This is a genomic window from Streptomyces sp. a15 (genome assembly GCF_059026085.1).
The window spans coordinates 114,033-170,926 of record NZ_JBWLKM010000007.1 but is presented as its reverse complement, the minus strand read 5'-3'; the positions used below and the strand labels follow the sequence as shown (position 1 = coordinate 170,926).

Sequence of the window (56,894 nt, the reverse complement as noted above, 5' to 3'; positions counted from 1 at the left end):
ATCGAACGCCACGGGGTGAGCCGTGTCCAGGCGAGGTCGGTGTCGCCGGGCGCGTAGGTACGGATGCGTGAGTCCAGCACCTGGAGCGGGTTCTCCACCGCGTACAGGTCGGTGATCCGGCGCTGGGCGAGCGCGCCCAGCGGGTCCTTCGCCGGGTTCTCCGGCGCGTCCACCGGCCACCACACGACGACCGGGGCGTCCGGCAGCAGCAGCGGCAGGACGACGGAGTCGGCGTGGTCGGACACCTCGCCGTACGTCCTGAGGATGACCGTCTCGCCGGTGCCCGCGTCGGCGCCGACCCGCACCTCGGCGTCGAGGTGGGAGTTGGTGCGGTCGCGCGGGGTGCGGGCGTGCCGCTTGATGACGACCAGGGTGCGCGAGGGGTGCTCGTGCGAGGCCTCCTCGGCCGCCTTGATCGCGTCGTAGGCGTTCTCCTCGTCCGTGACGATCACCATCGTCAGGACCATGCCCACGGCAGGGGTGCCGATGGCGCGGCGACCCTGCACCAACGCCTTGTTGATCTTGCTTGCCGTGGTGTCGGTCAGGTCGATCTTCATGGCCTGCGCCAGCTCCGTCCGTCTCGTGCGAGCATCTCGTCGGCTTCCTCGGGTCCCCAGCTGCCCGACGCGTACTGCGCCGGCCTGCCGTGGTTCGCCCAGTGCTCCTCGATCGGGTCGAGGATCTTCCAGGACTCTTCCACTTCCTGGTGACGGGGGAACAGGTTGGCGTCTCCCAGGAGGACATCCAGGATGAGCCGCTCGTACGCCTCCGGGCTGGACTCCGTGAACGACTCGCCGTACGCGAAGTCCATCGTCACGTCCCGGATCTCCATCGAGGTGCCCGGCACCTTCGACCCGAACCGGACCGTCATGCCCTCGTCGGGCTGGACGCGGATGACGATCGCGTTCTGGCCCAGCTCCTCGGTGGCCGTGGAGTCGAAGGGCGAGTGCGGGGCCCGCTGGAAGACCACCGCGATCTCGGTGACCCGGCGGCCCAGCCGCTTGCCGGTGCGCAGGTAGAAGGGGACGCCCGCCCAGCGGCGGTTGTCGACGTTCAGCTTGATCGCGGCGTAGGTGTCCGTCGTGGAGGACGGGTCGATACCGTCTTCGCCGAGGTAGCCGCGCACCCGCTCGCCGCCCTGCCAGGCCTCGGCGTACTGCCCGCGGACCGTGTGGGCGCCGATGTCCTCCGGCAGCTTCACGGCCTTGAGCGCCTTCAGCTTCTCCATGAGCAGCGACTCGGCGTCGAAGGCGGCCGGCTCCTCCATGGCGGTCAGCGCCATCAGCTGCAGGAGGTGGTTCTGGATGACGTCACGGGCGGCGCCGATGCCGTCGTAGTAGCCGGCCCGGCCGCCGATGCCGATGTCCTCGGCCATCGTGATCTGTACGTGGTCGACGTACGACCGGTTCCAGATCGGCTCGTACATCTGGTTGGCGAAGCGGAGCGCCAGGATGTTCTGGACGGTCTCCTTGCCGAGGTAGTGGTCGATGCGGAAGACCTGGTCCGGCTCGAACACGTCGTGCACGAGCGCGTTCAGCTCCCGCGCGCTCTTCAGGTCCCGCCCGAACGGCTTCTCGATGACCGCGCGCCGCCAGGAGCCCTCGGGGGCGTTCGCGAGGCCGTGCTTCTTCAGCTGGCGCACGACCTTCGGGAAGAACTTCGGCGGTACGGAGAGATAGAAGGCGTAGTTGCCGCTGGTCCCGCGCGAGGCGTCCAACTCGTCGACGGCGGAGCGCAGTTGCTTGAACGCCGTGTCGTCGTCGAAGTCGCCGGGAATGAACCGCATGCCCTCGGCGAGCTGCTGCCAGACCTCCTCGCGGAACGGGGTCCGGGCGTGCTCGCGCACCGAGTCGTGCACGACCTGCGCGAAGTCCTGGTCCTCCCAGTCGCGCCGGGCGAAGCCGACCAGCGAGAAGCCCGGCGGGAGCATGCCGCGGTTGGCCAGGTCGTAGACGGCCGGCATCAGCTTCTTGCGGGACAGGTCGCCGGTGACACCGAAGATGACGAGACCGGACGGGCCCGCGATCCGGGGCAGGCGGCGGTCCTGCGGGTGGCGCAGGGGGTTGGACCAGTCGGCCGCGGGGAGGACCGGGACGGTCACCTCCGGCTCGGCCGCCGGCGCCCGGGTCTCCTCCGCCGTCGTTTCGGGAAGCTCCTCGCTCATTCCCCGTCAACCCCCTTGCTGTTCAGAGACTTCGTCACGGCGTCCAGCAGGTCCTGCCAGGCCACCGCGAACTTGGCGACGCCCTCGTCCTCCAGCTGCTGCACGACCTCGTCGTAGGAGATCCCGAGCTTCTCCACGGCGGCCAGGTCGGCGCGGGCCTGCGCGTAGCCGCCGGTGACGGTGTCGCCGGTGATCCGGCCGTGGTCGGCGGTGGCGTTCAGCGTGGCCTCGGGCATCGTGTTGACCGTGCCCGGCGCGACCAGATCGTCGACGTACAGCGTGTCCTTGTATGCGGGATCCTTCACACCGGTCGACGCCCACAGCGGACGCTGCTTGTTGGCCTTGGCGCCGGCGAGAGCGGTCCAGCGCTCACCGGCGAAGACGCTCTCGTACGCCTCGTAGGCGAGCCGGGCGTTGGCCAGCGCCGCCTTCCCCTTCAGGGCGAGGGCCTCGTCCGTGCCGAGGACCGTCAGCCGCTTGTCGATCTCGGAGTCGACCCGGGAGACGAAGAAGGAGGCGACGGAGTGGATCCGGGACAGGTCCAGGCCCTTCGCCTGCGCCTTCTCCAGGCCGGCGAGGTAGGCGTCCATGACCTCGCGGTAGCGCTCCAGGGAGAAGATCAGCGTGACGTTGACGCTGATGCCGGCGCCGATCACCTCGGTGATGGCCGGCAGACCCGCCTTCGTCGCCGGGATCTTGATCATGACGTTCGGGCGGTTCACCAGCCAGGAGAGCTGCCTGGCCTCGGCGATGGTCGCCGTCGTGTCGTGGGCGAGCCGCGGGTCGACCTCGATGGAGACCCGGCCGTCGCGACCGCCGGTAGATGTGTATACAGAATCCAGAATATCGGCGGCTGCACGCACGTCGGCGGTCGTCATCATACGGACGGCCTCGTCCACCGTGACGCCCCGCACGGCGAGGTCGCCCAGCTGCTCCTCGTAGCCCTCTCCGGAGCCGATGGCGGCCTGGAAGATGGAGGGGTTGGTGGTGACGCCCACCACGTGCTTCGTCTCGACGAGTTCGGCGAGGTTGCCGGATTCGATCCGCCTGCGCGACAGGTCGTCCAGCCAGATGGAGACGCCCTCGTCGGACAGGCGCTTGAGTGGTTCCGCGGTCGCGGTTTCTTCGGTCACTGTGATCATCTTCTCTCGGGCGATCGGATCAACCGCGGGCGGCGGCCAGGGATTCCCTGGCTGCGGCGGCGACGTTCTCGGGGGTGAAGCCGAACTCGGCGAACAGGATCTTGGCGTCGGCGGAAGCGCCGAAGTGTTCGAGGGAGACGATGCGTCCTGCGTCGCCCACGAACCGGTACCACGTCAGACCGATCCCGGCCTCGACCGCAACGCGGGCCTTCACCGACGGCGGAAGCACGCTCTCGCGGTACTCCCGCGGCTGCTCCTCGAACCACTCCACGGACGGCATCGACACCACCCGGGTGCCGACCCCCTCGGCCTCCAGCCGCTCCCGCGCGGCGACGGCGAGCTGCACCTCGGAGCCGGTGGCGATCAGAACGACGTCCGGGGTCCCGGTGGAGGACTCCTTCAGTACGTAACCGCCACGAGCCGCATCCGGGTTCGGCGCGTACGTCGGCACGCCCTGGCGGGTGAGGGCGAGGCCGTGCGGAGCCGGGTTGACGGCGTGCCGCTTGAGGATCTCGGCCCAGGCGATCGCGGTCTCGTTGGCGTCGGCGGGCCGGACGATGTTCAGGCCCGGGATGGCGCGCAGGGACGCGAGGTGCTCCACCGGCTGGTGGGTGGGGCCGTCCTCGCCGAGGCCGATGGAGTCGTGCGTCCAGACGTACGTCACGGGCAGCTGCATCAGCGCGGAGAGGCGGACGGCGTTGCGCATGTAGTCGGAGAAGACCAGGAAGGTGCCGCCGTAGACACGGGTGTTGCCGTGCAGGGCGATGCCGTTCATCTCCGCGGCCATCGAGTGCTCGCGGATGCCGAAGTGGATCGTCCGGCCGTACGGATCGGCCTCCGGCAGCGGATTGCCCTTCGGCAGGAAGGAGCTCGTCTTGTCGATGGTGGTGTTGTTCGAGCCGGCCAGGTCGGCGGAGCCGCCCCACAGCTCGGGGAGCACGCCGCCGAGCGACTGCAGCACCTTGCCGGAGGCGGCGCGGGTCGCGAGGGACTTGCCCTCCTCGAAGACCGGCAGGGCGTCCTCCCAGCCCTCGGGCAGCTGACCCGCCACGACCCGGTCGAAGAGCCTGGCGCGCTCGGGGTCGGCGCCGCGCCACTTGTCGATCCGCTTGTCCCAGGCGGCGTGCGCCTCGGCGCCCCGGTCCAGGGCACGGCGGGCGTGGGCGAGCACCTCGTCCGCCACCTCGAAGGACCGCGACGGGTCGAAGCCCAGGACCCGCTTGGTGGCGGCGACCTCGTCCTCGCCGAGCGCGGAGCCGTGCGCGGCCTCGGTGTTCTGCGCGTTCGGCGCGGGCCAGGCGATGATCGTGCGCATCGCGATGATCGAGGGCCGCCCGGTCTCGGCCTTGGCGGACGTGAGGGCCGCGTACAGGGCGTGCACGTCGATGTCGCCGTCGGCGCCGGGCTCGATCCGCTGCACGTGCCAGCCGTACGCCTCGTACCGCCCCAGCACGTCCTCGGAGAACGCGGTCGCCGTGTCGCCCTCGATGGAGATGTGGTTGTCGTCGTAGACGAAGACCAGGTTGCCGAGCTTCTGGTGGCCGGCCAGGGAGGAGGCCTCGGCGGAGATGCCCTCCTCCAGGTCGCCGTCGGAGACGATCGCCCAGATGGTGTGGTCGAAGGGCGACTCGCCCTCGGGAGCTTCCGGGTCGAACAGGCCGCGCTCGTAGCGGGCGGCCATCGCCATGCCCACCGCGTTGGCCACACCCTGCCCGAGCGGACCAGTGGTGGTCTCGACGCCGGCCGTGTGGCCGTACTCGGGGTGGCCGGGCGTCTTCGAACCGTGCGTCCTGAACGCCTTCAGGTCGTCCAGCTCCAGCTCGTACCCGGAGAGGAAGAGCTGCGTGTAGAGGGTGAGCGAGGTGTGCCCGGGGGACAGGACGAAGCGGTCACGGCCCGTCCACTCAGGGTCGGCCGGATCGTGACGCATCACCTTCTGAAAGATCGTGTACGCCGCCGGGGCCAGGCTCATCGCCGTGCCCGGGTGCCCGTTCCCGACCCGCTGCACGGCATCGGCCGCCAGAACGCGGGCGGTGTCGACGGCACGCCGGTCGAGTTCGGTCCATTCCAAGCTGTCCGGTGTCTGCGTGCTCATCTTCAAGAAGTCCTCGATCGGAGGGAAGTAGCTGGTCTGACGCGTTCAAACTTAAAAGTCTGACTTTTACGGGGGAAGGTCGCGGTGTGTCAGTCTGTGGTGAAAGTGGGACACAACCAGCGGCACAGAGCGGCACAGTCTGCGACCGAGGCGGCACGAGAAGGACATGGCGGACAGAACCATCCAAGGCGGAGACAGTGACGGCGGAGTGGACGGGATCAGAACGTTCCCCTTCCCGGTCGAACTGAGCGTCGGCGGTGTCGGCATGCAGGTCGGCCCGATGGGCACCGGCCGCACCTGGCACGCGGACGCGCCGCTGGAACGCGTGCACCGCATCGATTTCCACGTGGTGATGCTCTTCAGCGGCGGCCCCGTACGCCACATGGTCGACTTCGCCGAGTACGAGGCGACGGCCGGCGACCTGCTGTGGATCCGCCCCGGGCAGGTCCACCGCTTCTCGTCGACCTGCGAGTACCGCGGAACCGTCCTGACCATGCAGCCCGGCTTCCTGCCCCGCGCGGTCGTCGAGGCCACCGGCCTGTACCGCTACGACCTGCCGCCCCTGCTGCGCCCCGACGAACCCCGGCTCGCCGCGCTCCGGGCCGCCCTCGCCCAGCTCCAGCGCGAGTACGAGGACTCCAGCACCCTCCCGCTGAGCCTGCACACCTCGGTACTGCGCCACTCGCTCACGGCGTTCCTGCTCCGCCTCGCCCACCTGGCGGCGAGCTCGGCGGAGGCGGCCAGGCGCCAGTCGGACACCACCTTCACCCTCTTCCGGGACGCCGTCGAGAAGGGCTTCGCCACCAACCACAGCGTCAGCGCCTACGCCGACACCCTCGGCTACTCCCGCCGCACCCTCGTCCGAGCGGTCCGCGCCGCCACCGGCCAGACCCCCAAGGGCTTCATCGACAGACGCGTGATCCTGGAGGCGAAGCGGCTGCTGGCCCACACGGACCTGCCGATCGGCCGGGTCGGCGCGGCGGTCGGCTTCCCGGACGCGGCGAACTTCTCGAAGTTCTTCCACCAGCACACGGAGATGACGCCGGCGGCGTTCCGGGCGGAGCTGCGCTGACCCGGCCGGCACTCCCGCCACTTCCGCCACTTCCGGCACGACAACGGGGCTCCACGCGCGCGTGGAGCCCCGTTCGGGGAAGCGGGCCGCGAGTCAGCGGCCGAAGGTGAACCAGTTCACGTTCACGAAGTCCGCCGGCTGGCCGCTCGTGAAGGTGAGATAGACGTCGTGGGTGCCGGTGACCGAACTCATGTTGGCCGGGACCGTCCGCCAGGACTGCCAGCCACCCGTGTTGGCCAGCGAGAAGCTGCCGACGGGGGTGCTCGTACGGCTGTCCAGGCGGACCTCGACCAGACCGCTGACGCCGCTCCCCGCACCGCTGGCCACCCGGGCGACGAACTGGGTGGCCGCCGTGGAGCCGAAGGTGACGCCCCGGTAGAGCGCCCAGTCGCCGTTGGCGAGGGAGGCCAGGTTCTGGCCGCCGCCGGTGTCGGAGGTGGTCTCCGTGCCGGCGCCGGACTGGCTGTCGAAGGACTCGGACTGGATGGTGCCGTAGGCGTCACGGTTGCCGGTCGGCGGGGGAGTGGTGGAACCGCCGCCGGCGGCCGACAGCACCTGGACGTAGTCCACGACCATGGGGACGCCGGACCGCGTGTCGCCGTCCAGGCCGCCGCCGAACGCGTCGGGGAAGGCCCCGCCCATCGCCACGTTCAGGATGATGAAGAAGCCGTGGTTGGTGGCGTTGGACCAGGTCGTCGCGTCGACCTGGTTGGCGTTGACCGTATGGAAGTTGACGCCGTCGACGTAGAAGCGGATGGCTTCCGGGCTCGCCGAGCGGTCCCACTCCATGCTGTAGGTGTGGAAGCCGGACTGGCAGGTGGTGCCCGGACACGCGGTCGAACCGCCGAGGCCGGTGGTCTCGTTGCACGGGCCGCCCGGGTTGGTGCCGCAGTGCATCGTGGCCCACACCGTGTTGCGGCCCTGGACGTTCTCCATGATGTCCAGCTCGCCGACGCTCGGCCAGTTCTGGTAGTTGCCCCGGTAGGGCGCGCCCAGCATCCAGAACGCGGGCCAGTAGCCCTCCGCGGCGGTGCCGGTGACGTTCGGCATCTGGATGCGGGCCTCGACGCGCAGCTTGCCGCCCGACGGGGGCTGGAAGTCGGTGCGGTTGGTCTCGATGCGGCCCGAGGTCCAGTTGCCGGCCGCGTTGCGCAGCGGGGTGATGCGCAGGTTGCCGTTGCCGTCGAGCGAGACGTTGCTGGTGCTGTTCGTCATCGTCTCGACCTCGCCGGTGCCCCAGTTGGCGGGGCCGCCGGGATACGAAGTCCCGGTGGCGTACTGCCAGTTGGAGGTGTTGACGCCGGTGCCCGCGGCACCGGTGAAGTCGTCGAGGAAGACCTGCGACCAGCCTGCGGGGGGCGTGGGCGCGTCGGCGTTCGCGGACAGGGAGGCGACCGTGGCCGCGGCCGCCGCGAGGCCCAGCGTGCTGACGACGGCGACGATCGCCCGCCGGAACGGGCGCCGTCTGCGGGGTATGCCGGAGGAATCACTCATGGGGGTGCCTCTCGGGTACGGAGTGGGGTGCGCGGGTGCCTTCGGGAGCGCTGCGCTGACGCTTTGAGAGCGCTCTCAAAGTGCGCCCAATGTGCTCCCGGCCACTCCGGTCGTCAAGAGGTGTAACCGTGAAAGTCCTTCTGGCCCAGGTGGGTTAACCCGATGAAGCCGCCGGCTGCCACCCCAGTGCCCGCGAGATCCCCCGCGCGGCCAGCCGCACCGCCGGGATGAGCGCCGGCACCTGAGCCCCCTCCTGGGGAACGACGACCGACACGGCCGCGACCAGTGTCCCGTCCGGCCCGCGTACCGGCGCGGCCACCGAGAGGGCGTCCTCGGTGACCTGGCGGTCGCTCACCGCGACGCCCGAGCGGCGTACTTCGGCCAGGACGCGGCGCAGCCGGTTCGGGTCGGTGATCGTGTACGGGGTGTAGGAGGCGAGCGGGCGGGCGCAGTACTCCTCCTGGAGGTCCGGATCACCGTACGCCAGCAGGGCGAGGCCGACGCCGGTGACGTGCAGGGGCCAGCGGGCTCCGACGCGGATGTGGACGCCGACCGCGGAGCGCCCCGAGATCCACTCGATGTAGACGACCTCGGACCCGTCGCGCACCGCCAACTGCACGTTCTGGTGCGTGGCTTCGTACAGGTCCTCCAGATACGGCAGCGCGACCTGCCGCAGTGCGAGGGCGCGCGGTGCGAGCGCCGCGACCTCCCACAGGCGCAGGCCGACGTGGTATGTGCCGGACTCGTCGCGCTCCAGGGCGCCCCACGCGGTCAGCGCGCCGACGAGCCGGTGCGCGGTGGTCAGGGTCAGCCCGGCCCGCCGGCTGATGTCCGTCAGGCTCAGCGCCGGGTGTTCGTGGTCGAACGCGGCGAGGACGGACAGCAGCCGGTCGGGCGCGGTGGGGGTCCCCCCGCGCGAGCGACGTCGAGAGGGGGGGGAGGGTGGTCATGGCCGGGCGTCTCCGGGATGGGCGAGGTCGTAGGGGCGGGGGTAGGCGGTCGGCCGGTACGCGAGGTAACGGCCCGGGGTGGTCGGATCCTCCTGCTGGGCGCGGGAGTTGAGGGTGGCGGGCGAGGTGTCCCAGCGGCCGGTGTCCAGTCGGTGCTCCAGGGTGTGCAGGGCGCAGACCATCTCGCCGGTGGTGAAGGTGCAGTGCCCGGGGCCGTCGACGTAGGCCTGGCTGAGCAGCCGGCCCGCGGCGGCGGCGGCGGTGGCGGCCCGCCGGTAGGCGCTCTCGGACTGTACGGGGATCAGCGCGTCGCCGGTGGTGTGGATGTTCAGCTGGGGATCGGTGAGCCGGCCGGTGAAGGTGCTGGTCTGTCGCATCCAGCGTACGGCGGCGGGGTCGGCGGAGACACGCGGCGAGCGGGCGAGGGCCGTGAGGTCGTTCCGCAGCGACACGCCCGCCTCCTTGTAGAGCTCCGTCACCTCCTTGTACAGCGGGGAGCGCCCGAGCATGGCGGTGTAGTCGACACCGGTGTTCCAGGACGGGTTGCCGCCGGCGCGGCTCTCCGCCTCCTGCCGCCAGGAGAAGGCGGGCAGGCTCAGCAGACCGGTGACGGCCGCGTACTGGTTGGCCTGCTGCCCGTCCCAGTCGCCCGGGCCGGGCTCGGTCTGTGCGGGGTCGTTGTGGCCGGGGATGTTGTGCAGGGCGGCGGCCAGGGCGATCCGGGCGCGGCCCGCCGGCGTCTGCTGGGCCGAGGCCACCTTCGCGGTGAGGGCCTTCGACGCGTCGACCGCGGACGCCTGGTCGGCGAACCCGGCGAGCGGGATGCCGGCGTCCGGCGCGAGCAGGGTCTTCAGCGCGAACACCGGATCCAGGGTGCTGTTCCAGTTGGCGACGCCGCCCTGTACGAGCCCGCACATCGAGAGCGATCCGTCGAAGCGGTCGGCGTGCCGCTCGGCCAGGGCCGTCGTCACCAGGCCGCCGTACGACGTGCCCCAGGCGAGTGTCCGCAGGGCCGGGCCGAACTTCTGCGTGAACAGGTCCAGCGTGGCGAGTTGGTCGGGCACCGCGTCGGTGACGGCCCAGCCGTTCGTCGCGTACGAGGAGCCGATGAGCGCGTAGCCCTCGGCCAGGAGGTGGGCGGTCGTGTCCCCGCCGGAGTCCGAATCGGGCGAGTTCTGGGCCGGGTTGGGCCAGCCGGCGGCGCGGTAGCCGTGGCTGTAGAGGAGGTCCGTGCCGTTCCAGTCGGCGGGTTGTCGCGCCGCCCCACTCGCCGCCGATCGCGAGACCCTGCACGACGCGCAGGGTGACGAGGAGGACGGGGGCCCAGACGCCGATCATGTCGTAGGTCGGCAGCACGCCGATCAGGAAACTGCCGCAGCCCATCAGGGCCATGGTCAGCAGCATCATCGACTTGCGGCCCAGGCGATCGCCGAAGTGGCCGAAAATGATGCCGCCGAGCGGGCGGGCCACATAGCCCGCGGCGAAGGTGCCGAAGGCCGCGATCGTGCCGACCGCGGGGTCGGCGCCGGGAAAGAAGAGGTCGCCGAAGACCAGTGCGGCGACCGTGCCGTAGACGAGGAAGTCGTAGAACTCCAACGCCGTGCCGAGCGGGCCGGACAGCGCGACGCGGCGCAACTGCCGCTGATCCGGGGACGGTTGACGGGCAGACGTGCGGGGTGGCTGCACGATGAGCTCCCTGGTGCCGATGCCGTGGGGGTGTCACCGGTGGGGGACTTCATCGGCGCCCCGGCGAAGTTAGGCACTATCCGTTCGGCCGTCAATCACTTGCATAGCATCAGTTGAGTCCGTCCTCCGCGATCCGCAGCAGCAGCGTGTGCAGCGCGTCCCGTTCGGCCGGGTCGAGCGGGCCGAGGAGTTCGTTGGTCACGCGCAGGCCGGCCTCGTCGGTGTCGCGCAGGAAGCCGCGGCCCCCCTCGGTGAGCACGACGATGCGGCTGCGGCGGTCGTCCGGGGAGGGGCGCCGCTCGGCGAAGCCCAGCTTCTCCAGGTCGTCGACCAGGCCGACGATCGCGCTCGGGTCGTAGCCGAGGGTCGTGCTCAGCTCGCGCTGGAGCGCGCCCCCGGACGTGGCGAGGAAGCGGAGCAGCGCGTAGTGGCGCAGGCGCAGGCCGGACTCCTGGAGGAAGCCGTTGAACAGTTGCCCGGAGCGCAGGCCCAGCCGGTACAGCAGATAGCCGGTGTCCGCGTGCAGCCCGCGCATCCACGGCTCGTCGGCGTCGATCGGGGCGGGGCCTGCGGCGTGGTCGGTGGCGTGTGGCTGGCGGGCGATGGCGGGCTCCCTGGGAGAGGCCCCGGGCGGGGCGGTTCGACGTGCTGAGCGGTGGATGCGTGGTGTCCGGATCGGTGCTGGGCCCAGTCTGACGCACCGGACGGGCGGCAACAACTATTGACGTCACCAATTATTGCTCTTAGCTTCGATCTCGACGCCGCACAGCCGCGGCCGCATCACCCGTGTCATGTTGTGAAGGGACCCGCCCGTGCCCAGCATCGATCTCACCGGCAAGGCCGCCGTCATCACCGGCAGCGGCCGGGGCCTCGGCCTCGCCTACGCCCACGCCCTGGCCGCCCACGGCGCGTCCGTGGTGATCAACGACGTCGACGAGGCCGTGGCCGAGCAGGCCGTGAAGTCCATCACCGCGGCGGGCGGCACCGCCGTCGCCGAGGTGGTCCCGGTCGGCACGACCGAGGCCGCCGAGCGCCTGGTCAACCGTGCCGTCGAGGAGTTCGGGCGCCTCGACATCCTGGTCACCAACGCGGGCATCCTGCGCGACAAGGTCCTGTGGAAGATGACCGACGAGGACTTCGACGCGGTCGTCACCACCCACCTCAAGGGCACCTTCACCTGCGCCCGGGCCGCCGCCGTGCGCATGCGCGAGCAGGGCGAGGGCGGCACCCTGATCCTGGTCGGCTCCCCGGCCGGACAGCGCGGCAACTTCGGGCAGACGAACTACGCCGCCGCCAAGGCCGGCATCGCCGCGATGGCCCGCACCTGGTCCATGGAGCTGGGCCGGGCCGGCATCACCGTGAACGCGATCGTGCCGGTCGCCGCCACCGCGATGACCGAGACCATCCCCGCCTTCGCGCCCTACATCGAGGCGATGAAGAACGGCGAGCCGCTGCCGGACTTCCTCCGCAAGGGCGAGGGCTTCGGCACCCCCGAGGACTGCGCGGCCCTCGTCCCCTTCCTCGCCTCCGAGGCGGCCCGCTCGATCACCGGCCAGGCCATCGGCATCGGCGGCGACAAGGTGGCACTCTGGTCCCATCCGCAGGAGATCAGCGCGGCCTACGCCGACGGCGGCTGGACCCCCGAGACCCTGGCCGACGCCTTCCCCACGTCGGTCGGCGCCGAGCTCCAGACGGTCGGCATCCCGGCCCCCAAGTTCCCGGAGGCCTGACCATGACGACCCTCAATGTCGAGGATCTCGTCGCGATCGACGTCCACACCCACGCGGAGGTGTCCTCCAAGGGGCACTCCTCCCTGGACGACGACCTGCACGACGCCTCCTCCGCCTACTTCAAGGTCGAGGGCAAGCGGAAGCCGACCCTGGAGGAGACCGCCGCCTACTACCGGGAGCGGAAGATGGCCGCCGTGATCTTCACGGTGGACGCCGAGTCCGCGACCGGCACGGCCCCCGTGCCCAACGAGGAGGTCGCCGAGGCCGCCGCGGCCAACGCGGACGTCCTCATCCCCTTCGCGTCCATCGACCCGTTCCGGGGTAAGGCGGGCGTGAAGCAGGCCCGGCGCCTGGTCGAGGAGTACGGGGTGAAGGGCTTCAAGTTCCACCCGAGCATCCAGGGCTTCTTCCCCAACGACCGCTCGGTGGCGTACGACCTCTACGAGGTGATCGAGGAGACCGGCACCATCGCCCTCTTCCACACCGGCCAGACCGGCATCGGCGCCGGCGTGCCCGGCGGGGGCGGGATCCGGCTCAAGTACTCGAACCCGCTGCACGTGGACGACGTGGCCGCCGACTTCCCGCACCTGAAGATCATCCTGGCGCACCCGTCCTTCCCCTGGCAGGACGAGGCCCTCGCCGTCGCCACCCACAAGCCGGGCGTGCACATCGACCTGTCCGGCTGGTCGCCGAAGTACTTCCCGCCGCAGCTGGTGCAGTACGCCAACACACTTCTGAAGGACAAGGTGCTCTTCGGCTCCGACTTCCCCGTCCTCACCCCCGACCGCTGGATGGCGGACTTCGCGAAGCTGTTGATCAAGGACGAGGTCAGGCCGAAGATCCTCAAGGAGAACGCCGCCCGCCTGCTCGGGCTGACCAAACCATAAGGGGCGTCACCATGCGCAACGAGGGACTGGGGTCGTGGCCCGCACGCCGGGCCCGCAAGACCCCCCACCGCACGGCCCTGGTCCACGGTGAGCAGTCGACGGACTACCGCACATTGCATACACGCACCACTCGCCTGGCCCACGCCCTGCGCACCCGCGGCATCCGCCGCGGCGACCGCATCGCCTACCTCGGCACCAACCACCCCTCCTATCTGGAGACCCTGTTCGCGGCGGGCGTCCTCGGCGCGGTGTTCGTGCCGCTGAACACCCGCCTCGTCGGCCCGGAGATCGCCTACCAGCTGGCCGACTCCGGTGCCAAGGCACTCGTCTACGGCCCGTCGTTCCAGGGACTGGTCGCCGGTCTGCCGGGCAGCACCGACGTGCGGACGTACGTCGAGGTCGGCGCCGAATACGAGGAGGCGCTGAGCTCGGCCAAGGACGAGCCCATCGACGAGCCGGTCGGCGCCGACGACACCTGCATCATCATGTACACCTCGGGCACCACCGGCCGCCCCAAGGGCGCGATGCTCACCCACGGCAACCTCACCTGGAACGCGATCAACGTCCTCATCGACCACGATCTGCTCGCCGACGAACGCGCCCTGGTCTCCGCCCCGTTGTTCCACACGGCGGGCCTGAACATGCTCACCCTGCCGGTCCTCCTCAAGGGCGGCACCTGCGTCCTGGTCGAGGCCTTCGACCCGGACGCCACCTTCGACCTGGTCGAACGGCACCGGATCACCTTCATGTTCGGCGTGCCGACGATGTTCGACCAGATCGCCCGGCACCCCCGCTGGAAGGACGCCGACCTGTCCTCCCTGCGGATCCTCACCTGCGGCGGCTCCCCGGTGCCGTCGCCGCTGATCGCCGCGTACCAGGAGCGGGGCCTGACCTTCCTCCAGGGCTACGGCATGACGGAGGCGTCCCCCGGGACGCTGTTCCTGGACGCCGAACACGCGGTGAGCAAGGCGGGTTCGGCCGGGGTGCCGCACTTCTTCACCGACGTCCGGGTGGTACGGCCGGACCTGGCTCCCGTCGACGTCGACGAGACCGGCGAGGTCGTGGTCCGCGGGCCTCATGTCATGCCCGGCTACTGGGGGCTGCCCGAGGAGACGGACGCCTCCTTCGCGGACGGCTGGTTCCGCAGCGGGGACGCGGCGCGGGTCGACGAGGACGGTTACGTGTACATCGTCGACCGTATAAAGGACATGATCATCTCCGGTGGGGAGAACATCTACCCCGCCGAGATCGAGGACCTGCTCCTCGCCCACCCGGACATCGTCGAGTGCGCGGTCATCGGCGTGCCCGACGACAAGTGGGGCGAGGTGCCGCGCGCGGTCGTCGTCCCCCGCGAGGGCGCCTCGCCGGACCCCGACGAGGTACTGGCCTCGCTCGCCGGCCGGCTCGCCAAGTACAAGATCCCGAAATCGGTCGTCGTCGCGGACGAACTCCCGCGCACCGCCTCCGGGAAGCTCCTCAAGTCCCGGGTGCGCAAGCGCTTCGGCACCCACTCCTGACGTTCACCTCTCAGCGTTCGACTCCCAGCTAAGGAAAGCCACATGGGCATCACCGTCAACGGCCTCGACGAACTGAAGAAGCTCGCCGGCAGCGACCTCGGCACCAGCGAGTGGATCGAGGTCACGCAGGAGCGCATCAACACCTTCGCCGACGCGACCGGCGACCACCAGTGGATCCACGTGGACCCGGAGAAGGCCGCGGCGGGCCCCTTCGGCGCCCCCATCGCGCACGGCTATCTCACCCTCTCCCTCTTCATCCCGCTGTTCACCGAGCTGCTGGACGTCCAGGGCGTCACCACGAAGGTCAACTACGGCCTGAACAAGGTGCGTTTCCCCTCCCCGGTGAAGGTCGGCTCGCGCATCCGGCTGGTGGCGAAGCTGGTGGAGGTCGAGGACGTGCCGGGCGGTGTGCAGGTCGCCGTCGACGGGGCGATCGAGATCGAGGGCGGGACGAAGCCGGCGGCGGTGCTGCAGAGCCTGTCGCGGTTCTACGCCTGAGGTTCGCCGTATCTCCGGTGATCAGTCGGTGACCTGCTGGTACGAGTGGACGGCGGTCGTCACCGCGCACACGCCCGGCGGGATCATCTCCACCCGCAGGGTGCCGGGGCCGGCGTCGTAGTCGACGCCCTCCGTCTCGAACGTGCCCGTGCACACGCTGCGCTGCGGCAGGGCGAACAGGCTCGTCACCGAGCCGGTGACCGGCCGCCCGTCCAGTTTTCGAGCCAGGTCGACCTGGAGGAGCGGCCGGATCTCGGGGAACAGCGTGCCGGTGGCGTCGTTCGAGGCGCACACCAGCCGGGTGTCGTTCAAGAAGTCGCAGCCCTGGATGTCACGCACCGGCTTGTCGAGCGTGATCTGCCCGGCCTCCTTCAGGTCGCCTCCCGTCGGGGGAGTGGCCGGGTTGAGCAGCGGGGCGGGGAAGACCTGGAGTCTGGTCTGCTCGCCCCACTCGCCCGACACCATCCACTGCCCGTCGGGCGAGACGGTGGCGAAGGAGTTGTTCAGCTTCTCGCCCGGGTTGGGTTGAGCCGGTGGACGTACTCTTGACTTGCACCTCGGGCTGAAGCCCGAGGATTCTGGCCTTCTCGACTTGTTGCTGTGCCGCTACGCGGCACGGACTTGGGTCGGGAATCCGTGGCTTCCTGTTTCTTCACGCTGTGCCGGGATTGCTCCCGGTCTTACCGGCGCTCCGCAGGCCGATACCGCCAGTCCGGCGGCCGTCTTCACGTTGATCGCGGCATTGTGGTCCCGGTCGTGGACCGTGCCGCAGGCGGTACAGGTCCATTCCCGCACGTTCAGGGGTTTGGGCCCGTCCTTGACGCCGCAGGTGGAGCAGGTCTGGGAGGTCGGCTCGAACCGGCCGATCTTCACTAGAGTCCGCCCGTATCTTGCCGCTTTGTATTCCAGCATGTTCACGAACGAGGACCATCCGGCGTCGTGCACGGACTTGGCCAGCCTGGTGCGGGCCAGTCCCGCCACCGACAGGTCCTCCACGGCGATCCCTTGGTTCTCGGAGATCAGCTTCGTGGAGAGCTGGTGGTGGAACTCGCGGCGGGCGTCGGTGACCTGGGCGTGGGCGCGGGCGACCGTCAGGCGGGCCTTTTCGCGGTTCTTGGATCCCTTCTGTTTGCGGGACAGCTCCCGCTGGGCCTTCTTCAGCTTCTTCTCCGCGCGGCGCAGGAACCGCGGGGAGTCGATTTTCGTGCCGTCGGACAGGACGGCGAAGTGAGTGAGGCCGAGGTCGATGCCGATGGTGCGGTCGGTTTCGGGCATCCGTGCCGCGTCGGTGGTGGGGTCGGTGTCGATGACGAAGGACGCGAAGTACCTGTCGGCCGCGTCCTTGATGACGGTGACCGAGGTGGGGGTGGTGGGCAGGGTGCGCGACCACTTCACCTTCACCGCGCCGATCTTCGGCAGGTTCAGGCGGTCGCTGTCGGTGAGGTGCCAGCGGGCGTTGGCGGTGAACCGGATCGACTGCCGGGCATCCTTGCGGGACTTGAAGCGCGGCGGACCGATCTTGGGCCCCTTGCGGGCGCCCTTCAAGGAGGCGAAGAAGTTGCGATAGGCGCTCTCGACATCGCGCAGGGACTGCTGCAGGACGACCGCAGAGACCTCGCCCAGCCAGGACCGTTCCGCTGTCCGCTTGGCCTGGGTGATCAGGCGGGTGGACAACTCCGCGGCCTTGGGGAACGGTTGCTCGGCCTTGCGGGCGTCTTCACGGGCACGCACCGCGTCGTTGAACACGACGCGGGCGCACCCGAACGCCCTGGCCAACGCGGTCTGCTGGCCGGGGTCCGGGTACAACCTGAAGGCGTACCTGAGCTGCATGACGATCACATTAGACATGTCGCACACCCACCGTCACGACGGAACATTCGTGCGAACGCTCGCCGCTCCTGCAGCCGAGTCCGGCTCCGCCGGAAGGGCACCGCGACGCTCCGCGTCGCAACCATCAGATTCGCTTCACTCCCGGCGTGAACGCCGGGGCACTGCGAATGAATCCCGGTAGCGCTTCCCGGCCGGGGTGGTCACCGCGAACATCTTCGACGTGGCCGTGTCGGGCCTCTGGTAGGCGTCGAAGACGTACCCGCGTGCGATGTCCGGGTCACCGATGTGATTCCAGCCCTTGACGCGCAGGTCCAGCGGGATGGAGGCCAGTCCCCGGTACAGCAGCGAGCCGTTCGCCCGGGTGGCGAGCCCCTGCCCGCCACCGAGCGTGTCGGTGTACGCCGTGCCGGTCTGCGCCCAGTGCGGGTCGCCGGCGGCCGACGCCGTGCCCGCACCGAGCGTGAGGGCACCTAATGAAAGGAAGAGGGCGAACAGTTGACGCTTCGTCAGGCACCAGCCACGTCGACGAAGATGGGGTTGGAATAGAACCACGTATCGGCCCACGGGTCACCGTCACCGGGCACATGGGGAATCGGACCGTGCGGGTCCACGGAGGTGCCCAGATAGCCCGTGCCGTTGCGGTTGCCGTCGCTGCCGCGCAGCCGGACGTAGAAGGACTCGTCGCCGGCGGTCACCGGGATACGCAGCGTGTACGTCCCCTTGCGGCCCAGGACGTCCGCCGTGTGGACGACCTTGGTGTCGGGCGCCTGCCAGGTGTCCCGGTCGGTCGCCGGGCCGCGCACCGCGCCCCGGATCACGTCCACGTGCGCCAACTCGGGCAGGATTCCCTGGGCGTTGGGCCGCGAGGCCGTCGTCACGGTGACCTCGAGGCTGAGCCTGTCGCCCTTGCGGACGCGCAGCCGGCCGCCGAGCGTGACGCCCCGGCCGGCGTCGTGGGTCCGCTTCAGCCGTACGTCGAGACCGTCCAGCAGATGCCCGTGGTCGAGCCAGACCCGGCCCGCGCGCAGGCCGGACATCACCGCGCGGTAGCCGTAGCGGGTCACGCCCACATGGGTGCGGCTGAACTGGCCGGGCCAGAAGTCGCCGCCCGGCTGCTCGGTGTCGGTGTTCACCGGGTCGGGGATGTGCCCGGTGTTGTCGAAGTTCTGCCCCGGTGCCCAGTCGCCGTTCTTCCAGGTGTCGAAGACGACCCGGTGCACGTCGGAGTTGGTGGTGATCGTGAAGAGCTTGCCCTCGGCGAGCATCGCGTCCCACATGCCGCCGACCGTCGCAGTCATCCAGTCGAAGCCGCCGTACAGGACGTAGGCGTTCTCCGGGTAGCCGGGCCAGGAGTTCGCGGACGGCTTGTTCGTGTACTCGCCGCGCTGCTGGCCGGATCCGACCCAGCCCGGGATGCCGCCGCCCTGCGCACCGGGCGCGCCCTCCATGCCGATCATGATCTCGGGGGCCGCGTCGCGCCAGTTTCGCAGCTCGTGCGGGGAGTCGATGCCCAGGCGGGACGGGTGGTTGGCGAAAACCAGCACGTCGTCGACGTATCCGGTGCGGCGCTGTTCGGCGAGCCACTGGATGGCCTTGACGGCGTGCGCCTCGTTGCGGGGTGTGTCGGGGTCGGTGGGACCGCCCGCCGTGTAGCCGAGCAGCTTGCCGTCGTAGGCGAGCTCGAACCGGGTCAGCAGGTCGACCTCGTGCGGACCCGGCGCCGCGAAGATCGTGCAGTGCTCGGCGCCCGGGATGTACCACTCCAGGCCCTGGAAGATCAGCTGACACGGGTTCTGGGCGCGCGCCTTGAGGATCTCCTCGTGTTCCAGCTTCGCCCCGTACTGGGCGTGCCCGAAGTTGGAATGCTCGTTGAACACCATCCAGTCGAGGCCGTACTTGGCGGCCCCCTGGGTGATCTGGTGGAACGTGTACTTCGCGTCGTGGCTGTAGACGGAGTGGACGTGGTGGTCGCCGACGAGGTAGGCGAGGCGCGGGTCCTCGCCGCCGAACGGGAGGGGCCGGGCGGCCGCGGGAGTCGCGAGAGAACCGGCCGCGAAGGCGGCGCCGAACAGGCCCGCGCGGCGCATGAGCTGACGTCTGGACAGGCCCTGCGGATCGAGGGCGGCGGAGGAGACGGACGGATCCGCCCAACTGGGCAGCTGTTGCTCGGACATGGGCTGATCTCTCTCAAGGGGGCGGACGCGGACACGCGTCGAGCACGGGGATGGAGTGGAGGAGAGGTCGAGGGGCTCGAGGTGGGTCAGTGGTTCATGAACGCCGTGACCGGCAGCGCCCGCTCGACGATCCGGACGTCGCCGAGCCGACCGTAGAGGATCTGGTCGATCTGGCCGCCGTACTCGTAGCCGCCGAGCAGCCACGGCAGTCCGACCGAGGTGATCCCGACGGCGGACGCCTTCGGGTTGCGGACGACCGGGCAGCCCTGGACGTACAGCGTGGTGTGCATGCCGTCGTTGACGACAGCGAGGTGCCACCAGGTCTCCAGTGGCGTCTCCTGACCCCAGTTGGTGGCGATGCCCTCCTGGTTGAGCGGGCGCATGGCCCACTGGGGCTCGCGGTCGTTCGACAGGGAGAGCGTGGCGATCGGCTCGTCCGGGTCGTCGCCGGTCTTCCCGGCGGCGCCGCCCGTGCCGGTACGACTGACCAGGCCGGACCAGGCGTGGTGGGACGGGTCCCAGTCGGCGGGGAGACGGTAGAAGGCCTCGATGGTGTAACCGCCCCTGAAAGTCGCGGAGTTGAGTGGAGCGCCGTCGACCGTGCGCAGGTACGCGCCCTTCAACGGCGGCTTGTAGCCCTGGAACTCCAGGCTGCCGTGGCCGGGTTGATCCGGGTGGTGGTCCGAGGACCAGCCCAGTGAGCCGCCGCCCACCGTCACCAGGGTGAGGTCGTTGCCGCGGCCGGACAGGTCGCGGACGGTGCCGTTCACGGGCGACTCGAAGCGCCAGTACGCGACCGTGCCCGGGACGACGATCTTCGCGGCGGGCCGCTCGGGGCGGCCGGGCACTGGGTCGAAGCCGGAGAATCGCGCGGCGAAGTCGATGTCCACCGAGAACCGGTCGGCGTCACCGCTCAGTTCGATCTCCTGCCGCTCGAGCTCATTGAGCCCCTTCGCGGCCCGGCCCAGGATCCACGGGGATACCGTCTCCACGTCGATGGTGTTCCGGTCGAGGTCGAAGCGGTAGAGGCGGATCATGGCCGCGCCGCCGAAGTATCGGTTCTGATAGTTCGTCAAGTGAAGGTGGACGTCATGTCCCGCCGCGTTCTTGCGGGTTGCGCGGGCCGCGGGCCAGTAGTGGCCGTTGAGGGTGAGGAAGATCTGGTCGTGGTCCTCGACCAGCTGGTCCCACAGCTGCTGCCCGTACGTCGACAGGCTGTCGTCCTCGACGATCAGCTCGTGCGTGGTGAGGACGACGGGCGTCTTCGGGTGCGCGGCCAGGACCTCCTTCGCCCACGCGTACCCCTTCGCCGACAGTCGCCAGTCCAGTGCGAGCACCATCCACTCCCGGCCGGCGGCCCGGAAGAGGTGGAAGGTGTTGTAGCCGTCCGGCGAGGCCCCGCCGAACGTCGGCTTGCCCTTGAAGCGGTCCGGTCCGAAGGTGTCCAGGTACGGCGTCGAGCCGCGCTGGTCGTCGGTCGACGACTTCACGTCGTGGTTGCCTGCCAGGACGCTGTAGCCGACGCCCTTCCGGTCGAGAAGCTTGAACGCCTCGCCGATCGCGCTGACTTCGACCTGGCTGCCGTTCTGGGTGAGGTCGCCGAGATGCGACAGGAAGACGATGTTCTCGTCCCTGCCGTGCTCCAGCAGATAGCGCAAGGACGCCTCGAACGGCGCCTCGTCGATGCTCGGCCCGTCGAAGAGGTACTGCGTGTCGGGCATGACGGCGAGGGTGAAACGCCGGCTGTCCGGGTCCGGCCGCCAACTCGCCGCGGAAGCCGGGGCCGCCTCGGCGGCCGCCGGCAGCGCGAGACCGGCCGTCGCGGCGGCGCCCAGCAGCGCCGTCGCCCGCAGGAAACCGCGTCTTCCGGCACCGGCCTGCGCGGCCTCACCCTGGTCGTGCTCATGCGAAACGCACACGTGTGCTCCGTAACACTGCGTAAAAGGTGACAGAGAAGGCGTGGGGGGAGATCAGAGGGCGCGCAGGGTCCAGCTCCAGCGGTGGACACCCGGTGCGATGAGGTACGACGGTGAGGTGTCGGGTCCGCACGAGGCGGTGCCCAGCCCGCGGTGGGCCGCGTCGAGATGGACCACGCACCCCGCCCTCGGGACGAGTTCGTCATGATGGGTCACGGCGGTCAGGTCCTCGGCGCGGTAACGGGTCACGGACACCTGCCGCGGCTCGTCCAGCGCGACCGTGAGACCGGTGGCGTCCGGCGCGGACAGCGTGAACCGCCGTACGCCGTGCCGCCCGCCGCTCTCCTGCGGACGCAGATAAGGGGTGAACAACTCGTCCACCGGTACGCAGTGATGGCCGACCGGCGCGCCGAAACCGCGGTCCGGATACGACTCCCAGGGGCCCTGTCCGTACCACTCCATCAGGTCCAGACCCGCCACCGTCTCGAACACGGACCCGACCCGCGCCACATCGGCGAGCCCGTCCGGCAGTTCGGCCCGCTCCTCGACACGGATGCCGCCCTCGACCGGCGTGAACACCTGCACATGGCGGACGACACCCGGCTCCGTCGCGTACTCGGCGTGCACGGTGACCTGCCCCGCCACCCGGCGTACGTCGACGACCTTGCGCACCGGCGTGTCCAGCCCCCAGGTCCGCCAGCGCAGCGCCATCCCGCCCAGCTCGTCGTTGTCGGTGGGCGCCCGCCACAGCGAGAGAACGGGGGCGGAGGCGAGCAGGGGATGTACCAGCAGCCCCTCCCCGTCGACCTCGACGGAACGGTTCTGCACCACCGGGGCGAGGCTCTCGAAGGGCGCCGCCGCGCGCAGCCGCACCTGCGGCAGACACACCACCGTCCCGCGCGGCGCCCACGGCTCGTCGTCGGCGGTCGTCACCCGCAGCGTCAGCCACGCCTCACCGCCGTCCTCGGGCAGCTCGAACGGCAGCGGCACCGCCGCCGTCTCACCGGGGCGCAGATCGGGCAGAGCGGCGGGCGCGGTCAGCGTGCCGCCGTCGGCCAGGGCCAGCTCCCACCGGGCGGACAGCCAGTCCGTGCCGCGGAAGTGCTGGTGGTTGCCGACGACGACGCCCTCGTGCCGGAAGCACTCCAGCCGCACCGGCGCCGCGATCTCCCGGTGCTCGTACATCACGGGCTTGGGCGTGCGGTCCGGGAAGACCACGCCGTCGGCGATGAACGCACCGTCGTGGATCCGCTCCCCGAAGTCGCCGCCGTACGCCCAGCGGTGGCCGGGCGCGGCGACACCGTTGTCATAGAGTCCGGCGCCCCCGCGGCCCACCGGTCTTCCGTTGTTCACACGCTGCAGGATGCCGTGGTCCCAGAACTCCCAGATGAAGCCGCCCTGAAGCCCCGGGGTGGACTCGATGGCCGCCCAGTGGTCCGCCAGCGTGCCGTTGCTGTTGCCCATCGCGTGGGAGTACTCGCACTGGATCAGCGGCTTGGTCTGCTCGCCGGACAGCGCGTGCGCGACGCAGTCCTCCAGCGACGCGTACATCGGGCAGGCGATGTCGGAGGCGAGCTCCGGGTCCGCCCAGCCGAGCTTGGCGGCGCCCTCGTACTGGATCGGCCGGGTCGGATCGTGCCGGCGCACCCAGCCCGCCGCCGCGTCGTGATTGGCGCCGTAGTCGGACTCGTTGCCCAGCGACCAGATGATCACCGAGGGGTGGTTCTTGTCCCGCAGCACCATCCGGGAGACCCGGTCCACGAAGGCGTTCAGATAGCGCGGGTCGTCGGCGATCTCGTGCGCGTGGTCATGGGACTCGATGTCCGCCTCGTCGACGACATAGAAACCGAGCTCGTCGGCGAGGTCGTACAGCGCCGGATCGCCCGGGTAGTGGGAGGTGCGGATCGCGTTGAAGCCGAAACGCTTCAGCACGACCAGATCGGCGCGCATGTCGTCGTACGACACCGTCGGCCCGGTCAGCGGATGGAAGTCGTGCCGGTTGACGCCCCGGACGAACACCCGCTCGCCGTTGACCAGCAGGTCCCGCCCGACGATCTCGACGTCCCGGAAGCCGACGCGGTGCTGCGAGGCGTCGGCGACCGTGCCGTCGGCGCGGTGCAGCCGCACGGTCAGGTCATACAGCTCGGGCGTCTCGGCGTTCCAGGTACGCACGTCGGCGACGGTGGTCTGCAGCCGTGCCTCGCCGAGGAAGTCGGAGACGCGGTCGTCGTCGGTGTTGGCCCGGTCGAACTCGGTGTCCTGCGTGAGCAGGTGACCGTCGAGTTCGCCGCTGACGTACCAGCCCTCGGGCAGCGCACCGCCTCCCGACTCCCGCACCCGGCAGTCGACCCGCAGTTCCCCGTACCGGCCCGCCCGCACGCTCACGTCGGCGAGGTGCAGCGGATCCGTCGCGTACAGCAGCACCGACCGGGTGACGCCCCCGTGCCACCACTGGTCCTGGTCCTCGATGTGCGAGGCGTCCGACCACTTCACGACCGTCAGCCGTACGACCGCCCGCTCACCGGCCCGCACCAGCCCCGTCAGGTCGAAGTCGGCGGCCAGATGGGAGTCCTTGGAGATGCCGACCGGCCGCCCGTTCACGTGCACGAGGAGGACGCTCTCGGCGGCCCCGACCTGGAGCACGATCCGCCGCCCCGCCCACTCGGCGGGCACGTCCACCGCACGCTCGTACACACCCGTCGGATTGTCGGCGGGCGACAGTGGAGGGAATTCTGTATACGGCATACGGACGTTCGTGTACTGCGGAGGGTCGTCGGTGTCCTGCATGGTCCAGACACCGGGAACGTATGCCGACGACCACATCTCCGCGACCGGCGCGTCCGGGGCCGGCAGCAGCTGGAAGCGCCAGTCGCCGTCCAGCTTCAGCGCCCCGGGGCGGCGGCCTGTGGCGTTCATCGGCAGCCGCCCCCAGGACGTCACCTCGGGTGTCTCCCAGGGGCGCAGCGCCAGCAAGGGGTCCATCAGCGGATGGCCCCCTTGCCGAGGTCGCCGATGATCTGCTTGGCGCCGATCGCGAAGACGATCAGCAGCGGGACGAGGGCGAGCAGCGCGCCGGTCATCACCATGCCGTAGTCGGTGGTGCCATGGACGCCGTTGAGCTGGGACAGCGCGACCTGGAGGGTGACGTTGTCCGGGTTGGTGAGGGCGATCAGGGGCCAGGCGTAGTCGTTCCACTGGGCCATGAAGGTGAAGATGCCGAGGAAGGCGAGACCCGGGCGGACGACCGGGAGGGCCACGTGCCAGTACTGGCGCAGGAAGTTCGCCCCGTCGATCTTCGAGGCGTCCAGCAGTTCGTCGTGGATCGCGCTCCGCATGTACTGGCGCATCCAGAAGATGCCGAACGCGTTGGCCGCGGCCGGCACGATGAGCGCCGTCATCGAGCCGATCCAGCCGATCTTCGCCATGATCACGAACTGCGGGATGATCGCCATCTGCGTCGGCACCATGAAGATCGCCATCAGCACGACGAACAGCAGCCTGCGGCCCGGGAAGTCGAACTTGGCGAAGACGAACGCGGCCAGCGAGTCGAAGAACAGGACCAGGAAGGTCACCGCACACGCCACGAGCAGCGAGTTGAACATCGAGCCGAAGAAGTCGATGTTGTCGAAGAGACTGCGCGCGTTCTGCAGGAAGTGTGAGCCGGGCAGCAGCTTCGGCGGGTAGGAGAAGATCTCGGTCGACGTGTGCGTCGACATGATGATGGCCCAGTAGAACGGGAAGGCCGACAGCAGCAGCCCGATGACGAGGACCGCGTGCAGTGCGATGCCCCGGCGCCGGACACCCTGTATGCCCTTGGGGCGCCTCGTGCCTTGGATGGATGCCATGGTGTTCGGGCCTCCCTAGTCTTCGTCGCGGCGCTGCACCAGCCGCCAGTTGATGATCGAGAAGATGACGACGACGAGGAAGATGCCCCACGCCACGGCGGCGCCGTAGCCGAAGTCGTTGTTGTCGAAGGTCTGCTGGAAGAAGTAGAGGACCATCGTCCGGCCCGCGTGGTCCGGACCGCCGGAGAACGTCGAGTCGTTCGAGGTGTTCTGCAGCAGGACCTGCGCTTCGGTGAAGCTCTGCAGGCCGGTGACCGTGGAGACCACGAGCACGAACAGCAGGGTCGGCCGCAGCAGGGGCAGCGTGATCCGGAAGAACGTCTGCAGGGGCCCGGCGCCGTCCATGCGCGCCGCCTCGTACAGCTCGCCCGGGATGGTCTGCAGTCCCGCGAGGAAGATGATCGCGTTGTAGCCGACCCACTGCCAGGTCATCAGCGTCGCGATGGCGACCTTGATGCCCCACGGCGTGTTCAGCCAGGCCACCTGGTCAAGGCCCAAGGCCTGCAACAGGGCGTTCACCAGGCCGAAGTTGGTGGAGAACACCGAGCCGAAGACGATCGCGATCGCCACCACCGAGGTGACGTTCGGCAGGAAGTAGGCGAACCGGTAGACGTTCTTGAAGCGGACCGCCGCGTTGAGCATCACGGCCGTGACCATCGCCAGGAAGATCATGGGGAAGGTGGCCAGCGCCCAGATGATGATCGTGTTGCCGATCGAGCTCCAGAAGTCGCTGTCGCTCACCAGGTACTGGTACTGCGACAGGCCCGCCCACTCCATCGAGCCGAGGCCGTCCCAGCGGTGGAAGGAGAGGTAGAGCGAGAAGCCGACGGGGATCAGACCGAAGGCGACGAACAGCAGATAGAACGGGGAGATCGCGGCATACAGGTGCCAGTACTTGCGCAACCCGTTCCTCGGCCGCACGGCGGGCGGGTCCGCCAGGACCACGGGGGGCTTCTCCAGGGCGGGGACGGTGGCCATCAGTAGCTCACCCCCAGGTGCTTCGCGATCCGCCGGCACTTGCTCATGGCGTCACTCCAGGCCTTCTCCGGGTCCTTGCCGAGGACGCCGACGTTCTTGATCTCGTCCTTGATGGGCTGCCCGAGCGCCACGTCGAAGGGGCTGTTGTAGGCGACCACGATCTTCTGCGCGGCGGGCCCGAAGACGTCCGTCGTCACCTGGCCGCCGAAGAACGGGTCGGGTTCGCGCAGTTGCTTCAGGCCGTACGAGGCCGGGGTGGAGGGGAAGAGACCCGCGTCGACGTACCCCGAGGCCTGGTTGGCCGCGTTGAGCATCCACGCGATGATCTCGAAGGCCCGCTCGGGCTCCCGGCACTCCTTGGTGATCGACAGGAAGGAGCCGCCGTTGTTGGAGGGCCGCACCGGCATGTCGGCGATCCGCCATCTGCCTTTGGTCTTCGGGTTGCCGTTCTTGATGTCGTACGTTGCCCAGGAGGCGCCGAGCTGGCTGGGCAGCTTGCCGGAGTCCACCGCCGAGATCTGGTCCGGGGTGCCGGTGACCAGGTTGGAGACGATCCCGCGCCGCTTGGCCTGAACGGCGAGCGCCCAGGCGCCCCGCACGTGCTCCTGGTCGCCGATGAAGTGCCGGTCCTTGTCGACGTACCGCTTGCTGCCCTGCTGGACCACGTTCTCGAAGACGCTGTTGACGTCAGTGAGCAGGCAGGTCCCCGGAATCCGCTTCCGGAGCTGCTCGCCCGCCGCGAAGTACTTCTCCCAGGTGTTGAGCTCCCGGGACACGTCGGCGGGCTCGTACGGCAGTCCCGCCTTGCGGAAGACCTCGTACTGGTAGAAGTGCGCGACCGGCCCGCAGTCGATGGGGAAGCCCACCATCGAGCCGTCGTCGGCGATGCCCTGGTCCCACTTCCAGGACAGGTACTGGCTCTTGTACTTCTCCGCGCCCAGGGTCCGCAGGTCCACGAACTGGTCCGCGTTGGGCAGGTAGGACGCCATGTCCTCGCCCTTGAGGCCGGCGATGTCGGGGATGTGGGCGCGGCCGGCCATCGTGGTGATCAGCTTGGACCGGTAGTAGCCGCCGATCTTGATGGCCTGGAGGTCGACCGTGCTGTCGTAACGGGCCTTGGCCTTGTCGATGACCGTGTCGCCCAGGCCGCCGTCCCAGTACCACAGGACCATCTTCCGGCCGGTCGAGCCGGTCGGAACGGCACAGCCGGACGCCAGGCCGCCCAGCGCGGTGGCGGCCGTGCCGGCCAGGCCCGCGCGCAGGAGGCCTCTTCGTGAGAGCCGCACAGCTCCCACCGCCTTTCGGATCTGTTCGTGACTTCGCATACGAGGGGGGATGTCGGGGGTCTTACGAGCCCGGGGGGTCAGTGCTGCCGTGCGGGAGGCGTCACCGGGGCGTACTGGACGGGCGGACCGGGATCGCCGGGCAGTCGCTCGGCCAGGAAGCCGTACGTCCGCTTCAGCTCGGGATCGGTCAGGGAGCGCCACCAGCGGTCGATGCCGTACCAGCCGGGCGCCGCCAGCGCGCCGCCGTGGTGCTGTACGGACAGGCCGGCGGCCAGTACGGCGAACCGCAGCCGTTCCTCCAGCGGCCAGCCGCCGAGCGAGGCCGCCACGAAGCTCGCGCCGAAGACGTCCCCGGCGCCCGTCGCGTCCAGGACGTCGAGGTCGAGGGCGGGCACGTCGGCGTACTCGCCGGTGCTCTGGTCCACGGCGACGGCGCCGTCGCCGCCGCGTGTCACCACGGCCACCGGAACCAGTTCGGCGAGCGTGCCGAGGGCCGCGACCGCGCTGTCGGTGCGGGTGTAGGCCATCGCCTCGGTCTCGTTGGGCAGGAAGGCGTGGCACAGGGAGAGCTGGTCCAGGAGGGCGGTGGACCACTCCTGGGTGGGGTCCCAGCCGACGTCGGCGTAGATCTGGGTGCCGTTCGCGGCGGCCTTGGCGAGCCAGGCGCGCGGTTCGGCCTCGAGGTGCACGAGGGCGGTGCGCGCCTCGGGCGGGTCGCCCATCAGTGCGTCCTGCGAGTACGGCGGTTCCTGGCCGTGCGTGACGAGGGCCCGGTCCTGGCCGTGTGCGAGCGCGACGGTGACCGGGGTGTGCCAGCCCTGGGCGACGCGGGACAGCGAGAGGTCGACGCCTTCCTGGCCGGCGAGGATCTCCTGGCAGTACGCGCCGTAGAAGTCGTCGCCGAAGACCGTCGCCAGGGAGGTCCTCAGACCGAAGCGGGCGGCGGCGGCGGCCAGGTTGGCGATGCCGCCGGGGCCGCAGCCCATGCCGGCCGTCCAGATCTCCTCGCCCGGCGTGGGCGGCCTGTCCAGACCGGTGAGGACGAGGTCGTAGAAGAGCAGCCCGGTCAGCAGCACGTCGGGCCGGTCGTCGTCCACGCGCACATCCTCTCGTCGGGAGAGCTCGTCAAAACTCTTCATTTCGTGACCGGAATCGTGCGCTGCTCGGCGACATTGGTCAAGACCTCAGCAGAAGTGAGCATAGAAATGATTGAAGATGACGAGTAGTGTTCACGTCGTGCTGGCAGAACGACGACATCAACTCATCCTGCGGGTCCTTCGCTCCGGCGGACCCGCGGCCGTGACCGATCTCTCCGAGCAGCTGGGTGTGAGCCCCGCCACGGTCAGACGCGACCTCGTCAAACTCGAGGAGGACGGCCTGCTGACGCGGGTGCACGGCGGCGCCGTGGCCGACGAGGGCGACCAGCCCTTCGCCGAGGTCGCCGAGGTGCGCGTGGCCGAGAAGGACGCCATAGCCGCGCATGCCGCCGCCATGGTCGCCGACGGTCAGTCGGTGCTGCTCGACATCGGCACCACCGCCTACCGCCTGGCCCGCCAACTGCACGGCCGCCGCCTCACCGTGATCACCAGCAACCTCGTGGTCTACGAGGAGCTCGCCGACGACGAGGGCATCGAGCTGGTGCTGCTCGGCGGCATGGTCCGCCGCGAGTACCGCTCCCTGGTCGGCTTCCTCACCGAGGACAACCTGCGCCAGCTGCATGCCGACTGGCTCTTCCTCGGCACCAGTGGAGTGCGCCCGGGCGGGCAGGTGATGGACACGACGGTCGTCGAGGTCCCGGTGAAACGGGCCATGATCAAGGCCAGTGACAAGGTCGTCCTGCTCGCCGACTCGGCGAAGTTTCCGGGTACCGGCATGGCGAAGGTCTGCGGTCCCGAGGACCTGGACGCGGTGGTGACGAACGCGCCGGTGAACGCGGCGACGCGGTCCTCCCTGGAGGAGGCCGGCGTCGACGTGGTCATGGCAGGAGAACCACGGAAATCTGGAAAGGCGGGCGCAGCGTGAAGCTGACGATTCTGGGCGGCGGCGGATTCCGCGTACCGCTCGTGTACGGGGCGCTGCTGACGGACCACGCCGAGGGCCGGGTCACGGAAGTCGTTCTGCACGATCTGGACGACAGTCGACTGTATGCAGTCGCCCGTGTACTGGATGAGCAGGCCGCCGACGTACCCGACGCACCCAAGGTGACCGCCACCACCGACCTCGACGAGGCCCTGCGCGGCGCCGACTTCATCTTCTCCGCGATCCGCGTCGGCGGACTGGAGGGCCGGGCCCACGACGAGCGGGTGGCGCTGGCCGAGGGTGTCCTCGGCCAGGAGACCGTCGGCGCGGGCGGCATCGCGTACGGCCTGCGGACGGTCCCCGTGGCCGTCGACATCGCGCGCCGCGTGGCCCGCCTCGCCCCCGACGCCTGGCTCATCAACTTCACCAACCCGGCCGGACTGGTCACCGAGGCCATGTCCCGCCACCTGGGCGACCGCGTCATCGGCATCTGCGACTCGCCGGTCGGCCTCGGCCGCCGTATCGCCCGCGTGCTCGGCGCCAACCCGCGCGAGGCCTGGATCGACTACGTCGGCCTCAACCACCTCGGCTGGGTCCGCGGCCTGCGCGTCGCCGGCCGCGACGAGCTCCCGCGCCTGCTCGCCGACCCCGACCTGCTCGGCTCCTTCGAGGAGGGCAAGCTCTTCGGCGTCGACTGGCTGCAGTCCCTGGGAGCCATTCCCAACGAATACCTGCACTACTACTACTTCAACCGGGAAGCCGTCCGCGCCTACCAGCAGGCCGAGAAGACCCGCGGCGCCTTCCTCGCCGACCAGCAGGCCCGCTTCTACGAAGAGATGAAGCGCCCCGACGCGGCCGCCCTGACCGCCTGGGACCGCACCCGCGCCGAGCGCGAGGCCACCTACATGTCCGAGAACCGGGAGACGGCCGGCGCCGGCGAGCGCGACGCCGACGACCTGTCCGGCGGCTACGAGAAGGTGGCCCTCGCCCTGATGCGGGCCATCGCCCGCGACGAGCGCACGACCCTGATCCTCAACGTCCGCAACCAGGGCACCCTCTCGGTGCTCGACGCGGACGCCGTCATCGAGGTGCCCTGCCTGGTCGACGCCAACGGGGCGCACCCGGTCGCCGTCGCCCCGCTGCCCGACCACGCCACCGGCCTGGTCTGCTCGGTGAAGGCCGTCGAGCGGGAGGTGCTGGCCGCCGCCGAGTCCCACTCCCGTGCGACGGCCGTGAAGGCCTTCGCGCTGCACCCGCTGGTCGACTCGGTCAACGTGGCCCGGCGCCTGGTCGAGGGGTACACCGACGTCCACCCCGGTCTCGCGTACCTTGACTGAGCGCGCTCGGTAAGCGCTTTCCACCCCTTCTGGCTTCCCTGGTTCCTGGAGATCTTCATGCACGACGAACGCCGCCGGATCGAGGAGCGCGTCGAGCGCGTCCACACCCAGCGCATCAAGCCCGCGATCTACGCGGCCACCGTCCCCTTCGAGGTCGAGGCCTGGCAGGCGCCGGGGGAGCCGGTGCCCTTCGCGGAGGCCGCCGCCGCGCCCTACGAGCCCTTCGCGATGGACACCCCGTGGGGCCCGCCCTGGGGCACCACCTGGTTCCGGATGCGCGGGCAGGTCCCCGCCGAGTGGGCCGGACAGCGCGTCGAGGCGGTCATCGACCTCGGCTTCGTGGGCGACTGGCCCGGCAACCAGGCCGAGGCGCTGGTCCACCTCACGGACGGGACGCCCCTGAAGGCGGTCAACCCGCTCAACCAGTACGTGCCGATCGCCAACCCCGCGACGGGCGGCGAGGTGATCGACTACCTGGTCGAGGCGGCCTCCAACCCCGACATCCTCGCGAACAACTTCTCGGCCCCGACCCTGATGGGCGACATCCTGACGGCGGGCGACAAGCCGCTGTACACCTTCCAGCGCGCCGACCTCGCCGTCCTCGACGAGGACGTGTGGCACCTAGACCTGGACCTCCAGGTGCTGACCGAGCTCATGGTCCACCTCGCCGAGCACGAGCCGCGCCGGCACGAGATCATGCACGCCCTGGACCGGGCCATGGACACCCTGGACCTGGACGACGTCTCCGGCAGCGCCGCCGCAGTCCGCGAGGTACTCGCCCCCGTCCTGGCCCGGCCCGCCCACGCCAGCGCTCACACCGTCTCCGGCGTCGGCCACGCGCACATCGACTCCGCCTGGCTGTGGCCGATCCGCGAGACCAAGCGCAAGACGTCCCGCACCTTCTCCAACGTGACGTCCCTGGCCGACGAGTACGAGGACTTCATCTTCGCCTGCTCGCAGGCCCAGCAGTACGAGTGGGTGCGCGACAACTATCCGAAGGTCTGGTCCCGCATCCAGGACTCGGTGAAGAAGGGCCAGTGGGCCCCGGTCGGCGGCATGTGGGTCGAGGCCGACGGCAACCTGCCCGGCGGCGAGGCGATGGCCCGTCAGCTCATCCACGGCAAGCGGTTCTTCATCGAGCACTTCGGCGTCGAGACCAAGGGCGTCTGGCTGCCGGACTCCTTCGGCTACACCGCGGCCTACCCGCAGCTCGCCAAGCTCGCCGGCAACGAGTGGTTCCTGACCCAGAAGATCTCCTGGAACCAGACCAACAAGTTCCCCCACCACACCTTCTGGTGGGAGGGTATCGACGGCACCCGCATCTTCACCCACTTCCCGCCGGTCGACACCTACAACGCCCGCTTCAGCGGCGAGGAGATGGACCGCGCGGTCCGCAACTACCGTGAGAAGGGCGGCGGTACGCGCTCCCTCGCACCCTTCGGCTGGGGCGACGGCGGTGGCGGCCCCACCCGCGAGATCATGGAACGGGCGCGCCGGCTGGCCGACCTGGAGGGCTCGCCCAAGGTCGTCATCGAGCACCCCGACGCGTTCTTCGCCAAGGCCCGCGAGGAGTACCAGGAGGCGCCGGTCTGGAACGGCGAGCTCTACCTGGAGCTGCACCGCGCCACCTACACCTCCCAGGCCCGCACCAAGCAGGGCAACCGCCGCAGCGAACACAAGCTCCGCGAGGCCGAGCTGTGGGCGACGACGGCCGCGCTGCACGCGCCGGGCTACGCGTACCCGTACGAGAAGCTCGACCGGCTGTGGAAGACGGTCCTGCTGCACCAGTTCCACGACATCCTGCCGGGCTCCTCGATCGCCTGGGTGCACCGGGAGGCGGAGGCCGAATACGCCCGTGTCGCCGAGGAGCTGGAGGCGCTGACGGCCGAGGCGGTCGCGGCGCTGGGCGCCGGCGGCACCCGGGTGTTCAACACCAGCCCCTGCGACCGGGCGGAGGTCGTCCGTACGGCCGACGGCACACCGGCGTACGTGGAGGTGCCCGCCGGCGGCAGCGCGCCCCTGACCGACGCCGAGCCCGCGCAGCCGGTGAAGGCGGACGGCCTGGTTCTCGACAACGGTCTGGTCCGTGTACAGGTTGCGGAAGACGGCACACTGTCTTCTGTCTACGATCTGCGGTCGAACCGCGAAGTGCTCGCCGACAAGGGCAACCTGCTCCGCCTGCACACCGACCTCCCGAACTACTGGGACGCCTGGGACATCGACAAGCACTACAAGAACCGCTATACGGACCTCCTGTCCCCCGACTCCGTCGAGCTCGTCTCGGCCGACCCCCTGCTCGGCGCGATCCGCGTCACGCGGTCCTTCGGCAAGGGCTCGACGCTCACCCAGACCATCACCCTCCGCGCCGACAGCCCCCGCATCGACTTCGAGACCGAGATCGACTGGCACGAGGCCGAGAAGATCCTCAAGGCCGGCTTCCCGGTGGACGTCCGGGCGGCGCACTCCTCCGCGGAGATCCAGTTCGGCCACGTCCAGCGCCCCACCCACACCAACACCAGCTGGGAGGCGGCCCGCTTCGAGGTCTCCGGCCACCGCTGGGCGCACATCGGCGAACCCGGCTACGGCGTCGCGGTCATCAACGACTCCACGTACGGCCACGACGTCTCCCGCACGGTCCGCGAGGACGGCGGTACGACCACCTCGGTCCACCTCAGCCTGGTACGCGCCCCGCGCATCCCGGACCCCGAGGCCGACCAGGGCAAGCACAAGTTCACGTACTCCCTGCTCCCCGGCGCCACGATCGGCGACGCGGTCGCCGAGGGCTACGCCCTCAATCTGCCGCTGCGGGTGGTGGACGCGGCGGGCGCACCCGCGCCGGTGGTGTCCGTGGACGGCGACGGTCTGACCGTCGAGGCGGTCAAGCTCGCCGACGACGAGTCCGGTGACGTGGTCGTGCGGTTGTACGAGTCGCGCGGCGGCCGCGCCCGGGGCGTGCTGCGCACCGGATTCCCGCTCGCCGGCGCGCAGGTCACCGACCTGCTGGAGCGGCCACTGCCCGAGGAGGCCGCGGAGATCGACGGCGACGGCGCGATCGCGGTCTCGCTGCGGCCCTTCCAGGTCCTGACGCTCCGTCTGCGGCGCGGCGTCACCGGCCGATAGCGACCGGCCCCCAGGGGCGGGCACGCTAGCCGCGCCCGCCCCTTTCTCGAAGCGACCTTGCCCTGACGAGGAGTTCAGCCGTGCCCATGCAGCCGTGGTTCACCGACGCCAAGTTGGGGATCTTCGTCCACTGGGGAATCTATGCCGTCGACGGCGTCCAGGAGTCCTGGTCGTTCTACGACGACATCGTGCCGCACGACCAGTACATGTCCCAGCTCGCCCGCTTCACCGGCGGGAACTACGACCCGCGCGCCTGGGCCGACCTCTTCGCCCGGGCAGGCGCCAGGTACGCCGTCCTCACCAGCCGGCACCACGACGGCGTCGCCCTGTGAGACAGCGCGTACGGCGACCTCAACCTCGGCCGCGACTACATCGGCCCCTACGCCGACGCCCTGCGCGAGAAGGGCCTCAAGGTCGGTCTGTACTACTCGCACTCGGACTGGAACCACCCCGACTACGCCAGCACCCGCAAGCCGGGCCGCCCGCCGGAGCAGGAGGACAACCGCTACTCCGAGGTCGCGGCCGAGTTCGAGGACCTCGAGGCCTGGGAGCGGTTCCTCGCCTACCGCGACGGCCAGATCCGCGAACTGGCCTCCCGCTACCGGCCCGACCTGCTGTGGTTCGACGGCGAGTGGGACCGCAGCGAGGAGCAGTGGCGCATCAGGGAACTCGCCGCGCTCATCCGCTCGTACACGCCCGACGTCGTCTTCAACGCCCGCATGCTCAGCGAGGGCGACTACGCCACCCCCGAACAGGGCGCCCCCATCGAACCCCCGGACGGCCCCTGGGAGTTGTGCCTGACGATCAACGACTCGTGGGGTTACCAGCACCACGACCACAACCACAAGTCGCTCACCCAGCTGATCCGCTACTTCACCGAGACCATCGGCGGGGGCGGCAACCTCCTCCTCGACGTCGGCCCGATGGAGGACGGCACCATCCCCGAGCCGCAGGTGGAGCGCCTCGAAGGCCTGGGGGAGTGGATCCGCAAGCACTCCGAGGCCGTGTACGGGACGGTGCGCGGACTGCCGGCCGGGCACCACTACGGGCCCAGCACCCTCTCCGCCGACCGCCGCACCCTCTACCTCACTCTGTACGACATCCCGCGCGCCGAGATCGGTGTGCGCGGCCTGGTCACGCCGGTCCGCAGGGTGACCGTCCTCGGCACCGGCACCGAACTCGCCCACCGGGTCGTCGGCGGACTCCACGAGGCCGTCGGCGTGCTGTGGATCGACCCGCCCGCCGCGGCCGACCTCGACCCGCACGCCACGGTCCTCGCGGTCGAACTGGACGGGGAGGTGGAGCTGTACCGCGGGTCGGGACGCTTCTGAGATCCCCCTCCCAGGGCAGTTCCCATGAAGAATTAAGAAAACGGTAAATCGCCTGGTCACGGGCGGAATTGGCGGTTCCGTGACCACGGTGCTTTGCCTGCGCGACACCTGAAGTTCGCCTGCTCCCTCTGGGATGCGGTCGCACGGCGCAAGAGAAAGGTGTCACGGTGCGAGACCCGCGTATGTCCGCGATCGGCAAGGGGCTGAGGCGTCGGGGGAGGCTGATGAGGGAAGCGGTGAGCCCGCCGCGCCGGAACCTGAACGCCGTACCCGCGCCCCGCTCCCGGCCCGCCGACGAGCAGTACACCGCTCCGCGCGCCCCGCGCCTGGTGGAGTCGCCGGTGTTCGTGCTGTCCTCGGAGCGCTCCGGCTCGACCCTGCTCAGGGTGCTGCTGAACAGCCACAGCCGCATCCGCGCCCCGCACGAGATGCATCTGCGCACGCTGCACGTCGAGTTGACCCGCGACTTCACCGCGGAGGCCATGAAGGCGCTCGAACTGAACCGGGAAGAGCTGGAGCACGTCCTGTGGGACCGGGTGCTGCATCTCGAACTCGCCCGCAGCGGCAAGGACGTCATCGTCGACAAGACGCCCGCCAACACCCTCATCTGGCCCCGGCTGCACCGATGTTGGCCCGACGCCCGCTACCTCGTCCTGCTGCGCCACCCGGGCGCGGTCATCACGTCCCTGACCAACCGCCGCGCGGATCCCGACCACGACGCCATCCGCGCCGAAGTCCTCGACTACGGCGAGCGGCTGGAGGAGGGCAGGCAGAGCCTGGACGCCCACGTGGTCAGGTACGAGGACCTCACCGCCGACCCGGAGCGGGCCACTCGCGGCCTGTGCGACTACCTCGGCGTTCCGTGGGAGAGCGCGATGCTCGACTACGGCAGCAAGGACCACGGTGCCTTCCGCCCGCAGCTCGGCGACTGGTCCAGCACCATCAAGTCGGGCCGCATCCGGCCCGCGCGCGCGTCCGGCCCGGGGGTCGAACTTCCGCCCCAGCTGAGCGAGTTGGCCAGGCAATGGGGCTACCCGGTCGAGTGAACCGGGCCCATGCCCGCAGCCTCGGCCACCCGGACGAGGGGCTTCGCACCGGTCCTCACCCGTGCCGCCGACGGCGCGGTCGGCGCGGGTGAGGTGAGTGCGGAACCGTGGAGGCTAGGCCGGTGCGATGGCCGAAGCGGAAGCCGAGGCCGAGGCTGTCGCGGAAGCCGTGGTGTCGGTCTCCGCGGAGACCGGCTCCGCCTGCTGCGGGGCCGGTGCGGGGACCGCCGGGAGCGGGTCCTGCACCTCCGCGCGCTGCTGGGGGATGGACACCGGCCGCAGCTGGCGCGGGCCCGAGACCACCGTGTAGTCCTGGCCCAGGAACGGCGGCACGATCTCGCCCGGGTCCTCGCCCAGCGCCAACTGCACAGCCGCCCAAGGGGCGTTGACCCCGCACAGCGCCAGCTGGTGCAACCCGCCCGCCGGGCGCGTGTTGACGTCCATCAGGACCGGCGTCCCGCCGAACATCCGGAACTGGATGTTGGACAGGTAGTGCAGCCCGAAGCCCTCCGCGATCCGCCGCGCCGGCTCCAGCCACTGCTCGGCGAGCGTGAACCCGCGTCGGCGGCCGTTCTTGGTGCGGCCGATGGCCAGCCGGATCCGGTTGTCGGGGCCGGTGAGGCAGTCCACCGACACCTCCGGCTGCTCCAGCCGCGGCATGACCAGCCAGTCGACCGGCTCCTCCCCCTCCGCGTCGGCCTGCTTGAGGACCTCCAGGACAAGATCCAGCGGGACGTACGGGCTCGGGAAGCCGTTGAGGTGCATGAGCGAGAAGGGGGCGCGCGTGATCACGCGGAAGCCCACCCCGCCCGCACCGGACGCCGGCTTGAAGCACGCCTTGTGGCCGCCCGCCTCCAACTCCTCGACAGCGGCGACGAGTTGGTCCGCGTCGCGTACCCGCCACCACGGCGGAACCGGCGCGCCGATCGCCTGGACCGCCTCGTAGGCGATCACCTTGTCGTGGAAGACGGCCACCGCCTCCGGGGGCGGTGCCAGCAGGGCCGTACCGGCCGCCTCGAAGTCGGCGCGGTGCGCCACGATCGCCGACTGGTGCAGCCGGGGCACGAAGACGTCGATGCCGCGCCGCGTGCACTGGTCGAGCGCGTACTCGACGTACGCGGCCGGGGACAGGCCCTCCGGCTCCAGGTCGGCGGTGTCGGCCGCGGCCAGTACGGGGGAGTCCGCGTCGCCGTGCGTTGCATGGATCTCGACGGCGCGGTCGCTGGGATTTCGCCGCAGCTGATCCATGAAGAACACGTTCTCCGCGTACGTGCGGTTGAGCCAGACGCGTACGCGAGAGACCATGCAGGCCGCCTTTCACGGTTCGCGGGCAGGGCGGAGCTCGCCCGTGCCCGGGCAGGGTGGTTGGAGGAACACCGAACCGCCCCGTGCGAGGGGCGTTCATGGGCGGGTGGTGTTGGGGCGATCATACGGCTTTGAAGGGGTGCCGCGTGCAACGTGCGTGTTACGGATTTTCCGATCATGCTGACACCGTGGTGAGGGGCATGATCGGGGCGTGTCGCGGGGTGCGCCGAAGATCGGCCGGCTCGATCCGGGCTTGTACTCACCAGGGCCACTGTGTTGTCGTGGTCCTCTTCGGGTGCTCGCAGGGGGAGAAGTGACGTCGACGGTCGGCGGTGCCGGGCAGCTGCTGGCCATCAGCGATCTGCACATCGGGTACGAGGAGAACCGCGCCCTCGTCGAGAGGATGCGCCCCGAGACGGACGAGGACTGGCTCCTGGTGGCCGGCGACGTCTCGGAGACCGTGTCCGACATCCGCTGGGCCCTGGAAACCCTCGCCGGCCGCTTCCGCAAGGTCCTGTGGGCCCCCGGCAACCACGAACTGTGGACCCATCCGAAGGACCCGGTCACCCTGCGCGGAGTCGCCCGCTACGACCACCTGGTCGCCCTGTGCCGGGAACTCGGCGTGACGACACCCGAGGACCCCTACCCCGTGTGGGACGGCCCCGGCGGCCCGGTCGTCGTCGCACCCCTGTTCCTCCTGTACGACTACTCCTTCCTGCCGGCCGGCTGCGCGACCAAGGAACAGGGACTGGAGTACGCGCACGGCACGGGCATCGTGTGCAACGACGAGTACCTGCTGCACCCCGACCCGTACCCGTCCCGCGAGGCCTGGTGCCGGGCCCGCCTCGCCGAGACCGAACGCCGGCTCGCCGCCCTGCCCGACGACCTGCCGACGATCCTCGTCAACCACTACCCCCTGGACCGGCATCCCACGGACGTCCTGTGGCACCCCGAGTTCGCCATGTGGTGCGGCACCACCCGCACCGCCGACTGGCACCGCAGGTTCCGTGTCGAGACCATGGTCTACGGCCATCTCCACATCCCGCGGACCACCTGGCACGAGGGCGTCCGCTTCGAAGAGGTGTCCGTGGGATACCCCCGCGAGTGGCGCACACGCCAGGAGCCGCCGGGGCGGCTGCGCCGGATCGTGCCCAGGGAGGTCGGGGCCCGGTGATCGAGGAACTGGTGCCGGCCACGGTGGTGGCCGTGGAGGCGTACGGCCACGAAGAGGCCGGGAACACGCGGCTGTACCCCGAGGAAGAGGCCGTCCTGACCCAGGCGGTGCCCAAACGGCGCCGCGAGTTCACCGCCGTACGCGGGTGCGCCCGCCGGGCCATGGAGAAGCTCGGCGTGCCGCCGCAGCCCGTCCTGCCCGGGGAACGCGGCGCCCCGCGCTGGCCCGCCGGCCTCACCGGCAGCATGACCCACTGCGACGGATACTGCGCCGCCGCCCTGGTCCGCGCCACCGACCTCGCCTCACTCGGCATCGACGCCGAACCCGACGGCCCGCTCCCGGACGGTGTCCTGCCGTCGGTGTCGCTGCCCGCGGAACGCGACCGGCTGCTCCGGCTCGCCCGGGACCACCCCGGCACGCACTGGGACCGGCTGCTGTTCAGCGCCAAGGAATCCGTCTACAAGGCGTGGTTCCCCCTCACCGGGCAGTGGCTGGACTTCAGCGAGGCCGACATCGAGATCCTCGTCGCCCCCGGAGCACGGCTGGGCGGCACCTTCCGCGCCGAACTCCTCGTACCCGGGCCATGGGTGGGCGGCCGGCGGCTCGGACACTTCGACGGCCGCTGGACCGCCCGGCGAGGGCTGGTGGCGACGGCGGTCGCCGTGCCGCAGGCCTGACGGCCTTCGTGCGGCACGGCTGACCCCTCACTACGCGTCCGGCGGGCACCAGGTGTGCAGCAGCCGGAAGAACGCCTCCTCGTTGCCCGCCAGTCCCGCGCGGGCCAGGGCGTGCTCCGCCTCGGCGAGCACGGCGGGCGGAACCACGGGTGGTCGGCCGGCCTCCGGCGAGCCGGACGACACGTCGAAAGCCGCGCGCACGGTGTGCAGCAGCCGCAGATAGGCCTGTACGGCGGTGCGCTCGCGGTCGGTCAGTACGGCGGTGGGCATCGGTCGGCTCCCCCAGGTCGGCGTCGTCGGTCGTGCGCCCCCAGGCGGCGGCGCAGTTCCAGCTTGCCGCCCGCCACTGACAATCGGGCCGCGGTACGCGTCGGTTCGCCCGCTTAGCGGAGGCGAAACCTCACCGAAATCCCCTGGGGGAATGCGCCCCTACGCTGGAGGGAAGGGCTTTCGGCCGCCAGGCCGCGGCCATGGGAACGGGAGGCGAGCGCGTGGTCGACGCCCCGCGACATCGCCCCGCGCGCACCGTACGGCTGCGCTCGGTGAGCGACACAGAACTCGAGTTGCAGTACCGCGTCGTGCACGGCTACCGCCGTGCCTTCCGCATGGCCGGCCAAGGGCCGGTACTGGTGCTCATCCACGGCATAGGGGACTCCTCCGCGACCTGGGCCGAACTGATCCCGGACCTCGCCCGCACCCACACCGTGATCGCCCCCGACCTCCTCGGCCACGGCGACTCCGACAAGCCGCGCGCCGACTACTCGGTGGCCGCGTACGCCAACGGAGTGCGCGACCTGCTCACCACCCTCGGCATCGAGTCCGCGACCCTCCTGGGACACTCGCTGGGCGGGGGCGTGGCGATGCAGTTCGCCTACCAGTTCCCCGAGCGCACCGAACGGCTCGTCCTGGTCAGCGCGGGCGGCGTCGGCCGCGAGGTCAACCCCGTCCTGCGGCTGGTGTCCCTGCCCGGCGCCCACCTCATGCTCGCCGGCCTGCGCCTGCCCGGCATGCGCCTCCAAGTGGGACTCGCGGCACGCCTGATGAAGCTCCTGGACACCGACCTCGGCCAGGACGCCCCCGAGTTGCTCACCCTCGTCGACGCGCTGCCCGACGAGACCTCCCGCAACGCCTTCATCCGCACCCTGCGCGCGGTCGTCGACTGGCGCGGACAGGTCGTGACCATGCTCGACCGCTGCTACCTCACCGAGGGCATGCCGACCATGCTGCTGTGGGGCGACCGGGACAGCGTGGTGCCCGTACGGCACGCCTATGGGGCGCACGAGGCGATGCCGGGCAGCCGCCTGGAGATCTTCGAGCAGGCCGGCCACTTCCCGTTCCACACCGACCCGGCCCGCTTCGTCGCGCTCGTCGAGGAGTTCACCGCCGGCACGGAACCGGCCCACTGGAGCCGCGAACACTGGCGCGACCTGCTCTGCTCGGGCCGCCCCGGTACCTCTGCGGGCCGCCCGGACTCGGCCCGCAACCGCGCGGTGGAGCGCGATCTGCGCGAGGCGAGCGAACGCAGCGCTACGTGAGCGGTCTCGGGGCGTCAGCCCTGCGGTCCCAGGTACCCCAGCGACGCCTCGATGCGGCCGGCGAGATGATCGCGCTGCACCGGGCCCCGCAGTGACGAACCGGCGAGCCAGGTGCGGCACTTGCTGGCGAGGAGGAGGCCGAAGCGTTCGGCTTCCTTCTCGTCGGTCCGGTCGAAGCGGCTGCGGGCGGCGACCTTCAGTACCGTCGCCTGCAGGTCCGCGTCGTCGCACAGTAAGCGGGCCGCGACCGCCGCGCCCTCGACGTGGTGGCTGCAGTGCCCGGCCTTCATGTGCCACAGCTCGTGGCCGAGGATCACCAACTGGTGGTCGGGCGCGGTGCGTTCCTCGATCACCACGAGGTCCTGGTCGGCCATGTCGAGCCACAGCCCGCTGGCGGTGCCGGGCGGGAAGGCGGACGTACGGAAGTGGACCGGGCGGCCGCGCCGTCTGCTCATCGCGCCGCACAGGGCGCCGTACAGGTCCGCGGGCCGCGCGGGTGCCGCAAGGGTCAGTTCCGCGACCAGCTCGCCGCTCAGGCGGCGCATTTCCTTACCGATGCCCACAGTTCTCCCCCGGATCACGACTCGGGCCGCTTGACGCTTTCCAAGAGCATGTCCAGCCATTCCGCCACCTTGTCGCGGTGCTGGTCGGTGGGCAGCTGTGCGGCCCGCCAGGCGATCCCGCGGACGCCGTGGTCCTGCAACAGCCGCTCCAGCGGATCGTCGGCGACCGCGGCCGCCTCGCGTTCACGGTCGGCGAGTTTCTGCAGCAGCTCCTGCTCGGTCCGCTGCAGGGTGCCCGCCAGCGCCTCGGGGTCCTCGGCCGTGAGAAAGCCGGCGTGCACCCGGAAGAAGCGCTGGATGGCGTCGCAGTGCTCCATGGTGGGACGCCGGTCGCCGTTGATGAGCGCCCCCGCCTGCTGCCGGGACATGCCGGCGCCGTCGGCGATCTCCTGCTGGGTGTACTTGCGGCCGTTCGGCTTGAGCCGGGTGCGGCGCAGCAGGTCCAGGCGTTGCAGGAAACGGGCCTGGACATCGGGCTCGCCCGCGGGCCGGCCGCTCAGCAGGGCCTTGACCACGGGTTCGGTCACGCCGGAGGCGACCGACAGCCGGCCGGTGTCGAAGACCTCCGCGTGCGGCACTCCGAGCCGGTCCGCGAGCGCGGTGACACGGGCGACGACGGCCGGCAGCACCGTCGACGCCACGTCGCCCGGACCCTCGAAGCCTTCCGACACCGACAGATCTCCTACGTTTCTCACTGGCTTCTCACAAGCGGTTGCCGTGAACTTCCCGGAGAGTAGCGGGTTGTTCGAACTTACATCCAGGTCTCGCCACAACTGTGGCCAATTTCAGCCGTCAACAAGCATGGAATGCCACGATAGTTGACACGACTTGCGTCGGGGCACCAGGATCAACAAGGCCGCGAGAAGGCCGCATAGGCAAGAGGGGTGACCTCCCGATGGCATATCAGGCAGGTGGGCAGCGGTCGGTACCGCGGCCCGTCCCCGAGAGTCTTGAGGCCCAGGCGTATCTCCAGGACTACGCCACCCTCCTGGAGTCCGTTCCCTTTCCGTCCGTCGTTCTCGACCACCGCTGGGACGTCGTCCTGGCCAACACGGCTTTCGCGTCACTTTTCCGCGACGTGAGCCCGCACCCGACGGCGATGCCGGGTGAGAACTTCCTGAGGTTCGTGCTCTTCCACCCGGACGCGAGCACCGTCCTCGGCGAGCACGAGTCGCGCTGGTGCCTGCCGATGCTGGCGCACTTCGCCGCCGCCGTGGAGCGGCACGGCCACGACCACGGCCTCCAGTCGATCCGCCGGGACATCGCCCAGGACCCCATCATGGAGGCCGCCTACCGGCAGGGTCTCCCGCACTGGATCCGCGCGGTCGGCGAGCAGGCCGTCGAACACGACGGCGCGGTCCGCCCGCTGACGCACCCCGACCCGCGCTGGGGCGCCACCGAGTGCCGGGTCGTCGACGAGACGCCCAGGACCCTGGCCGACATGGGCTACGCCCGGCTGACGCTGGTCCTGCGCCCCGCCCGCCGCCCGGCGGCGCCGGCGCGCCGGACGGTGCGTCCGCGCCGTACGGCGGGCCACCTCAGCGTGGTGCCCGCCCCCGAGGTCTGACAGGCACCGTCGGCGTTCAGGTCGCCGACGGCGCCTCGTCAACAGCGGTCTTCCGCCCCGTCCTGCTGCGATCTCCTCCGTCGGGTCTTGTGTGGTGCGGTGCCGTTCCCAGACGCAGAAGCATGTGACATAGTACTGACGTGAGCGAGCGACTGACCTGCGATGTCGTGGTCGTCGGAGCCGGAATGGTCGGCGCCGCCTGTGCCCTGTACGCGGCCCGGGCCGGGCTGGACGTGACCGTCGTCGACCGCGGCCCGGTGGCCGGCGGTACGACCGGCGGGGGTGAGGGCAACCTGCTGGTCTCCGACAAGGAACCGGGGCCGGAGCTGGACCTCGCACTGCTGTCCGGGCGTCTGTGGGGCGAACTGGCCGAGGAATTCGGGACGTTCGTCGAGTACGAGGCCAAGGGCGGTGTCGTCGTGGCCTCTTCGCCCGGCTCACTCGCGGCACTGGAGCGCTTCGCCGCGGAACAGCGCGGCGCCGGAGTGGTCGCCGAACCGGTCGGGGGCGACGCGCTGTACGACCTCGAGCCCCACCTCGCCCCGGGGCTGCCGGGCGCCGTCCACTATCCCCAGGACTGCCAGGTGATGCCCGCTCTGGCCGCCGCCCACCTGCTCCGCGCGTCGGGCGCCCGCCTGCTCACCGGCCGGACCGTGACCGGCGTACCGCGCACCGCTGCCGGAGCCGTGCGCGGTGTCCGTACCGACCAGGGGGACATCCACGCGCCCGCCGTCATCAACGCGGCGGGCACCTGGGGCTCGGACCTGGCCGCCCTCGCCGGAGCGTTTCTCCCCGTCCTGCCGCGCCGCGGCTTCGTCCTCGTCACCGAACCGCTCCCGCGCATGGTCCGCCACAAGGTGTACGCCGCCGACTACGTGGCCGCCGTGGCCAGCGACTCGGCCGCGCTGCAGACCTCGCCGGTCGTCGAGGGCACGGCGGCCGGGCCGGTCCTGATCGGCGCGAGCCGGGAAAGGGTCGGCTTCGACCGGACGTTCTCGCTGCCCGTCGTACGCGCCCTGGCGGCGGGCGCGACCCGGCTGTTCCCCTTCCTCTCGGACGTCCGCGCCCTGCGCGCCTACCTCGGCTTCCGCCCCTACCTGCCCGACCACCTGCCCGCCATCGGCCCCGACCCCCGTGTCCCCGGCCTGTTCCACGCCTGCGGCCACGAGGGCGCGGGCATCGGCCTCGCCACCGGCACCGGGCACCTGATCGCGCAGGCGCTCACCGCGAAGACCCCCGACCTGGACCTGACGCCGTTCCGGCCCGACCGCTTCACCGAGGAGGCCGCGTGAGCTCCCCCCTGGACCTGGCCGGCGCCCGGCCCGGCCCCGCCTTCACGGTCACCCTGGACGGCCGCGAGATCGAGGCACTCCCCGGTCAGACGGTCGCCGCCGCGCTCTGGGCGGCCGGCGTCACCTCCTGGCGCACCACCCGCGGCGCGGGCCGCCCGCGGGGGATCTTCTGCGGGATCGGCGTCTGCTTCGACTGCCTGGTCACCGTCAACGACCGCCCGAACCAGCGGGCCTGCCTGGTGCCCCTGCGGCCGGGCGACGCCATCCGTACGCAGGAGGGGACGGGACACGATGACTGACCGGGAACGGGAAGCGGCCGTACCGCATCTCGCGGTGATCGGCGCGGGGCCGGCCGGTCTCGCCGCCACCGTCGCCGCGGCGGCGCACGGCGTACGCGTCACGCTCCTCGACTCGGCCGCCGAGGCGGGCGGCCAGTTCTACCGGCAGCCGGCGAGCGAACTGCGCGCCCGCCGCCCGCAGGCCCTGCACCACCGGTGGCGGGCCTGGGAGCGGCTGCGGGACGGCCTGCGCACCCACGTGGAGGCAGGTGCCGTAAGGCACTTGGCGGATCATCACGTCTGGTTCGTCGAGCGGCACGACGACGGATGGACGGTGCACGCCCTGCTCGGCCCCGAACAGGAGGAGCCCGTCGAGGTCCGCGCCGACGCCGTCCTCCTCGCCACCGGCGGCTACGAGAAGGTGCTGCCCTTCCCCGGCTGGACCCTCCCCGGTGTCGTCACCGCGGGCGGCGCCCAGGCCATGCTCAAGGGCACCCTCGCGGTGTCCGGTCGCACCGCCGTCGTCGCCGGAACCGGACCGCTGCTGCTGCCCGTCGCGACCGGCCTCGCCGCGGCCGGGGTGGAGGTGGCCGCGCTCGTAGAGTCCGCCGGCCCCAGAGCGTTCGTACGGCAGACCTCCGCGCTGGCCGCCCAGCCGGGCAAGGTCGCCGAAGGTGCCCGGTATGCGGCCCGGTTGCTGCGTCACCGCGTGCGGCTCCTCGCGGGGCACGCCGTCGTCGAGGCGCACGGCAGCGAGCGGCTGGAGGCGGTCACCGTTGCCGCGCTCGACGCCCTCGGGCGGGTGCGGCCCGGCACCGCGCGGCGCATCCCTTGCGACACCCTCGCCGTCGGCCACGGCATGCTGCCGCACACCGACCTCGCCGACACACTGGGCTGCCGCATCGACGGGACGGACGTCCACGTCGACGACGAACAGCGCACGAGCGTCCCCGGCGTCTGGGCGGCGGGTGAGACCACCGGCATCGGCGGCGCCGCCCTCTCCCTCGCCGAGGGGCACATCGCCGGACGCTCCGCCGCGGCCCGTCTGCGCGGCACCGAACCCGACCCGCGCGCGTGGGCGGCGGCCGCAAGGGCCCGTACCCGACTGCGGGCCTTCTTCGCCGCGCTGGACAGCGTGTACGCGCCGCCCGCGCACTGGACCGAGCAGGTCACCGACGACACCGTCGTCTGCCGCTGCGAGGAGGTCACCGGCGGCGCGATCCGCGCGGCCGTGACGGAACTCGGCGCCGGCGACCTGCGCACCGTGAAGCTGCTGACACGGGCCGGGATGGGCTGGTGCCAGGGACGGGTGTGCGGGCCCGCGGTCGCGGGACTCGCCGGCTGCGAGCCGACGCCGTCCCGGCGGCCGTTCGCGCGCCCCATGCCGCTGGGGGTGCTGGCCCGCGCCGGGGAGTCCGAGGACCAGTAAAATGTCACACCCTATGAGGATGGGATCCCGCATGACCACCACCGAGCCCCGCCCCTGGCGCGGCGTCCTCGTCGCCACCGCCCTTCCGCTGAACGACGACCTCTCCGTCGACTACGCCAGGTTCGCCGAACACTGCACCTGGCTGGTCGACAACGGCTGCGACGGCGTCGTACCGAACGGCTCGCTCGGCGAGTACCAGGTGCTCACCCCCGAGGAGCGCGCCAAGGTCGTCGAGACGGCCGTCGCCGCGATCGGCGGCGAGCGCGTGATGCCGGGCGTCGCCGCCTACGGCTCGGCCGAGGCCCGCCGCTGGGCCGAGCAGGCCCGGGACGCGGGCTGCGCCTCCGTGATGCTGCTGCCGCCCAACGCCCACCGCGCCGACGAACGCTCCGTCCTCGCCCACTACGCCGAGGTCGCCGAGGCGGGCGTCCCGATCGTGGCGTACAACAACCCCATCGACACCAAGGTCGACCTGGTGCCCGAACTGCTCGCCAGGCTGCACGGCGAGGGGTACATCCACGCCGTCAAGGAGTTCTCCGGCGACGTCCGCCGCGCCTACCAGCTCGCCGAACTGGCCCCGGGACTGGACCTGTTGATCGGTGCCGACGACGTGCTGCTGGAACTCGCGATCGCGGGCGCCAAGGGCTGGGTGGCGGGTTACCCGAACGCGCTGCCCGCGGCGAGCGTCGCGCTGTACCGCGCGGCCGTCGGCGGCGACCTGGGCACGGCCCGGAAGCTGTACGAGCAGCTGCACCCGCTGCTGCGCTGGGACTCCAAGGTCGAGTTCGTGCAGGCCATCAAGCTGTCCATGGACATCGTCGGCCGCCACGGCGGCCCGGTGCGGCCGCCGCGCGTCCCGCTGCTGCCCGGGCAGGAGGCGGCCGTCCGCGCCGCCACCGAGAAGGCGGTCGCGGCCGGACTCGCGTAGGCAGGCCCCGTCGGCATCCCACGTCCACCAGGAGCGTCATGCGCAGCAAACTCGTCCTGCACGCCGTCGACTCGCACACCGAGGGCATGCCCACCCGTGTGATCACCGGCGGCATCGGCACGATCCCCGGCGCGACCATGAACGAGCGGCGCCTGTACTTCCGTGAGCACCGCGACGACATCAAGCAGCTTCTGATGAACGAGCCGCGCGGACACTCGGCGATGAGCGGCGCCATCCTCCAGCCGCCCAGCCGCCCCGACTGCGACTGGGGCGTCGTCTACATCGAGGTCTCCGGCTATCTGCCCATGTGCGGGCACGGCACGATCGGGGTGGCGACCGTGCTCGTCGAGACCGGGATGGTCGAGGTCGTCGAGCCGGTCACCACGATCCGGCTCGACACCCCGGCCGGGGTGGTCGTCGCCGAGGTGGCGGTTCAGGACGGCGCCGCGACGGCGGTCACCCTGAACAACGTCCCTTCCTTCTCCGTCGCCCTCGACCGCAAGATCGCCCTCGCCGACGGACGCACCGTGACATACGACATGGCATACGGCGGCAACTTCTACGCGATCCTGCCGCTGGAGCAGTTCGGGCTGCCCTTCGACCGCGCCCGCAAGGACGACATCCTCCAGGCCGGCCTGTCCCTCATGGAGGCGATCAGCGCCGAGGAGGAACCCGTACACCCCGAGGACCCGTCCATCCGGGGCTGTCACCACGTCCACCTGGTCGCGCCCGGCGCCACCGCCCGCCACTCACGGCACGCGATGGCGATCCACCCCGGCTGGTTCGACCGCTCGCCCTGCGGGACCGGCACCAGCGCCCGCATGGCCCAGCTCCACGCACGGGGCGACCTGCCCCTGAACACCGAGTTCGTCAACGAGTCCTTCATCGGCACGCACTTCACCGGCCGGCTCCTCGGCACCACCGAGGTCGCCGGAATCCCGGCCGTCCTGCCCAGTTTCACCGGCCGCGCCTGGATCACGGGCACCGCCCAGTACCTGCTCGACCCGACCGACCCGTTCCCGGCCGGATTCGTCCTCTAGACGCTCCGGCAGACGCTCCGGCAGACGCTCCGGACGTCGAGGACAATGACGGCTGTCGCGTGACATTGCACAGCTAGGAGACACCCCATGGCCGCCCAGCGCACCAGCGCCCCGTCCGCCGCCGCGCCCGCCCTGCCCACGCTGGGGGGCAAGAAGAGCAGCTACCGCGAGCGAGTGGCGGACGCGCTGCGGGCCGCGCTGATCGCCGGTGAGCTGCGCCCCGGCGACGTGTACTCGGCGCCCACGCTCGCCGCCCGCTTCGGCGTCTCCGCGACGCCGGTCCGCGAGGCGATGCTGGACCTGGCCAAGGAGGGCCTCGTCGACACCGTCCCCAACAAGGGCTTCCGGGTCACCGCCGTCTCCGAGAAACAGCTCGACGAGTACACCCACATCCGCGCCCTCGTCGAGATCCCCACGGTGGTGGAGCTGGCCCAGGCCGCCGACCCGGTCTCGCTGGAGGCGCTGCGGCCGGCCGCCCGGGAGATCGTCCAGGCCGCGGTGGCCGGTGACCTGATCGCGTACGTCGAGGCCGACACCCGCTTCCACCTCGGCCTGCTCGCCCTCGCGGGCAACGCGCACCTCGTCGAGGTGGTCGGCGACCTGCGCAAGCGTTCCCGCCTCTACGGCCTGACCGCGCTGCTGGAAGGGGGCCGTCTGCTGGCCTCCGCCGAGGAGCACCTCGAACTCCTCGACGCGCTGCTGGCCCGTGACGAGGACGCGGTACGCGAGGTCATGACCCGGCACATCGGCCACGTCCGCGGCCTGTGGGCGGCCCGCGGCTGAGATGAACGCGGCACGACCGTGCCCGGCCCGCCGCCCAGGTCAGCGAGGCGGAGGCGTATCCGTCTTGACGGCACCCGCTCCGCGCTTGGCCGCCTGGATCTGCTCGTACACATGGGTCCGCAGCTCGGCGAAGCGCGGGGCCACGCGCGTGTGCAACTGGTCCCGTTCCTCCGGCAGATCGACCTTGAGCTGTTCCCGCACCACGGTGGGGGAGGAGGACAGGACGATCACCCGCTGGCCCAGGTAGACGGCCTCGTCGATGTCGTGGGTGACGAACAGGATCGTGATCCCGCGCTCCCGCCACAGCCCCCGTACGAGGTCCTCCAGGTCGGCGCGGGTCTGCGCGTCGACCGCTGCGAACGGCTCGTCCATCAGCAGGACCTGGGGCTCGTACGCCAGCGCGCGGGCGATGGCGACGCGCTGCTGCATACCGCCGGACAGCTGCCAGGGGTAGGCGTCGGCGGCGTCCGTGAGTCCGACCGACTCCAGCGCGTCCGCGACCAGCTCCCGGCGCCGCGACTTGCTCAAGTCCTTCTGCTTCAGGGGGAGTTCGACGTTCTGGGCGACCCGCATCCAGGGGAACAGGCTGCGTCCGTACTCCTGGAAGACGAACGCCATCCCGGGCGGCGGGCCGTTCACCTTCCGGCCCTCAAGGAGCACTTCGCCGTCGGTGGGCGTCAGCAGTCCGCCCATGCACTTCAGCAGGGTCGTCTTGCCGCAGCCCGACGGGCCGACGAGGCAGACGAGTTCGCCCGCATCGACGGTGAAGGTGAGGTCGCGCACGGCCTCGACGCGTCGGCCGGACCCCTCGTAGACCTTCTGCAGGCCGGATACGGCGAGTGCGTGCATGGACCGCCCTTTCACGGGACTCACGGGGACCGCCGGGCCGAGGCGCGCAGGCCGTGGTACCAGGCCAGCGCCCGCCGCTCGACCAGCTGGAAGACGACGGAGAGCAGGAACCCGAGCAGACCGAGGACGAGGATCCCGGTCCACATGTCGGGGATCGCGAAACTGCGCTGGAACTGGACGACGGTGAAACCGAGGCCGTTGCTGGCCGCGAACATCTCGCTGATGACCATCAGGATGATGCCGATGGACAGGGCCTGGCGCAGGCCCGCGAAGATCTGCGGGCTCGCGGAGGGCAGCACCAGGTGGGTGAGACGCGCGGGCCCCTTGATGCCGTACGAGCGTGCCGTTTCGGCCATCACCGGGTCGACCGCCCGGACGCCCTCGACGGTGTTGAGCAGGATCGGCCAGACGCAGCCGCTCGCGATGACGGTGACCTTCATCGTGTCGTCGATGCCCGCGAACAGAATGATGACCGGCACGAGCACCGGTGGCGGCACGGCCCGCAGGAACTCCAGGACCGGTTCGCACACCGCGCGCACGCGCCGGTAGGAGCCGATGACCGTGCCGGCCGCCACGCCCACCACGGCCGCGAGGGCGTAACCGCCCGTCAGCCGCAGCACGCTGGGCAGGACGTCGTTCTCGAGACGCTCGCCGGTCCACACGTCCGGGAAGGTCTGCATGATCGTGCGCAGGGGCGGCCAGAACACGTCCGTACTGTCGTCGGACGCGAGCCACCAGGCCGCGACGAGCAGTGCGGGCAGGGCGAGCACGAAGAACAGCCGCAGCAGGACGCGCCTCATACCGCCACCTCCCCGCGCACCGACTGGTGCCAGGCCAGGGCCCGTCGCTCCACGGTACGCGCGCCTACGTTGATGAGCAGCCCCAGCAGACCGGTGACCACGATCAGCGCGTACATCTCGGGCACCGCCTGCGAGTTCTGCGCGACCCCGATGCGGGCGCCCAACCCCGGTGCGCCGATGACGAGTTCGGCGGTGATGGTGAGGATCAGGGCGACGGCCGCGGCCAGCCGCAGACCCGTCATGACGTACGGCAGCGCGGTCGGCCACAGCACGTGCCGGACGCGCGCCCAGGTGCCGAGGCCGTACGAGCGGGCCGTCTCCTCGGCGACCGGGTCGACGTCCTGGACGCCGTACAGGGTCTGGATGAGGATCTGCCAGAAGGAGGCGTACACGACCAGCAGGAGCACCGAGCGCAGTTCGGAGCCGTACAGCAGCACCGCCAGGGGGATCAGCGCGACCGAGGGGATGGGGCGCAGGAACTCGATCGTCGAGGCCGTCGCCTCGCGCAGATACGGGACCACGGAGATCACCACCCCGGCGACGACGCCCGCGCAGGCCGCGATCGCCAGGCCCAGCGCCCAGCCGGTGAGGGTGTCGCCGAGCGCCGACCAGAAGGCGCTGTCGGCGAGTTCGTCCGCGAGGGCGTCGGCGATGCGGCTGGTCGGCGGGAAGTACTCCTCCTTGACGAGGCCGAGCCGCGGCACCGCCTCGCCGAGGGTGAGGAAGGCCGCGAGCCCGGCGGCACCAAGGGCCGCGTTCTCCCCCTTCACGGCAGGAGCGCGTCCACGTCGGGGGTCTCCTTGAACAGACCGTCCTGCTCGCCCAGCTTCGCCAGCGCCTCGATGGAGGCCCGGTTCGGCTCGGCCGGCCACTTCGGCAGGGTCACCTGGGCCAGGACCGACGCCGGGATCTTCGTGTACGTCGTGATGATCTCGCGGGCCTCGTCCGGGTGGGCCTCGGCGTACGCGAGGGACTCGGCGGTGGCGTCCTTGAACTTCTTCACCACGTCGGGGTTCTGCTGCAGGTACTGCGCCGACGTGAAGTACAGCGCGACGGTGGTGTCCTTCGCCACGTCCACGATCGGCGTGGCGATCACGGTGCCGCCCTGGCTCTTGACGGTGGCCTGCGCGGGCTCCACCACACTCGCGGCGTCGATCCGGCCGCCGTCGAGGGCCGCGGGCATCTGGTCGAAGGCCAGCTCGACGAAGTTCACCTTGTCGGGGTCGCCGCCCGCCCTGCGCACCGACTCGCGCACCGCGGTCTCGTTGATGTTCTTCAGAGAGTTGATGGCGACCTTCTTGCCCTCGAGCTCCTTGGGCGACTTGATCGGGCTGCCCTTCTTCACCATGAGGGCGCTGAAGTCCTTGCCCTCCACGCCGGTCGACGCGATGCCGTTGGCAACAGCCTTGACGGGCACGCCCGTCGACTGGGCGACCAGCAGCGAGGTCACGTTGGAGAACCCGAACTGGAACTGCCCGCTGGTGACTCCGGGCACGATCGCCGCACCGCCCTGCGCGATGGAGATCGACAGTTTCAGGCCGTGCTTGCTGTAGAAGCCCTTTTTCTGGCCCAGATAGATCGGTGCGACGTCGACGATGGGGATGAGCCCCAGCTTGACGGTGGTGGTACCGCCGGACGACGCGCCCGCGTCCGACGAACCGCCGTCGGACGAGCCGCAGGCCGTCCCGGCGAGCAGGAAGGTGCCGGCGGTGAGACCGGCGAACAGACGACGCATGGCTCCTCCTGTGCAGACATCGGTGCGGCGGTGTTCCGACAGGTTGTGCGCAGACCGCACACTAGTGCGCAAGCATGCTCAGCGGGAAGGTAGAACTCGCAACGGTTCAGGGTCAATTGGGGGTTGGCCGACGACATGGTTGACAGTGCTGGAGGCCCCCATGCCCGAGCCGGTCCGCGCAGCGCACTTCGTGAGGTCCTTCGAACGCGGGCTCGCCGTCATCCGCGCCTTCGACGCCGAGCATCCGGTGTGCACGCTCAGCGAGGTCGCCCGCACCTGTGACCTGACCCGCGCGGCGGCCCGCCGGCTGCTGCTGACCCTCGTCGACCTCGGCTACGTCCACCAGGACGGCCGTACCTTCCGGCTCACCCCGCGCGTGCTGGAGCTCGGCTACTCCTACCTGTCGAGCGCCTCGCTGCCCGAGATCGCCGAACCGCATCTGGAGCAACTGGTCGAGTGCACCAGGGAGTCGTCGTCCCTGTGCGTGCTGGACGGTGACGACGTCGTGTACGTGGCCCGGGTGCCCGCGCGCCGCATCATGGCCGCGGCGATCACCGTCGGCACCCGCTTCCCCGCCCATGTCACCTCGGTGGGCCGGGTGATCCTCGCCCATCTGCCGGACGAGGACCTCACGGCGCGGCTTGCCCGCACCGACCTGCGTCCGCTGACCGCCCGCACCATCGTGTCGGTCCAGGCGCTGCGGACGGAGCTCGCCCGGGTACGCCGGCAGGGATACGCCCTCGTCGACCAGGAGTTGGAGGAGGGGCTGCGCTCGATCGCCGCCCCGGTGCGGGACCGGGGCGGCGCGGTGGTGGCGGCGGTGAACATCCCGGTGCACGCCAGCCGCAACTCCCTGGCGTCGGTACGCCGGGACCTGCTGCCGCACCTGCTGGCGGCGGTCGCCGGGATCGAGACCGACCTCGCCCTGGCTACAGGTCGAGGACGAGCCGCTTCCCGCGGCACCGGGACACACAGATGAGCATGGTCTCCCCGGCCTCCCGCTCCTCGTCCGTGAGGACCGAGTCCCGGTGGTCCGGGGTGCCTTCGAGGACGTCGGTCTCGCAGGTCCCGCAGGTGCCCTCGGTGCAGGAGAACAGCACCTCGACGCCCGCGGAGCGCACCGCGTCGAGCACGGAGACGTCGCTGGGGACGGTGAGCGTGCGGCCGCTCTGCGCCAGCTCGACCTCGAACTCGGTGTTCTCGCCGCTCCCTTGCTCCTTCGGCTGGAACCGCTCGACGTGCAGCACCCCGGCCGGGCACCGCGCCTCCACCGCGTCGAGGAGCGGCCCGGGACCGCAGCAGTAGACGAGCGTGCCCTCGGGGACGTCGTCGAGCACCGCGCCCAGGTCCAGCAGGCCGGCCTCGTCCTGGGGGGCGATCGTGACCCGGTCGCCGTACCGGTCCAGCTCCCCGGTGAACGCCATGGAGGCGCGGCTGCGGCCGCCGTACAGCAGCGTCCACTCGGCGCCCGCCGCCTCGGCCGCCGCCAGCATCGGCAGGATCGGCGTGATGCCGATGCCGCCCGCGACGAAGCGGTAGCGGGGTGCGGGCTTCAGCGCGAAGTGGTTGCGCGGACCGCGCACCCGCACCTTGTCGCCCTGCCCCAACTGCCCGTGCACATGGGCTGATCCACCACGCCCGTCCGGCTCGCGCAGGACGGCGATCCGCCAGGTGTCCCGGTCGCCCGGGTCGCCGCACAGCGAGTACTGCCGCTCCAGCTCCGGTCCGAGCACGACGTCGATGTGGGCGCCGGGCTCCCAGTCCGGAAGCCGTTCGCCCAGCGGGTGCCGCAGGGTCAGGGCGAGTACGCCGTCGGCCGCGAACTCCCGCCGGTCGACGACGAGTTCGGCTTCGTACAGGCTCATGAGCTGGTTCCTCGCGGCTCGTGTCCTTGCGGCTCGTGTCCTTGCGGGTGGGCGAGCATCCACTCCCACATCTCGATCGGGTCCTGCGAGGTGTGCTCGCGGCCGCAGTGACAGGTGCCGTGCAGGAGGTCCGTGCCCGGCAGCCAGTCGATGCGGTAGACCTCGCCCGTCGGGCTGGTCACTGGACCTTCTCCATGGGCTTGGCGCCCTCCTCGACCAGGCGGGCGAGGATACGGCGGGCGGCCAGGCCGCCGGTGTCGATGTTGATGCTCAGCTCCTGGTAGCCGGTGCGCTCGCTGCCGAGCGTCTCCTGGAGCAGGTTGAGCGCGTCGACGTCCTGCATGACGACGGTGTGGTTGTTGCCTCGCAGGAACTCCGTGACCTCGGGGTCCTCGGTCGCCCAGTCGCGCGAGACCATCCAGAAGTCGTACACCTTGCCGTCGGCGGACGGCGTGATGGCGTACGTGATCTCGGTGTGGAAGCCGTTCGGGTCGCTGCCGTCCGCCTCGGGCACCACACCGACCGGCGCGATCCGGCTGTGCAGCAGGTAGAGGCAGGGCGCGTGGTACTCGATGTCCTGCCAGCGCGTGATCCGGCCCTGGATGCCGGTGGACTTGGCGTAGAACGGCGGGCATTCGGCGTCGTCCATGTGCCGGCTCACCCGTACGATCCCGGCGCCCTCGTCGACCTCGGTGGTGATCGGCGTCTCGGCGACCTCGGGGGTGCCGATGTAGCCGCCGTGCAGATACGTCTCGTGGGACAGGTCGAGGAGGTTGTCGACCAGCAGGCCGTAGTCGGCGTCGATCGGTTCCATGCCGCGCACGGTGACCCAGCCGGGGGAGTCCAGGTGGCGGGCGCGCGGGATGGTCTGCGGGTCGGCGAGCGCCGGGTCGCCGATCCACACCCAGATCAGCGAGTCCTGCTCGACGACCGGGTAGGAGGCGACGCGGGCGGTGCGCGGGATGCGCTTCTGGCCCGGCACGTACACGCAGGCGCCGGTCTGGTCGTAGGTGAAGCCGTGGTAGCCGCAGACGATGCGGTCGCCGTCGAGCCCGCTCTTCGAGAGCGGGTAGCGCCGGTGCACGCAGCGGTCGTGCAGCGCGACGGGAGTGCCTTCTTCCTCGGTGCGGTAGAAGACGAGCGGCTCACCGAGGATCGTGCGGCCGAGCAACTCCTCGCGCCCCACCTCGTGGCTGTAGGCGGCGACGTACCACTGGTTCCTGGCGAAGGCGGTCATGTGGGGCATGGCGTTCGGCTCCCGTCGTTGGTCGTAGCGACATCGTCGGTACGGGCTCCACAAGGCCGCAATACGGCTTCCGTGTCACGGAAGGCCAACTGGAAAGTGCCTGTTGAGAGGCGTGATGCGAGGCGTGGTACCGCTGCCCGCTTGCCATGAGAATGGCAGCTGCGCCCTGCGGTTGAGCTGCCGATCAGCCCGGCATATGGCTGTGATCAGAAGGCATGACGGCGGGATCGTGTGAGCGGCCGCTGAACTTGTGGCCCCTGAGCGGCGGTCGTCGGCAGATTCTTCGGCTGCTGGTGGTACACGCGCCGCACCGCTGGTGACCAGAGAAAACGGCACTCACGGCCGCTGCCGGAGGAAGGCCGGGCACGTGCGATCTTGGTCTGCTGGGCGAATGTGATGCCGATAGGCGTCCTGTCGGGTTTCCATGGGATCCGGTAGCGAGGGTGGACAACGCCGCCGGCTGCATGACCAAGGGCGGCCTTCGGCGTCTTGCGCATGTTCAGCACAGCCGAGAACCGACGGTGGAATGTGGCCGGCCCCTCGGTGAGGCCGGCTCTGTGCTCCACGGTGCCCGTACCGATCCGGAACGCGTGCAGCACCTCGGGGGCCTGCCGCTGGGCCGGTTCGTCCAGCAGCCGGTCGCGGTCCTTGATCTTCTTCCGGGCCGCTACCAGGAGGCCAGCGAGCCGTCGGTGTTGCGCCACACGGGGTTGCGCCAGCGGTGTCCGCGTTCGGCGGCGGCGCGGACCGCGTCCTCGTCGATGGTGATGCCGAGGCCGGGTGCGGTGAGGCGGTCGATGTAGCCGTCGCGGAACGTGAAGGGCTCGGTGTCGACGAGGTAGTCCAGCAGTCCGCTGCTGTCGCCGTAGCCGATGCCGAGCGCCTGCTCCTGGATGAGGAAGTTGGGGGTGGCGAAGTCGAGTTGCAGGCTGGCGGCCAGCGCGATCGGGCCGAGCGGGCAGTGCGGCGCGACCAGGACGTCGTAGGTCTCCGCCATCGCGGCGATCCGCCGGGTTTCGGAGATGCCTCCGGCGTGGCTGATGTCCGGCTGTGCCACGGCGATGCCGTCCGCCAGCACGGACCGGAAGTCCCAGCGGGAGTAGAGCCGTTCACCGGTGGCGATGGGGATCGAGGTCGAGCGCACCACGGCACCGAGGTCCCGCGAGAACTCCGGCAGCACCGGTTCCTCGACGAACATCGGCAGCAGGGGCTCCAGCAGCGGCAGGACGCGACGGGACATCGCCCCGCTGAACCGGCCGTGGAAGTCCAGCGCCAGGTCGCGGTCCGGGCCGATCGCCTCGCGTACCGCGGCCACCTGCTCCACGATGGCGTGGATGGCGGCGGGCGTGTCGAGCGGTTCCAGCTGACCGCAGGGGTTCAGCTTGACCGCGGTCAGCCCCTTGGCGACCTGCGCGGCTGCCGACTCGCCGATCTCCTGCGGGGTCTCCCCGCCGACCCAGCCGTAGATGCGTACCCGGTCGCGGACATGGCCGCCGAGCAGCTGGTGCACCGGGACGCCGTGGGTCTTGCCCGCGATGTCCCACAGCGCCTGGTCGATGCCGGCCAGGGCGCTGCTGAGGACCGGGCCGCCGCGGTAGAAGCCGCTCTTGGCGAGCACCTGCCAGTGCTCCTCGATGCGGGCCGGGTCCTGACCCAGGAGGTAGTCGAACATCTCCTCGACGCAGCGGGCGACGGTGTGCGCCTTGCCCTC

The 56,894-nt window shown here is 70.6% G+C and carries 47 protein-coding genes and 5 pseudogenes (2 of these 52 cut by a window edge); 21 read left to right on the top strand and 31 right to left on the bottom strand.

Annotation, left to right across the window (positions count from 1 at the left end; all coding sequences use genetic code 11):
* The 4 genes in view from opcA to tkt are tightly spaced (at most 19 nt apart) and all read right to left on the bottom strand, a layout consistent with a single transcriptional unit that may run on beyond the window.
* Positions 1 to 557, bottom strand: the 5' portion of a protein-coding gene (gene opcA, locus AC5P09_RS10895; protein ID WP_307678414.1) for a glucose-6-phosphate dehydrogenase assembly protein OpcA. Its footprint begins 379 nt before the window's first position; the window shows 557 of its 936 coding nt (coding positions 1-557); it begins with the start codon at positions 555 to 557; its stop codon lies beyond the left edge, outside the window.
* Entirely contained in the window at positions 554 to 2,164 is a 1,611-nt protein-coding gene (gene zwf / locus AC5P09_RS10890) for a glucose-6-phosphate dehydrogenase (RefSeq protein WP_493873650.1), read from the bottom strand. The genes opcA and zwf overlap by 4 nt, the downstream gene beginning before the upstream one ends.
* Positions 2,161 to 3,306, bottom strand: a complete 1,146-nt coding sequence (tal, locus tag AC5P09_RS10885) for a transaldolase (RefSeq protein ID WP_493873649.1) — start codon at positions 3,304 to 3,306, stop codon at positions 2,161 to 2,163. Before tal ends, zwf begins: the two co-directional genes overlap by 4 nt.
* Positions 3,307 to 3,325: 19 nt before the next feature.
* Entirely contained in the window at positions 3,326 to 5,401 is a 2,076-nt protein-coding gene (gene tkt / locus AC5P09_RS10880) for a transketolase (RefSeq protein WP_493873648.1), read from the bottom strand.
* A gap of 166 nt (positions 5,402 to 5,567) precedes the next feature.
* On the opposite strand from tkt, the gene AC5P09_RS10875 reads away from it, so the two are divergent.
* Entirely contained in the window at positions 5,568 to 6,473 is a 906-nt protein-coding gene (locus AC5P09_RS10875; RefSeq protein WP_493873647.1) for a helix-turn-helix transcriptional regulator, read from the top strand.
* 93 nt (positions 6,474 to 6,566) lie between these two features.
* Here AC5P09_RS10875 and AC5P09_RS10870 read toward each other — a convergent pair whose 3' ends face one another.
* From AC5P09_RS10870 to AC5P09_RS10850, 5 genes and pseudogenes are all read right to left on the bottom strand, one after another.
* The gene (locus tag AC5P09_RS10870; RefSeq protein ID WP_493873646.1) at positions 6,567 to 7,967 is read right to left on the bottom strand and encodes a glycoside hydrolase family 16 protein; all 1,401 of its coding nucleotides are present in this window, start codon (positions 7,965 to 7,967) and stop codon (positions 6,567 to 6,569) included.
* Positions 7,968 to 8,121: 154 nt separating this feature from the next.
* Positions 8,122 to 8,853: an IclR family transcriptional regulator gene (locus AC5P09_RS10865; RefSeq protein ID WP_493873697.1), complete on the bottom strand. Its 732-nt coding sequence runs from the start codon at positions 8,851 to 8,853 to the stop codon at positions 8,122 to 8,124.
* A gap of 60 nt (positions 8,854 to 8,913) precedes the next feature.
* Positions 8,914 to 10,167: pseudogene (locus AC5P09_RS10860) on the bottom strand (alpha/beta hydrolase family protein); the annotation flags it as partial.
* Positions 10,145 to 10,603 (bottom strand): annotated as a pseudogene (locus AC5P09_RS10855) (MFS transporter); the annotation flags it as partial. The pseudogenes AC5P09_RS10860 and AC5P09_RS10855, both read right to left, overlap by 23 nt.
* Positions 10,604 to 10,712: 109 nt before the next feature.
* A complete protein-coding gene (locus AC5P09_RS10850) occupies positions 10,713 to 11,138 on the bottom strand; it encodes a MarR family winged helix-turn-helix transcriptional regulator (RefSeq protein ID WP_493873645.1) in 426 nt (141 codons plus the stop codon).
* Between the two features lie 277 nt (positions 11,139 to 11,415).
* Between AC5P09_RS10850 and AC5P09_RS10845 the strand changes: the two genes are divergently transcribed.
* The 4 genes from AC5P09_RS10845 to AC5P09_RS10830 are packed head-to-tail and all read left to right on the top strand — an operon-like array spanning position 11,416 to position 15,235.
* Positions 11,416 to 12,333: an SDR family NAD(P)-dependent oxidoreductase gene (locus AC5P09_RS10845; RefSeq protein ID WP_493873644.1), complete on the top strand. Its 918-nt coding sequence runs from the start codon at positions 11,416 to 11,418 to the stop codon at positions 12,331 to 12,333.
* 2 nt (positions 12,334 to 12,335) lie between these two features.
* On the top strand, positions 12,336 to 13,220 hold the full coding sequence (locus AC5P09_RS10840) for an amidohydrolase family protein (protein ID WP_493873643.1): 885 nt from the start codon (positions 12,336 to 12,338) through the stop codon (positions 13,218 to 13,220).
* Positions 13,221 to 13,231: 11 nt separating this feature from the next.
* Positions 13,232 to 14,737, top strand: a complete 1,506-nt coding sequence (locus tag AC5P09_RS10835; RefSeq protein WP_493873642.1) for an acyl-CoA synthetase — start codon at positions 13,232 to 13,234, stop codon at positions 14,735 to 14,737.
* Between the two features lie 42 nt (positions 14,738 to 14,779).
* The gene (locus AC5P09_RS10830; protein WP_266450222.1) at positions 14,780 to 15,235 is read left to right on the top strand and encodes a MaoC family dehydratase; all 456 of its coding nucleotides are present in this window, start codon (positions 14,780 to 14,782) and stop codon (positions 15,233 to 15,235) included.
* Between the two features lie 21 nt (positions 15,236 to 15,256).
* Here the strand turns inward: AC5P09_RS10830 and AC5P09_RS10825 are convergent.
* From AC5P09_RS10825 to AC5P09_RS10780, 10 genes and pseudogenes are all read right to left on the bottom strand, one after another.
* Positions 15,257 to 15,757, bottom strand: a pseudogene (locus AC5P09_RS10825) (hypothetical protein); the annotation flags it as partial.
* A gap of 84 nt (positions 15,758 to 15,841) precedes the next feature.
* Positions 15,842 to 17,065, bottom strand: a complete 1,224-nt coding sequence (locus AC5P09_RS10820; RefSeq protein ID WP_493873696.1) for an RNA-guided endonuclease InsQ/TnpB family protein — start codon at positions 17,063 to 17,065, stop codon at positions 15,842 to 15,844.
* A gap of 177 nt (positions 17,066 to 17,242) precedes the next feature.
* Positions 17,243 to 17,575: pseudogene (locus AC5P09_RS10815) on the bottom strand (hypothetical protein); the annotation flags it as partial.
* A complete protein-coding gene (locus AC5P09_RS10810) occupies positions 17,572 to 19,239 on the bottom strand; it encodes a PHP domain-containing protein (protein ID WP_493873641.1) in 1,668 nt (555 codons plus the stop codon). The gene AC5P09_RS10810 and the pseudogene AC5P09_RS10815, both read right to left, overlap by 4 nt.
* A gap of 86 nt (positions 19,240 to 19,325) precedes the next feature.
* A complete protein-coding gene (locus AC5P09_RS10805; protein WP_493873640.1) occupies positions 19,326 to 21,158 on the bottom strand; it encodes a LamG-like jellyroll fold domain-containing protein in 1,833 nt (610 codons plus the stop codon).
* 51 nt (positions 21,159 to 21,209) lie between these two features.
* On the bottom strand, positions 21,210 to 24,137 hold the full coding sequence (locus AC5P09_RS10800; protein WP_493873639.1) for a glycoside hydrolase family 2 TIM barrel-domain containing protein: 2,928 nt from the start codon (positions 24,135 to 24,137) through the stop codon (positions 21,210 to 21,212).
* Positions 24,137 to 25,000 (bottom strand): carbohydrate ABC transporter permease, encoded by an 864-nt coding sequence (locus tag AC5P09_RS10795; protein ID WP_493873638.1) that lies wholly within the window; start codon positions 24,998 to 25,000, stop codon positions 24,137 to 24,139. Before AC5P09_RS10795 ends, AC5P09_RS10800 begins: the two co-directional genes overlap by 1 nt.
* 15 nt (positions 25,001 to 25,015) lie before the next feature.
* Entirely contained in the window at positions 25,016 to 25,978 is a 963-nt protein-coding gene (locus AC5P09_RS10790; RefSeq protein ID WP_493873637.1) for a carbohydrate ABC transporter permease, read from the bottom strand.
* Positions 25,978 to 27,264, bottom strand: a complete 1,287-nt coding sequence (locus tag AC5P09_RS10785; RefSeq protein WP_493873695.1) for an ABC transporter substrate-binding protein — start codon at positions 27,262 to 27,264, stop codon at positions 25,978 to 25,980. The genes AC5P09_RS10790 and AC5P09_RS10785 overlap by 1 nt, the downstream gene beginning before the upstream one ends.
* 77 nt (positions 27,265 to 27,341) lie before the next feature.
* A complete protein-coding gene (locus AC5P09_RS10780) occupies positions 27,342 to 28,361 on the bottom strand; it encodes a carbohydrate kinase family protein (RefSeq protein WP_493873636.1) in 1,020 nt (339 codons plus the stop codon).
* 139 nt (positions 28,362 to 28,500) lie between these two features.
* On the opposite strand from AC5P09_RS10780, the gene AC5P09_RS10775 reads away from it, so the two are divergent.
* The 5 genes and pseudogenes from AC5P09_RS10775 (at position 28,501) to AC5P09_RS10755 (ending at position 36,117) form a co-directional block, all read left to right on the top strand.
* The gene (locus AC5P09_RS10775) at positions 28,501 to 29,286 is read left to right on the top strand and encodes a DeoR/GlpR family DNA-binding transcription regulator (RefSeq protein ID WP_493873635.1); all 786 of its coding nucleotides are present in this window, start codon (positions 28,501 to 28,503) and stop codon (positions 29,284 to 29,286) included.
* Positions 29,283 to 30,620, top strand: coding sequence for a 6-phospho-beta-glucosidase (locus AC5P09_RS10770; RefSeq protein ID WP_493873634.1), 1,338 nt, complete (start codon positions 29,283 to 29,285; stop codon positions 30,618 to 30,620). Before AC5P09_RS10775 ends, AC5P09_RS10770 begins: the two co-directional genes overlap by 4 nt.
* 57 nt (positions 30,621 to 30,677) lie before the next feature.
* On the top strand, positions 30,678 to 33,740 hold the full coding sequence (locus tag AC5P09_RS10765) for an alpha-mannosidase (protein WP_493873633.1): 3,063 nt from the start codon (positions 30,678 to 30,680) through the stop codon (positions 33,738 to 33,740).
* Positions 33,741 to 33,820: 80 nt separating this feature from the next.
* Positions 33,821 to 35,071, top strand: a pseudogene (locus tag AC5P09_RS10760) (alpha-L-fucosidase).
* A 167-nt stretch (positions 35,072 to 35,238) separates the two neighbouring features.
* Positions 35,239 to 36,117, top strand: a complete 879-nt coding sequence (locus tag AC5P09_RS10755; RefSeq protein ID WP_493873632.1) for a sulfotransferase family protein — start codon at positions 35,239 to 35,241, stop codon at positions 36,115 to 36,117.
* 114 nt (positions 36,118 to 36,231) lie between these two features.
* Here the strand turns inward: AC5P09_RS10755 and AC5P09_RS10750 are convergent, their stop codons facing one another.
* A complete protein-coding gene (locus AC5P09_RS10750; protein ID WP_493873631.1) occupies positions 36,232 to 37,422 on the bottom strand; it encodes an ATP-grasp domain-containing protein in 1,191 nt (396 codons plus the stop codon).
* Positions 37,423 to 37,735: 313 nt separating this feature from the next.
* Here AC5P09_RS10750 and AC5P09_RS10745 point away from each other — a divergent pair, with 313 nt between their 5' ends.
* Together AC5P09_RS10745 and AC5P09_RS10740 are read left to right on the top strand one after the other, a co-directional pair.
* On the top strand, positions 37,736 to 38,596 hold the full coding sequence (locus AC5P09_RS10745) for a metallophosphoesterase family protein (protein WP_493873630.1): 861 nt from the start codon (positions 37,736 to 37,738) through the stop codon (positions 38,594 to 38,596).
* Positions 38,593 to 39,273 (top strand): 4'-phosphopantetheinyl transferase family protein, encoded by a 681-nt coding sequence (locus AC5P09_RS10740; protein ID WP_493873629.1) that lies wholly within the window; start codon positions 38,593 to 38,595, stop codon positions 39,271 to 39,273. Before AC5P09_RS10745 ends, AC5P09_RS10740 begins: the two co-directional genes overlap by 4 nt.
* A 30-nt stretch (positions 39,274 to 39,303) precedes the next feature.
* On the opposite strand, the gene AC5P09_RS10735 is transcribed toward AC5P09_RS10740, so the two are convergent.
* Positions 39,304 to 39,543: a hypothetical protein gene (locus AC5P09_RS10735; protein ID WP_493873628.1), complete on the bottom strand. Its 240-nt coding sequence runs from the start codon at positions 39,541 to 39,543 to the stop codon at positions 39,304 to 39,306.
* Positions 39,544 to 39,743: 200 nt separating this feature from the next.
* Here AC5P09_RS10735 and AC5P09_RS10730 point away from each other — a divergent pair, with 200 nt between their 5' ends.
* The gene (locus AC5P09_RS10730; protein WP_493873627.1) at positions 39,744 to 40,808 is read left to right on the top strand and encodes an alpha/beta fold hydrolase; all 1,065 of its coding nucleotides are present in this window, start codon (positions 39,744 to 39,746) and stop codon (positions 40,806 to 40,808) included.
* Positions 40,809 to 40,822: 14 nt separating this feature from the next.
* On the opposite strand, the gene AC5P09_RS10725 is transcribed toward AC5P09_RS10730, so the two are convergent.
* Together AC5P09_RS10725 and AC5P09_RS10720 are read right to left on the bottom strand one after the other, a co-directional pair.
* Positions 40,823 to 41,353: a M48 family metalloprotease gene (locus AC5P09_RS10725; protein ID WP_493873626.1), complete on the bottom strand. Its 531-nt coding sequence runs from the start codon at positions 41,351 to 41,353 to the stop codon at positions 40,823 to 40,825.
* A 32-nt stretch (positions 41,354 to 41,385) separates the two neighbouring features.
* Complete coding sequence (locus tag AC5P09_RS10720) at positions 41,386 to 42,042, bottom strand: helix-turn-helix domain-containing protein (RefSeq protein WP_266450256.1); 657 nt, start codon at positions 42,040 to 42,042, stop codon at positions 41,386 to 41,388.
* Between the two features lie 224 nt (positions 42,043 to 42,266).
* Here AC5P09_RS10720 and AC5P09_RS10715 point away from each other — a divergent pair, with 224 nt between their 5' ends.
* The 7 genes from AC5P09_RS10715 to AC5P09_RS10685 all read left to right on the top strand — a co-directional run bounded on the left by AC5P09_RS10715 (position 42,267) and on the right by AC5P09_RS10685 (position 48,688).
* Entirely contained in the window at positions 42,267 to 42,938 is a 672-nt protein-coding gene (locus AC5P09_RS10715; protein ID WP_493873625.1) for an MmyB family transcriptional regulator, read from the top strand.
* A 140-nt stretch (positions 42,939 to 43,078) separates the two neighbouring features.
* The gene (locus tag AC5P09_RS10710) at positions 43,079 to 44,230 is read left to right on the top strand and encodes an NAD(P)/FAD-dependent oxidoreductase (RefSeq protein WP_493873624.1); all 1,152 of its coding nucleotides are present in this window, start codon (positions 43,079 to 43,081) and stop codon (positions 44,228 to 44,230) included.
* Positions 44,227 to 44,529, top strand: a complete 303-nt coding sequence (locus tag AC5P09_RS10705; RefSeq protein ID WP_493873623.1) for a (2Fe-2S)-binding protein — start codon at positions 44,227 to 44,229, stop codon at positions 44,527 to 44,529. Before AC5P09_RS10710 ends, AC5P09_RS10705 begins: the two co-directional genes overlap by 4 nt.
* Positions 44,522 to 45,937 carry an FAD-dependent oxidoreductase gene (locus AC5P09_RS10700; protein ID WP_493873622.1) on the top strand — a complete coding sequence of 472 codons (1,416 nt, stop codon included), beginning with the start codon at positions 44,522 to 44,524 and terminating at the stop codon, positions 45,935 to 45,937. The genes AC5P09_RS10705 and AC5P09_RS10700 overlap by 8 nt, the downstream gene beginning before the upstream one ends.
* A 31-nt stretch (positions 45,938 to 45,968) precedes the next feature.
* The gene (locus tag AC5P09_RS10695) at positions 45,969 to 46,865 is read left to right on the top strand and encodes a dihydrodipicolinate synthase family protein (protein ID WP_493873621.1); all 897 of its coding nucleotides are present in this window, start codon (positions 45,969 to 45,971) and stop codon (positions 46,863 to 46,865) included.
* A 38-nt stretch (positions 46,866 to 46,903) separates the two neighbouring features.
* Entirely contained in the window at positions 46,904 to 47,905 is a 1,002-nt protein-coding gene (locus AC5P09_RS10690) for a proline racemase family protein (protein ID WP_493873620.1), read from the top strand.
* An 87-nt stretch (positions 47,906 to 47,992) separates the two neighbouring features.
* Positions 47,993 to 48,688, top strand: coding sequence for a GntR family transcriptional regulator (locus tag AC5P09_RS10685; RefSeq protein ID WP_266450269.1), 696 nt, complete (start codon positions 47,993 to 47,995; stop codon positions 48,686 to 48,688).
* A gap of 39 nt (positions 48,689 to 48,727) precedes the next feature.
* On the opposite strand, the gene AC5P09_RS10680 is transcribed toward AC5P09_RS10685, so the two are convergent.
* The 4 genes from AC5P09_RS10680 to AC5P09_RS10665 are packed head-to-tail and all read right to left on the bottom strand — an operon-like array spanning position 48,728 to position 52,072.
* Positions 48,728 to 49,537 carry an ABC transporter ATP-binding protein gene (locus AC5P09_RS10680; protein WP_493873619.1) on the bottom strand — a complete coding sequence of 270 codons (810 nt, stop codon included), beginning with the start codon at positions 49,535 to 49,537 and terminating at the stop codon, positions 48,728 to 48,730.
* A gap of 20 nt (positions 49,538 to 49,557) precedes the next feature.
* The gene (locus AC5P09_RS10675; protein ID WP_493873618.1) at positions 49,558 to 50,337 is read right to left on the bottom strand and encodes an ABC transporter permease; all 780 of its coding nucleotides are present in this window, start codon (positions 50,335 to 50,337) and stop codon (positions 49,558 to 49,560) included.
* Positions 50,334 to 51,107 (bottom strand): ABC transporter permease, encoded by a 774-nt coding sequence (locus AC5P09_RS10670; RefSeq protein WP_493873617.1) that lies wholly within the window; start codon positions 51,105 to 51,107, stop codon positions 50,334 to 50,336. The genes AC5P09_RS10675 and AC5P09_RS10670 overlap by 4 nt, the downstream gene beginning before the upstream one ends.
* Positions 51,104 to 52,072: an ABC transporter substrate-binding protein gene (locus AC5P09_RS10665; RefSeq protein ID WP_493873616.1), complete on the bottom strand. Its 969-nt coding sequence runs from the start codon at positions 52,070 to 52,072 to the stop codon at positions 51,104 to 51,106. The genes AC5P09_RS10670 and AC5P09_RS10665 overlap by 4 nt, the downstream gene beginning before the upstream one ends.
* Positions 52,073 to 52,232: 160 nt before the next feature.
* Here AC5P09_RS10665 and AC5P09_RS10660 point away from each other — a divergent pair, with 160 nt between their 5' ends.
* On the top strand, positions 52,233 to 53,051 hold the full coding sequence (locus AC5P09_RS10660; protein WP_493873615.1) for an IclR family transcriptional regulator domain-containing protein: 819 nt from the start codon (positions 52,233 to 52,235) through the stop codon (positions 53,049 to 53,051).
* Here AC5P09_RS10660 and AC5P09_RS10655 read toward each other — a convergent pair.
* The 4 genes from AC5P09_RS10655 to dgoD form a co-directional block, all read right to left on the bottom strand.
* Positions 53,002 to 53,937 carry a PDR/VanB family oxidoreductase gene (locus tag AC5P09_RS10655; protein WP_493873614.1) on the bottom strand — a complete coding sequence of 312 codons (936 nt, stop codon included), beginning with the start codon at positions 53,935 to 53,937 and terminating at the stop codon, positions 53,002 to 53,004. The genes AC5P09_RS10660 and AC5P09_RS10655 overlap by 50 nt on opposite strands.
* Positions 53,934 to 54,119, bottom strand: coding sequence for a hypothetical protein (locus tag AC5P09_RS10650; RefSeq protein ID WP_266450284.1), 186 nt, complete (start codon positions 54,117 to 54,119; stop codon positions 53,934 to 53,936). The genes AC5P09_RS10655 and AC5P09_RS10650 overlap by 4 nt, the downstream gene beginning before the upstream one ends.
* The gene (locus AC5P09_RS10645) at positions 54,116 to 55,183 is read right to left on the bottom strand and encodes an aromatic ring-hydroxylating dioxygenase subunit alpha (protein WP_307678454.1); all 1,068 of its coding nucleotides are present in this window, start codon (positions 55,181 to 55,183) and stop codon (positions 54,116 to 54,118) included. The genes AC5P09_RS10650 and AC5P09_RS10645 overlap by 4 nt, the downstream gene beginning before the upstream one ends.
* A 667-nt stretch (positions 55,184 to 55,850) precedes the next feature.
* Positions 55,851 to 56,894, bottom strand: partial view of a galactonate dehydratase gene (dgoD, locus tag AC5P09_RS10640; RefSeq protein ID WP_493873613.1) — the 3' portion only. The gene runs 102 nt beyond the window's last position; only the last 1,044 of its 1,146 coding nucleotides appear in the window; its start codon lies off the right edge, out of view; it ends in the stop codon at positions 55,851 to 55,853.

Excerpts from the sequence above, each read along its gene's own strand:
- zwf (WP_493873650.1), bottom strand. The coding sequence starts at position 2,164 with ATGAGCGAGGAGCTTCCCGAAACGACGGCGGAGGAGACCCGGGCGCCG.
- tal (WP_493873649.1), bottom strand. The coding sequence starts at position 3,306 with ATGATCACAGTGACCGAAGAAACCGCGACCGCGGAACCACTCAAGCGC.
- tkt (WP_493873648.1), bottom strand. The coding sequence starts at position 5,401 with ATGAGCACGCAGACACCGGACAGCTTGGAATGGACCGAACTCGACCGG.
- AC5P09_RS10875 (WP_493873647.1), top strand. The coding sequence starts at position 5,568 with ATGGCGGACAGAACCATCCAAGGCGGAGACAGTGACGGCGGAGTGGAC.
- AC5P09_RS10870 (WP_493873646.1), bottom strand. The coding sequence starts at position 7,967 with ATGAGTGATTCCTCCGGCATACCCCGCAGACGGCGCCCGTTCCGGCGG.
- AC5P09_RS10850 (WP_493873645.1), bottom strand. The coding sequence starts at position 11,138 with ATGCGCGGGCTGCACGCGGACACCGGCTATCTGCTGTACCGGCTGGGC.
- AC5P09_RS10840 (WP_493873643.1), top strand. The coding sequence starts at position 12,336 with ATGACGACCCTCAATGTCGAGGATCTCGTCGCGATCGACGTCCACACC.
- AC5P09_RS10835 (WP_493873642.1), top strand. The coding sequence starts at position 13,232 with ATGCGCAACGAGGGACTGGGGTCGTGGCCCGCACGCCGGGCCCGCAAG.
- AC5P09_RS10830 (WP_266450222.1), top strand. The coding sequence starts at position 14,780 with ATGGGCATCACCGTCAACGGCCTCGACGAACTGAAGAAGCTCGCCGGC.
- AC5P09_RS10820 (WP_493873696.1), bottom strand. The coding sequence starts at position 17,065 with ATGCAGCTCAGGTACGCCTTCAGGTTGTACCCGGACCCCGGCCAGCAG.
- AC5P09_RS10810 (WP_493873641.1), bottom strand. The coding sequence starts at position 19,239 with ATGTCCGAGCAACAGCTGCCCAGTTGGGCGGATCCGTCCGTCTCCTCC.
- AC5P09_RS10800 (WP_493873639.1), bottom strand. The coding sequence starts at position 24,137 with ATGGACCCCTTGCTGGCGCTGCGCCCCTGGGAGACACCCGAGGTGACG.
- AC5P09_RS10795 (WP_493873638.1), bottom strand. The coding sequence starts at position 25,000 with ATGGCATCCATCCAAGGCACGAGGCGCCCCAAGGGCATACAGGGTGTC.
- AC5P09_RS10790 (WP_493873637.1), bottom strand. The coding sequence starts at position 25,978 with ATGGCCACCGTCCCCGCCCTGGAGAAGCCCCCCGTGGTCCTGGCGGAC.
- AC5P09_RS10765 (WP_493873633.1), top strand. The coding sequence starts at position 30,678 with ATGCACGACGAACGCCGCCGGATCGAGGAGCGCGTCGAGCGCGTCCAC.
- AC5P09_RS10750 (WP_493873631.1), bottom strand. The coding sequence starts at position 37,422 with ATGGTCTCTCGCGTACGCGTCTGGCTCAACCGCACGTACGCGGAGAAC.
- AC5P09_RS10735 (WP_493873628.1), bottom strand. The coding sequence starts at position 39,543 with ATGCCCACCGCCGTACTGACCGACCGCGAGCGCACCGCCGTACAGGCC.
- AC5P09_RS10730 (WP_493873627.1), top strand. The coding sequence starts at position 39,744 with ATGGGAACGGGAGGCGAGCGCGTGGTCGACGCCCCGCGACATCGCCCC.
- AC5P09_RS10725 (WP_493873626.1), bottom strand. The coding sequence starts at position 41,353 with ATGCGCCGCCTGAGCGGCGAGCTGGTCGCGGAACTGACCCTTGCGGCA.
- AC5P09_RS10715 (WP_493873625.1), top strand. The coding sequence starts at position 42,267 with ATGGCATATCAGGCAGGTGGGCAGCGGTCGGTACCGCGGCCCGTCCCC.
- AC5P09_RS10700 (WP_493873622.1), top strand. The coding sequence starts at position 44,522 with ATGACTGACCGGGAACGGGAAGCGGCCGTACCGCATCTCGCGGTGATC.
- AC5P09_RS10695 (WP_493873621.1), top strand. The coding sequence starts at position 45,969 with ATGACCACCACCGAGCCCCGCCCCTGGCGCGGCGTCCTCGTCGCCACC.
- AC5P09_RS10690 (WP_493873620.1), top strand. The coding sequence starts at position 46,904 with ATGCGCAGCAAACTCGTCCTGCACGCCGTCGACTCGCACACCGAGGGC.
- AC5P09_RS10685 (WP_266450269.1), top strand. The coding sequence starts at position 47,993 with ATGGCCGCCCAGCGCACCAGCGCCCCGTCCGCCGCCGCGCCCGCCCTG.
- AC5P09_RS10680 (WP_493873619.1), bottom strand. The coding sequence starts at position 49,537 with ATGCACGCACTCGCCGTATCCGGCCTGCAGAAGGTCTACGAGGGGTCC.
- AC5P09_RS10675 (WP_493873618.1), bottom strand. The coding sequence starts at position 50,337 with ATGAGGCGCGTCCTGCTGCGGCTGTTCTTCGTGCTCGCCCTGCCCGCA.
- AC5P09_RS10665 (WP_493873616.1), bottom strand. The coding sequence starts at position 52,072 with ATGCGTCGTCTGTTCGCCGGTCTCACCGCCGGCACCTTCCTGCTCGCC.
- AC5P09_RS10660 (WP_493873615.1), top strand. The coding sequence starts at position 52,233 with ATGCCCGAGCCGGTCCGCGCAGCGCACTTCGTGAGGTCCTTCGAACGC.
- AC5P09_RS10655 (WP_493873614.1), bottom strand. The coding sequence starts at position 53,937 with ATGAGCCTGTACGAAGCCGAACTCGTCGTCGACCGGCGGGAGTTCGCG.
- AC5P09_RS10645 (WP_307678454.1), bottom strand. The coding sequence starts at position 55,183 with ATGCCCCACATGACCGCCTTCGCCAGGAACCAGTGGTACGTCGCCGCC.